At 70.5% G+C, this 57671-nt stretch carries 41 protein-coding genes (2 of these 41 running past the window's edge); 30 read left to right on the top strand and 11 right to left on the bottom strand.

The genetic code is table 11. The features are described from left to right. From ACFWXQ_RS04055 to ACFWXQ_RS04045, 3 genes are all read left to right on the top strand, one after another. Positions 1-1713 carry the 3' portion of an ABC transporter ATP-binding protein gene (locus ACFWXQ_RS04055; RefSeq protein ID WP_383944014.1) on the top strand. 126 nt of this gene lie to the left of the window's left edge, so the window shows 1713 of its 1839 coding nt (coding positions 127-1839); its start codon lies beyond the left edge, outside the window; it ends in the stop codon at positions 1711-1713. A 268-nt stretch (positions 1714-1981) separates the two neighbouring features. Then, positions 1982-2959, top strand: coding sequence for an SDR family NAD(P)-dependent oxidoreductase (locus ACFWXQ_RS04050; protein WP_383944011.1), 978 nt, complete (start codon positions 1982-1984; stop codon positions 2957-2959). A gap of 135 nt (positions 2960-3094) precedes the next feature. Further along, positions 3095-6469 carry a pyruvate carboxylase gene (locus ACFWXQ_RS04045; RefSeq protein WP_386267454.1) on the top strand — a complete coding sequence of 1125 codons (3375 nt, stop codon included), beginning with the start codon at positions 3095-3097 and terminating at the stop codon, positions 6467-6469. A gap of 153 nt (positions 6470-6622) precedes the next feature. Here the strand turns inward: ACFWXQ_RS04045 and ACFWXQ_RS04040 are convergent, their stop codons facing one another. Further along, positions 6623-7705, bottom strand: coding sequence for a DUF2235 domain-containing protein (locus ACFWXQ_RS04040; RefSeq protein WP_383955892.1), 1083 nt, complete (start codon positions 7703-7705; stop codon positions 6623-6625). A gap of 134 nt (positions 7706-7839) precedes the next feature. Here ACFWXQ_RS04040 and ACFWXQ_RS04035 point away from each other — a divergent pair, with 134 nt between their 5' ends. From ACFWXQ_RS04035 to ACFWXQ_RS04025, 3 genes are read left to right on the top strand one after another with little or no spacing between them, the layout of a single operon-like run. Then, the gene (locus ACFWXQ_RS04035) at positions 7840-9012 is read left to right on the top strand and encodes a caspase domain-containing protein (protein ID WP_383955889.1); all 1173 of its coding nucleotides are present in this window, start codon (positions 7840-7842) and stop codon (positions 9010-9012) included. Beyond that, on the top strand, positions 9009-10295 hold the full coding sequence (locus ACFWXQ_RS04030) for a hypothetical protein (RefSeq protein WP_383955886.1): 1287 nt from the start codon (positions 9009-9011) through the stop codon (positions 10293-10295). Before ACFWXQ_RS04035 ends, ACFWXQ_RS04030 begins: the two co-directional genes overlap by 4 nt. Beyond that, positions 10292-11332: a ComEC/Rec2 family competence protein gene (locus ACFWXQ_RS04025; RefSeq protein ID WP_383955883.1), complete on the top strand. Its 1041-nt coding sequence runs from the start codon at positions 10292-10294 to the stop codon at positions 11330-11332. The genes ACFWXQ_RS04030 and ACFWXQ_RS04025 overlap by 4 nt, the downstream gene beginning before the upstream one ends. Positions 11333-11361: 29 nt before the next feature. Here the strand turns inward: ACFWXQ_RS04025 and ACFWXQ_RS04020 are convergent, their stop codons facing one another. Together ACFWXQ_RS04020 and ACFWXQ_RS04015 are read right to left on the bottom strand one after the other, a co-directional pair. Further along, positions 11362-11889 carry an NUDIX hydrolase family protein gene (locus ACFWXQ_RS04020; RefSeq protein WP_055612524.1) on the bottom strand — a complete coding sequence of 176 codons (528 nt, stop codon included), beginning with the start codon at positions 11887-11889 and terminating at the stop codon, positions 11362-11364. A gap of 133 nt (positions 11890-12022) precedes the next feature. Next, positions 12023-13363 carry a lysine N(6)-hydroxylase/L-ornithine N(5)-oxygenase family protein gene (locus ACFWXQ_RS04015; RefSeq protein ID WP_384083406.1) on the bottom strand — a complete coding sequence of 447 codons (1341 nt, stop codon included), beginning with the start codon at positions 13361-13363 and terminating at the stop codon, positions 12023-12025. 207 nt (positions 13364-13570) lie between these two features. Here ACFWXQ_RS04015 and argB point away from each other — a divergent pair, with 207 nt between their 5' ends. Then, entirely contained in the window at positions 13571-14464 is an 894-nt protein-coding gene (gene argB, locus ACFWXQ_RS04010) for an acetylglutamate kinase (protein WP_383957425.1), read from the top strand. A gap of 414 nt (positions 14465-14878) precedes the next feature. On the opposite strand, the gene ACFWXQ_RS04005 is transcribed toward argB, so the two are convergent. Beyond that, on the bottom strand, positions 14879-15826 hold the full coding sequence (locus ACFWXQ_RS04005; RefSeq protein ID WP_200394610.1) for a methionyl-tRNA formyltransferase: 948 nt from the start codon (positions 15824-15826) through the stop codon (positions 14879-14881). 257 nt (positions 15827-16083) lie between these two features. Here ACFWXQ_RS04005 and ACFWXQ_RS04000 point away from each other — a divergent pair, with 257 nt between their 5' ends. The 8 genes from ACFWXQ_RS04000 (at position 16084) to ACFWXQ_RS03965 (ending at position 36226) form a co-directional block, all read left to right on the top strand. Further along, positions 16084-17418 (top strand): lysine N(6)-hydroxylase/L-ornithine N(5)-oxygenase family protein, encoded by a 1335-nt coding sequence (locus ACFWXQ_RS04000; RefSeq protein WP_383952676.1) that lies wholly within the window; start codon positions 16084-16086, stop codon positions 17416-17418. Between the two features lie 52 nt (positions 17419-17470). Continuing rightward, positions 17471-18526 carry a FecCD family ABC transporter permease gene (locus ACFWXQ_RS03995; protein WP_383952674.1) on the top strand — a complete coding sequence of 352 codons (1056 nt, stop codon included), beginning with the start codon at positions 17471-17473 and terminating at the stop codon, positions 18524-18526. After that, positions 18523-19584: a FecCD family ABC transporter permease gene (locus ACFWXQ_RS03990; protein WP_383952671.1), complete on the top strand. Its 1062-nt coding sequence runs from the start codon at positions 18523-18525 to the stop codon at positions 19582-19584. The genes ACFWXQ_RS03995 and ACFWXQ_RS03990 overlap by 4 nt, the downstream gene beginning before the upstream one ends. A 45-nt stretch (positions 19585-19629) precedes the next feature. Continuing rightward, positions 19630-20469, top strand: coding sequence for an ABC transporter ATP-binding protein (locus ACFWXQ_RS03985; RefSeq protein WP_383952669.1), 840 nt, complete (start codon positions 19630-19632; stop codon positions 20467-20469). Between the two features lie 109 nt (positions 20470-20578). Further along, a complete protein-coding gene (locus ACFWXQ_RS03980) occupies positions 20579-21631 on the top strand; it encodes an ABC transporter substrate-binding protein (protein WP_383952667.1) in 1053 nt (350 codons plus the stop codon). Between the two features lie 49 nt (positions 21632-21680). Further along, on the top strand, positions 21681-23468 hold the full coding sequence (locus ACFWXQ_RS03975; RefSeq protein ID WP_383952665.1) for an ABC transporter ATP-binding protein: 1788 nt from the start codon (positions 21681-21683) through the stop codon (positions 23466-23468). Positions 23469-23526: 58 nt separating this feature from the next. Beyond that, the gene (locus ACFWXQ_RS03970; RefSeq protein ID WP_386267447.1) at positions 23527-34536 is read left to right on the top strand and encodes an amino acid adenylation domain-containing protein; all 11010 of its coding nucleotides are present in this window, start codon (positions 23527-23529) and stop codon (positions 34534-34536) included. Next, a complete protein-coding gene (locus tag ACFWXQ_RS03965) occupies positions 34523-36226 on the top strand; it encodes an ABC transporter ATP-binding protein (protein WP_386267445.1) in 1704 nt (567 codons plus the stop codon). The genes ACFWXQ_RS03970 and ACFWXQ_RS03965 overlap by 14 nt, the downstream gene beginning before the upstream one ends. 113 nt (positions 36227-36339) lie before the next feature. Here the strand turns inward: ACFWXQ_RS03965 and ACFWXQ_RS03960 are convergent, their stop codons facing one another. Further along, complete coding sequence (locus tag ACFWXQ_RS03960; protein WP_383946523.1) at positions 36340-37479, bottom strand: alpha/beta hydrolase-fold protein; 1140 nt, start codon at positions 37477-37479, stop codon at positions 36340-36342. Between the two features lie 171 nt (positions 37480-37650). On the opposite strand from ACFWXQ_RS03960, the gene ACFWXQ_RS03955 reads away from it, so the two are divergent. From ACFWXQ_RS03955 to ACFWXQ_RS03945, 3 genes are read left to right on the top strand one after another with little or no spacing between them, the layout of a single operon-like run. After that, positions 37651-37863, top strand: coding sequence for an MbtH family protein (locus ACFWXQ_RS03955; RefSeq protein WP_383946522.1), 213 nt, complete (start codon positions 37651-37653; stop codon positions 37861-37863). A gap of 31 nt (positions 37864-37894) precedes the next feature. Further along, positions 37895-39469 carry an amidohydrolase gene (locus ACFWXQ_RS03950; protein WP_383946519.1) on the top strand — a complete coding sequence of 525 codons (1575 nt, stop codon included), beginning with the start codon at positions 37895-37897 and terminating at the stop codon, positions 39467-39469. Further along, positions 39466-39699, top strand: coding sequence for a hypothetical protein (locus tag ACFWXQ_RS03945; RefSeq protein WP_383946516.1), 234 nt, complete (start codon positions 39466-39468; stop codon positions 39697-39699). Before ACFWXQ_RS03950 ends, ACFWXQ_RS03945 begins: the two co-directional genes overlap by 4 nt. A 70-nt stretch (positions 39700-39769) precedes the next feature. Here ACFWXQ_RS03945 and ACFWXQ_RS03940 read toward each other — a convergent pair whose 3' ends face one another. Further along, the gene (locus tag ACFWXQ_RS03940) at positions 39770-40429 is read right to left on the bottom strand and encodes an isochorismatase family protein (RefSeq protein ID WP_383946513.1); all 660 of its coding nucleotides are present in this window, start codon (positions 40427-40429) and stop codon (positions 39770-39772) included. A gap of 136 nt (positions 40430-40565) precedes the next feature. On the opposite strand from ACFWXQ_RS03940, the gene ACFWXQ_RS03935 reads away from it, so the two are divergent. From ACFWXQ_RS03935 to ACFWXQ_RS03895, 9 genes are all read left to right on the top strand, one after another. After that, complete coding sequence (locus ACFWXQ_RS03935) at positions 40566-42650, top strand: penicillin acylase family protein (protein ID WP_383946510.1); 2085 nt, start codon at positions 40566-40568, stop codon at positions 42648-42650. Between the two features lie 126 nt (positions 42651-42776). Further along, on the top strand, positions 42777-43322 hold the full coding sequence (locus tag ACFWXQ_RS03930) for an RNA polymerase sigma factor (protein ID WP_383946507.1): 546 nt from the start codon (positions 42777-42779) through the stop codon (positions 43320-43322). An 88-nt stretch (positions 43323-43410) separates the two neighbouring features. Further along, entirely contained in the window at positions 43411-44061 is a 651-nt protein-coding gene (locus ACFWXQ_RS03925) for a helix-turn-helix domain-containing protein (RefSeq protein ID WP_383946504.1), read from the top strand. Positions 44062-44108: 47 nt separating this feature from the next. Next, complete coding sequence (locus tag ACFWXQ_RS03920; protein WP_383946501.1) at positions 44109-45449, top strand: M24 family metallopeptidase; 1341 nt, start codon at positions 44109-44111, stop codon at positions 45447-45449. After that, entirely contained in the window at positions 45446-46441 is a 996-nt protein-coding gene (locus ACFWXQ_RS03915) for a thiamine pyrophosphate-dependent dehydrogenase E1 component subunit alpha (RefSeq protein ID WP_383946498.1), read from the top strand. The genes ACFWXQ_RS03920 and ACFWXQ_RS03915 overlap by 4 nt, the downstream gene beginning before the upstream one ends. Next, the gene (locus ACFWXQ_RS03910; RefSeq protein ID WP_383946495.1) at positions 46429-47409 is read left to right on the top strand and encodes an alpha-ketoacid dehydrogenase subunit beta; all 981 of its coding nucleotides are present in this window, start codon (positions 46429-46431) and stop codon (positions 47407-47409) included. The genes ACFWXQ_RS03915 and ACFWXQ_RS03910 overlap by 13 nt, the downstream gene beginning before the upstream one ends. A gap of 37 nt (positions 47410-47446) precedes the next feature. Further along, on the top strand, positions 47447-48805 hold the full coding sequence (locus ACFWXQ_RS03905) for an amidohydrolase family protein (RefSeq protein WP_383946492.1): 1359 nt from the start codon (positions 47447-47449) through the stop codon (positions 48803-48805). Continuing rightward, complete coding sequence (locus ACFWXQ_RS03900) at positions 48802-49713, top strand: cupin domain-containing protein (RefSeq protein ID WP_383946489.1); 912 nt, start codon at positions 48802-48804, stop codon at positions 49711-49713. The genes ACFWXQ_RS03905 and ACFWXQ_RS03900 overlap by 4 nt, the downstream gene beginning before the upstream one ends. Positions 49714-49738: 25 nt before the next feature. Next, positions 49739-50428, top strand: a complete 690-nt coding sequence (locus ACFWXQ_RS03895; RefSeq protein WP_383946486.1) for an SDR family NAD(P)-dependent oxidoreductase — start codon at positions 49739-49741, stop codon at positions 50426-50428. Between the two features lie 30 nt (positions 50429-50458). Here ACFWXQ_RS03895 and ACFWXQ_RS03890 read toward each other — a convergent pair whose 3' ends face one another. From ACFWXQ_RS03890 to ACFWXQ_RS03875, 4 genes are all read right to left on the bottom strand, one after another. Then, positions 50459-51274: an SAM-dependent methyltransferase gene (locus ACFWXQ_RS03890; RefSeq protein WP_383946483.1), complete on the bottom strand. Its 816-nt coding sequence runs from the start codon at positions 51272-51274 to the stop codon at positions 50459-50461. Between the two features lie 99 nt (positions 51275-51373). Beyond that, the gene (locus ACFWXQ_RS03885) at positions 51374-51724 is read right to left on the bottom strand and encodes a DUF3140 domain-containing protein (RefSeq protein WP_383946480.1); all 351 of its coding nucleotides are present in this window, start codon (positions 51722-51724) and stop codon (positions 51374-51376) included. Between the two features lie 90 nt (positions 51725-51814). Further along, positions 51815-52297: a Dps family protein gene (locus ACFWXQ_RS03880; protein WP_383946477.1), complete on the bottom strand. Its 483-nt coding sequence runs from the start codon at positions 52295-52297 to the stop codon at positions 51815-51817. A 163-nt stretch (positions 52298-52460) separates the two neighbouring features. Beyond that, the gene (locus ACFWXQ_RS03875; protein ID WP_383946474.1) at positions 52461-53270 is read right to left on the bottom strand and encodes an alpha/beta hydrolase; all 810 of its coding nucleotides are present in this window, start codon (positions 53268-53270) and stop codon (positions 52461-52463) included. 152 nt (positions 53271-53422) lie between these two features. Between ACFWXQ_RS03875 and ACFWXQ_RS03870 the strand changes: the two genes are divergently transcribed. The 3 genes from ACFWXQ_RS03870 to ACFWXQ_RS03860 all read left to right on the top strand — a co-directional run bounded on the left by ACFWXQ_RS03870 (position 53423) and on the right by ACFWXQ_RS03860 (position 57033). Continuing rightward, on the top strand, positions 53423-54196 hold the full coding sequence (locus ACFWXQ_RS03870; RefSeq protein WP_383946471.1) for a sulfite exporter TauE/SafE family protein: 774 nt from the start codon (positions 53423-53425) through the stop codon (positions 54194-54196). Between the two features lie 142 nt (positions 54197-54338). Next, a complete protein-coding gene (locus ACFWXQ_RS03865) occupies positions 54339-56180 on the top strand; it encodes a glycoside hydrolase family 15 protein (RefSeq protein WP_383946468.1) in 1842 nt (613 codons plus the stop codon). Between the two features lie 106 nt (positions 56181-56286). Then, positions 56287-57033 carry a cobalt-precorrin-6A reductase gene (locus ACFWXQ_RS03860; protein WP_383946465.1) on the top strand — a complete coding sequence of 249 codons (747 nt, stop codon included), beginning with the start codon at positions 56287-56289 and terminating at the stop codon, positions 57031-57033. A gap of 22 nt (positions 57034-57055) precedes the next feature. Here ACFWXQ_RS03860 and ACFWXQ_RS03855 read toward each other — a convergent pair whose 3' ends face one another. Next, on the bottom strand, positions 57056-57671 hold the end of the coding sequence (locus tag ACFWXQ_RS03855) for an MDR family MFS transporter (RefSeq protein ID WP_384083468.1). 1523 nt of this gene lie beyond the right edge of the window; only the last 616 of its 2139 coding nucleotides appear in the window; its start codon lies off the right edge, out of view; the stop codon is at positions 57056-57058.

Genomic DNA, 57671 nt, shown 5'->3' with positions numbered 1-57671 from the left:
CTGGGCAACATCGGCATCAACTACATCGCGCCGCTCATCGTCGCGAAGCTCGTCGGCCGCATCGCCGGTGACGCCGGTATCGACCTCGGCTCGACGCTGCCGTACGTTCTCGGCTTCGCCGGTGTCCTGCTGCTCGCGGAAATACTGTGGCGCATCGGCCTGCACTGTCTGAACCGCCTTGCCGCCCGCGGTATCGAGCGGCTGTACGTGGTCGGTTTGGACGAGCTGTTCGCCAAGGACGCGGCGTTCTTCCACGACAACTTCGCCGGGGCGCTGACCAAGCGGGTGCTGAGTTTCGCGTCCCGCTTCGAGGAGTTCGTCGACACACTGACGTTCCAGGTCGTGGGCAGTCTGGTGCCGCTCGTGTTCGGGTCGGTGGTGCTGTGGCGCTATGAACCGCTGCTCGTTGTCGGCCTGTTGACGATGATCGCGGTCACGGCGCTGTTCGTGGTGCCCCTCATCCGCCGCCGTCAGGCGCTCGTCGACAAGCGTGAGGAGGCCATCGCCAGGGTGGCGGGCCATGTCGCCGACAGCCTGATGAACATGGACACGGTCCGGGCGTTCGCGGCCGAGGAACGCGAGGCCGCCGAGCACCGTTCCCGCGTCGCGGCCTCGCGACGGCTCACGCTGCGGTCGTGGGACTACGGCAATCTGCGCATCGACACGCTGGTCGCGCCGATGTCCGTACTCACCAACGCGCTGGGCCTGTTGCTCGCGGTCGCGCTCGGCGGGGGCAGCCTCGGTGTGGAGGCGGTCGTGGTCGCCTTCACGTACTACACGAACGCGACGCGGATCATGTTCGAGTTCAACCAGATCTACCGCCGCCTGGAGAGCTCGATGACGGAGGCCTCGCAGTTCACCGAACTGCTGCTGGCGCCGCCCACCGTGCTCGACCCGCCGTCGCCGGCGCCGCTGCCCGGGGCCGCGGACGTCCGCTTCGAGCAGGTGACCTTCGCCCACGGGGGCGCGCAGCCGCTCTTCGAAGACCTCGACCTGGCCGTGCCCAGCGGGACGAAGATCGGCCTCGTCGGACGGTCCGGCGGAGGCAAGACCACCCTCACCCGGCTGCTGCTGCGGATGACGGACATCGAGGCGGGCCGGATTCTGATCGGAGGACAGGACATCAGCGGGCTGCGCCAGGCCGACCTGCGCGGTCTGATCGCGTATGTGCCGCAGGACCCGGCGATGTTCCACCGGACCCTGCGGGAGAACATCGCGTTCGCCCGGCCGGACGCCAGCGACGCCGAGATCCGCCGCGCGGCCGAGGCGGCGCACGTCGCGGAGTTCGCCGACGCGTTACCGGACGGCTTCGACACCATGGTGGGCGAGCGCGGCGTGAAGCTGTCCGGCGGACAGCGCCAGCGGGTCGCTCTCGCCAGGGCGATCCTGCGCGACGCGCCGATCCTGCTGCTCGACGAGGCCACCAGCGCGCTGGACTCCGAGAGCGAGATCCTCGTCCAGGAGGCGCTGTGGCGGCTCATGGAGGGCCGCACGGCGCTCGTGGTGGCGCACCGGCTGAGCACGGTCGCCACCATGGACCGACTCGTCGTCCTCGACCGCGGACGGATCATCGAGCAGGGCACGCACCAGGAACTGCTCGCGTCGGAGGGCGCGTACGCGAAGCTGTGGCAGCACCAGTCGGGCGGCTTCCTCGACGAGGACGCCATCGACGACCCCGCCGACGGCATCCCCGCCCGGGCCGACCTGCTCTGAACGCGAGCCGGGCGGACGTCTCGACGCGAGCCGGGTGAGCGAGGGAGGCCTCGCGAACCGCCGAGGGCGCGGCGCGGCCGCACGGCTGCGGGTGAGCGGCTGTGTCGCTCCTCTGTAGGCGTCGGCCGTGTCGCTCCCCTGTAGGCGACGGACGGCAGCTGTCGGGGATCTGTCGGCGGCAGCCGGGATCTTGTGGATGGGGGCGACGGGCCGTGAACGCACGGCCCGTCCGCCACCGCCGGACCGTCCCGAGCGCAAGGAGCGTGCCATGTCGTCCGCAGCCCAGTCCCGCCAGTCCGGCCAGTCCCGCCAGTCCCGGCCGTGGTCCGTTCACCGGCTCCCGCGTGCCGACGGCAAGACCTTCCTGGTCACCGGCGGCAACGCGGGCATCGGGTACTTCGTCGCCGAGCAGCTCGCCGGCACCGGCGCCACGGTGGTCCTCGGCAGCCGTGACGCGGCCAGGGCCGAAGCGGCCATGGTCTCCATCCGCTCCCGTGTCCCCGACGCACGCGTACGTCATCTGAGGCTGGACCTCGCCGACCTGCCCTCGCTGCGGGCCTGTGCGGACGCGCTGGCGGTGGACCGTCTGGACGCGGTGGTCCACAACGCCGGCGTCCTGATCGAAGAGCCGGAGCGCCGGGAGACCGCGGACGGCAACGAGTGGATGTTCGGCATCAACCACCTGGGGCACTTCGCGCTGACGGCATGGCTCGCGCCCCTGCTGGCCGCCGCGCCCGCCGCCCGCGTCGTCACCACCGGAAGCTTCACGGGCAAGTCCGTGCGGCTGGACCTCGCCGACCTGCAGAGCACCCGGGACTACCGGCCCAAGCGCACCTACTCCCGCTCCAAGCTGGCGCAGATGCTCTTCGGCTTCGAGCTCGACCGCCGGCTGCGGGCCGCCGCGAGCACCGTGTCGAGCGTGGTGACCCACCCCGGCGGTGCGCTGGACTCCCTGACACCCGATCGCGCGGACGTGCACCGGCGCACCACCGGCGAACGGCTGCGGGGCCTGCCCGCCGGTCTGCTCGTCCAGGGCAAGGAGCACGCCGCGTGGCCTGCCGTACGGGCTGTTCTCGATCCGTCCGTGAGTGGCGGGCAGCTGTGGGGACCCCGGGTCTTCGGCCTGCGAGGCCTGCCCGCGCTCGAACCCGTGCGCGACGCTCTGGCCGACCGGGCCGTCGCGGCACGTCTGTGGGAGGCCAGCCGCGACCTGACCGGTGTCGATCCGGCCTTCGGGCTCACGTGAGTGTGAATCCCGTATCTGGGTAGCCGCCTGCTCCGGCGGCCGGAGGCGTCCGGACAAGTGGCCCGGCTCACATGGCGCGGGGCGGGCGGGGCCGACACGATGGTGCGCGTCACCGGGCAGGCTGAAGGGATCCAAATGTTCCGCAAGGTGCTGGTCGCCAACCGTGGTGAGATCGCTATTCGCGCGTTCCGCGCCGGCTTTGAGCTGGGCGCGCGAACCGTGGCCGTCTTCCCGCACGAGGATCGCAATTCACTGCACCGGTTGAAGGCGGACGAGGCCTATGAGATCGGACTGCCGGGACACCCGGTCCGGGCCTACCTCTCCGTGGAGGAGATCGTCCGCGCGGCACAGCGGGCGGGAGCGGACGCGGTCTACCCGGGATACGGGTTCCTGTCCGAGAACCCCGATCTGGCGCGCGCCTGCGAGGAGGCCGGCATCACCTTCGTCGGCCCCAGCGCCGACACGCTGGAGCTGACCGGCAACAAGGCGCGCGCGGTGGCAGCCGCCCGCGCGGCCGGCGTACCGGTGCTCGGCTCCTCGGAACCCTCCACAGACGTGGACGAACTCGTCCGCGCCGCCGAGGACATCGGCTTCCCGGTGTTCGTGAAGGCCGTCGCCGGCGGTGGCGGGCGTGGCATGCGGCGGGTCGAGGAGCCCTCCCAGCTGCGCGAGTCCATCGAGGCGGCGGCGCGCGAGGCGGCCTCCGCGTTCGGCGACTCCACGGTCTTCCTGGAGAAGGCCGTCGTCGAACCCCGCCACATCGAGGTGCAGATCCTCGCCGACGGGGAGGGCAATGTCATCCACCTCTTCGAGCGCGACTGTTCGGTGCAGCGCCGCCACCAGAAGGTGATCGAGCTTGCTCCCGCGCCGAACCTCGCCCCCGAGCTGCGCGACCGGATCTGCGCCGACGCCGTACGGTTCGCCCGGGAGATCGGCTACCGCAACGCCGGCACTGTGGAGTTCCTCCTCGACCCCGAGGGCAACTACCACTTCATCGAGATGAACCCGCGCATCCAGGTCGAGCACACGGTGACCGAGGAGGTCACCGACGTCGACCTCGTGCAGTCGCAGCTGCGCATCGCCTCCGGCGAGACCCTGGCCGACCTCGGGCTCTCCCAGGAGACCGTCACCCTGCACGGCGCCGCACTCCAGTGCCGTATCACCACCGAGGACCCGGCCAACGGCTTCCGCCCGGACACCGGAAAGATCAGCGCCTACCGCTCGCCCGGCGGCTCGGGCATCCGCCTGGACGGCGGCACCACCCACGCCGGTACGGACATCAGCGCGCACTTCGACTCGATGCTGGTCAAACTCACCTGCCGGGGGCGCGATTTCAACACCGCGATCGGCCGGGCCAGGCGTGCCGTGGCCGAGTTCCGCATCCGAGGCGTGGCCACCAACATCCCGTTCCTGCAGGCCGTGCTCGATGACCCGGACTTCCGGGCCGGCCGGGTCACGACGTCGTTCATCGAGAAGCGTCCGCACCTCCTCACGGCCCGCCACTCCGCCGACCGCGGTACGAAGCTGCTCACCTACCTCGCCGACATCACGGTGAACAAGCCGCACGGCGAGCGGCCCGAGCTGAGCGACCCTGTCACCAAGGTGCCGCCCGTGCCGGCCACGGAGCCGCCCGCCGGGTCCCGGCAGCGGCTCGTCGAACTCGGCCCCGAGGGCTTCGCCCGCTGGCTGCGCGAGTCACCGGCCATCGGCGTCACCGACACCACGTTCCGCGACGCCCACCAGTCGCTGCTCGCCACCCGGGTGCGTACCAAGGACATGCTCGCCGTCGCGCCCGTCGTGGCGCGGACCCTGCCCGAGCTGCTGTCCCTGGAGTGCTGGGGCGGCGCCACCTACGACGTCGCGCTCCGCTTCCTGGCCGAAGACCCCTGGGAACGCCTGGCCGCGCTCCGGGAGGCCGTGCCGAACATCTGTCTGCAGATGCTGCTGCGAGGCCGCAACACCGTGGGCTACACGCCGTACCCGACCGAGGTGACGGACGCCTTCGTGCAGGAGGCCGCGGCGACCGGCATCGACATCTTCCGGATCTTCGACGCGCTGAACGACGTCGGACAGATGCGCCCCGCCATCGACGCCGTACGGGAGACGGGAACGGCGATCGCCGAGGTCGCCCTCTGCTACACCTCCGACCTGTCCGACCCGTCCGAGCGGCTCTACACGCTGGACTACTACCTCCGCCTCGCCGAGCAGATCGTCGAGGCGGGGGCCCACGTCCTGGCCGTCAAGGACATGGCGGGCCTGCTGCGGGCCCCGGCCGCCGCGACCCTCGTATCGGCGCTGCGCCGCGAGTTCGACCTGCCGGTGCACATCCACACCCACGACACCGCGGGCGGTCAGCTCGCCACCTACCTCGCGGCGATCCAGGCCGGCGCGGACGCGGTCGACGGGGCGGTGGCCTCGATGGCGGGCACCACCTCGCAGCCGTCGCTGTCGGGCATCGTCGCCGCGACCGACTACACCGAGCGGTCCACCGGGCTCAGCCTCCAGGCCGTGGGCGACCTGGAGCCGTACTGGGAGAGCGTCCGCAAGATCTACGCGCCGTTCGAGGCGGGGCTGGCCTCGCCGACCGGGCGGGTCTACCACCACGAGATCCCCGGCGGACAGCTCTCCAACCTGCGCACCCAGGCGGTCGCGCTCGGCCTCGGCGACCGGTTCGAGGACATCGAGGCGATGTACGCCGCCGCCGACCGCATCCTCGGCCATCTGGTGAAGGTCACCCCGTCCTCGAAGGTGGTCGGTGACCTCGCGCTCCACCTGGTGGGCGCAGGCGTGTCGCCCGCGGACTTCGAGGCGACGCCGAACAGGTTCGACATCCCCGACTCCGTCATCGGCTTCCTCCGCGGCGAGCTGGGCAACCCGCCCGGCGGCTGGCCCGAGCCGTTCCGCACCAAGGCACTGGAGGGCCGCGCCGCCCCCAAGCCCGTCGAGGAACCGACCGCGGACGACCGTACGGGCCTTGCGAAGGCCCGTCGTACGACGCTCAACCGGCTGCTGTTCCCCGGGCCGACACGCGAGTTCGAGACACACCGTCAGACCTACGGCGACACCAGCGTGCTGGACAGCAAGCACTTCTTCTACGGGCTGCGTCCGGGGAAGGAGTACGCGGTCGACCTCGAACAGGGCGTACGGCTGCTCATCGAGCTGGAGGCCGTGGGCGAGGCGGACGAACGCGGGATGCGCAGCGTGATGTCCACCCTGAACGGCCAGTTGCGGCCGATCCAGGTGCGCGACACCTCGGTCGCCTCCGACGTCCCGGCGACGGAGAAGGCCGACCGGGCCAACCCCGGCCATGTCGCCGCGCCGTTCGCCGGGGTCGTGACGCTCGCGGTCGCCGAGGGCGACGAGGTGGCGGCCGGTGCCACGGTGGCCACCATCGAGGCCATGAAGATGGAAGCCTCGGTGACCGCGTCGAAGGCCGGCACGGTGTCCAGGCTGGCCATCAACAAGATCCAGCAGGTGGAGGGCGGCGACCTGCTCGTTGAGATCGGCTGACCGGGCCGGCGGTTCGGGCCGGAGGGTGTTGAGGGGTCCCGGGGGCGGTTCGCCGCCCCCCGCCGCCCCCGGGCGGGCAAGACCGTCGGCGAGCGCGTGGGCGTGTACCTCCATCGAGCTGTGGGGATCACTGCAGGGCGGTGAGCTGGGCGGTCACTCCCGGGCGGTGAGCCAGCCGGTGTCCGACCAGATCGCCGTCGGCGGGATCCGGTCCGCGTAGCCGGCGTCCTTCTCCAGCCGCGCCCGGACGCTCTCGTGCACATGCGCGCCCTGCGGAAGCCCGCGGCGCCGGTAGGTGAGCAGGGCCCAGACCCAGCCCATCCGGTGCACCTTGCCCAGGGCGTCCTCGGGCACGAGGGTCACCTCGCGCTCGTAGGCCCGGGGCTTGAGGAGGAGACGTGCCTCGGGCTCGCCGTCCCGCCGTTCGAGGGCGCCGTCCACGACCCACTTCAGGGCGATCGTCGGGAGGCGGGGATCGTCGTCGAAGGTCCCGCCGATGTCGGAATGGACCCCGGCGAACCACACCTGCTCGACGGTCGACGGCACGGGCTTCTTCTTGTCCCCGGCGGCAGGGGTGACGAGGTACTCGCGGTACGGTCTGCGCTTCTCGTCGATGGACACGGCGTGGCGGATGCGGCGGACGTTCGGGGCCTGACGGGTGTACGGCCAGCGCAGGTTCCAGCGCAGGAGGCCCGCGGCCTTCACGGAGTCCCAGATCCCCAGGTACTCGACGCGGATGCCGACCCGCCCGTCGACCGCGTTGCTGAACGCGCCCGCGAAACGGTGGAGTTGGTCCCAGTCCTCCCGCGTCCAGTCCTTGTTCCGCGCGTACACGGACACGGCGTACGGGACGAGGTTCTCCATGCCGGGCCGCATCAGACCGACCGCCTTGAGCATTCCCACCAGGGCACGGGCCGTGTAGGCGCCGCGGCTGAAGCCGAACACGTAGATGCGGTCGCCCGGTTGGTAGTGCCGCATCAGATACGTGTAGGCCTCGGCGAGGTTGGTCCGTATTCCGGAGCCGAAGGCGAGACCGAGGAGTTTCGACAGATGCCGGCCGACAGGCGTCCAGGAGCCCGCGGCCGAGAACGTGCCGACACCGGGGTCGTAATAGGCGATCTGCCGGGCGGGATCGCTCAGGTCCAGCATTTCGTAGAGCCGGACGACATTGGTGTTCCCTTTCGCCTTCAACTGATTGCCCGTGCCGTCCAGACAGACGACGAGATTCCTGGCCATGGCGGTCCTCACGTTCACCGAGAAACACGATCATTGGTGACATATCGGGACACAGTGGATGTCTCAGGAATATAATAAGGAAAATGCTGCCTGCGGGCATGCTCCGGTGCGGTAGTAGGGGTTCCGGAGGATCCATGGCCGGTTCCGTGGTCCATCTCGATGAACACGCCGGTCCGCCGTGCACCCACGCACTGGTCATCGGCGTCGGCAAGTATCCCCATCTCGCCGGTGGCGAGGCACCGGTCGCCGATCCCGACGGGATGCGGCAGCTCAGCTCGCCGCCCATCTCCGCCCGTACGCTCGCGACCTGGCTGCTCGCCGAGTACCACGATCCCGGGCGACCGCTCGGCAGTCTCGCCCTGCTGCTCAGCGAGGAAGCGCCGGCCCCGTTCGTGAACCCCCGCACCCAGAAGGCCCACGAGGTGGAGACCGCCACCATCGACAACATCCTCACGGCGGTCACCCAGTGGTACGACCGCGGCGACAGCCATGTCGACAACCGGCTCGTCTTCTACTTCTGCGGCCACGGCGTCTCGCAGGGTGACGACATGGCGCTGCTGGCCGCGGACATCTTCGCGGACGAGCACAACCCCCTCAACAGCGCACTGGACTTCGCGGGCCTGATGAACGGCCTCAAGCGGTGCAGGGCAAGCGAGCAGGTCTTCTTCGTCGACGCCTGCAGGTCCAACTCCGATGTCCTCATCGAGCGTTCGGGCGCGCGGTTCGCGGGGCGCTCGCCCCTCGGCGCCGGGACACGGCCGCTGGATCTGCCGCGCCGCTTCCACATCCCGTACTACGCCACCCTGTCCGGCGACCGCTCGCACGCGCGGCCCGGTCAGGTGAGCCTGTTCACCGAGGCCCTGCTGAAGAGCTTCTCCGGCGCGGCGAGCGACGATCCCGAGGGGGACTGGCGGGTCGACACCTCCGACCTGCTGAAGGCGATCGACCACTTCATGCGCCAGCCGCGGTTCGCCGGTGCGGTCGCGGGTGTCCAGGTCCCCTCGGTCGGCGAACTGCCCGTGTTCGTCCTCCACCAGCTGTCAGGCCCGCCGGTCGTCCCGGTGTACGTCGGCTGCGATCCCGCCGAGGACAACGCCGAGGCCGAGTTCGTCTGCCGTGAGGACGGTCTCGAGAGGCTGCATCGGGCCGCGGGCGAGGTCGACGGCGAGAACCCCGACAGCGAGTGGGCCATCGAACTGCGCTTCGGGGACTACGACTTCGAGGCCCGACTCGGCGACCAGGACGTGCGGACGAAGTCCGTCACGGTACGTCCGGTGTTCCGCCGCGTGAAGTTGGAGAAGCCATGAGCGCGGGCCTGAGCGTCAACGTCGAACTGAGCCTCCATGAAGCCGACCTCGCCGACGGGGCCAAGGTGGTCGGCAACATCTACCCGTCCGAGGGCAGCGGCCCCGGCCACCGTGCCGTCCTCTTCCCCTGCGGGACCACGGCCCCTCCGGCGCGGTTCGAGGTCGACCCCGGCCACTACATCGTGTCGGCCACGCTGCCCTCCGGGGTCGTGCTCTCCAAGGACGCCGAGGTGGCGGACGGCGACGAGAAGCAGGTGACGCTCCGCCCGGCGGCCTCGCCCTTCGCGTCCCACTCCTGGCAGCACCTCATGGGCAACATCGAGTCCTACGGGGCCTACCACGACGGGCTCACGATTCCCGTGCCCCGCTCCCTGGGCTCGCGGTCCGGGACCTGGGAGCGCGGCGCGTTCATCGAACCCGGACACGCGGCCTGGGTCGGCGACCCCAAGCCGAAGAGCTGGCAGTTCCCGGCCATGCTCCGGCTGACCGACGGGCCCGCGAAGCAACTGGTCGCGTTCGAGATCGCCCGCTCCGAACCGCACTCCGTCGCCAGTCTCGAACTGGGCGACGCCGCCGCACGGCTGTACCGCTTCGGCGATCACGGCCCGGTCGACGAGCGGGGCGGCCGCACGCTCGACGTGCCCCTGGGTCCACGCCAGTTCCTGGTCGTCTCGCTGGCCGGCACCGAGTACGTCGTCACCCTGCCCGCGCCCTGGGGTGCTGCGCAGATCGAGGTCCTCGTCAACGAACGGCAGAGCCCGACCGGCAGCGCCGTCTCGGTCTCCGTACGGGACAGCCGGGTGGGGCCCGCCCTGGCCTACATGGCCCGGGGAGCCTTCGACGCGGCGGCGACGCTGGTCAGGGACGCGGAGACCATGCTCTACGACGGCAGGATGACCAACCCGCTCGCGGCGGTGGCGGGCGCCTACGTCCTCGTCGGCAGCGAGCTGACCGAGCGGCCGCACCGCTGGGACCCGTGGCTGTCCCGGCTGCGGCACGAGTTCGACTGGATGAGCGACGGATCCCTGCTCTGGGCCATGCGGCACCTGCGCCGGGCCCACACCGAGCCGGAGCGCGAGGCGGCGCGCGAAGCCCTGGTCGAGGCCTTCGACCGCGGAGTGCCGGTCTTCACGCTGGGCCTGAGCCGCCTCATCCACGGGCTCTCCGAGTTCCCCGACGACCCCGGGTGCGCCGAGCGGCTCGAACAGGCCCGCCGCCTGTCGTGGCGTGTCGACATGCGCGAGCCGTTCGTGATCGTCGCTCTGCGAGGGAGACAGCAATGATCCGGTTCACGATGATGCCCGGCGAGGACGGCGACTGCCTGCTCCTGGAGTACGGCGACGGCGGCTTCGTACACAGGATCCTCGTCGACGGCGGCCGCTCGGGCACGTACCCGCTGATCAAGCCCACGCTCGCCGGGCTCGACGGTCAGGTCGACGTCCTGGTCGTCACCCATGTCGACCAGGACCACATCCTCGGCGTGCTCGCCCTGCTGGACGACCCGGACCGGTCGGTGGAGTTCGGGGACGTGTGGTTCAACGGCTTCGACCACCTGCTCGACACCGAGGGGTTCGGTGCCCAGGACGGGGAGAAGCTCACCAGCGCCCTGCTGGAACAGAAGGTGCCGTGGAACGACGCGTTCGGCGGACGCAGTGTCGAGGTCGGCCGGGAACTCGCGTGGTTCGACGACGGATCCACGATGGACGTGCTCTCACCCGACCGCAGGCAGCTGGAGAAGCTGGCGCCCGCCTGGGCCGCGGAATGCGCCAGACACGGTCTGATCCCCGGCCGGGATCCCGAGGAGAACCCCCCGGTACCGGGCTTCGAGCACTTCGGCGGGGTGAACGTGGACCGGCTGGCCGCGTCGGTGTTCAAGCCGGACACGTCGAAGACGAACGTGTCGAGCATCGGCCTGCTCTTCGAGTTCGAGGACAAGCGGGTCGTCCTCACCGGTGACGCGGACGACCGCCGGCTCGTGGCGTCGATACGGCCCAGGGCCGAGGCGGAGGGCGGACGGATGCACGTCGACCTCCTCAAGGTCGCCCACCACGGCAGCGACCACAACCTCTCCAACGAGCTCCTCGGCCTGATCGACTGCGACCGCTACCTGATATCGACCAGCGGCGCGCGGCACGACCATCCCAACGAGATCGCCATCGCCCGGATCCTCAAGCACGGCGGCGCCGAGAAGGAACTCGTCTTCAACTACCGCGACCGTGCGGCGCTGTGGGACGTCACGGGCCTGAAGGATCGCTTCGGCTACACCGTGACGGCCCCGGCACCGGACGAGCCGGACGGGTTCGTCGCTCTCGAACTCTGAGAGCTCCGGGGCAGGACGGGCGCCCGTCGTCAGGACAGGTGGCCGATGTGCGCGAGGGCCTGCTTGAGGAGGGCTCCGGTGCCGCCCGGCATCTCGTTGATGACCACGGGCGAGGCGGCCTCCTCGGGGCTGAACCAGACCAGGTCGAGAGCGTCCTGCCTCGGGCGGCAGTCACCGGACACCGGCACGATGTACGCGAGGGACACCGCGTGCTGGCGGGGGTCGTGGAACGGCGTCACCCCGAGTGTCGGGAAGTACTCGGCGACGGTGAAGGGCTGCAGCGAGGCCGGGACGCGGGGGAGTGCGACGGGGCCGAGATCCTTCTCCAGGTGGCGCAGCAGGGCGTCCCGCACCCGCTCGTGGTGCAGCACCCGGCCGGAGACGAGCGCGCGGCTGACCGTCCCGTCCGACCCGATCCGGAGCAGCAGTCCGATGCTGGTGACTTCGCCGCTGTCGTCGACGCGGACCGGTACGGCCTCCACGTACAGGATCGGCATGCGTGCGCGCGCCTGCTCCAGTTCGTCGTGCGGGAGCCAGCCGGGCGTGGTTTCGGTCATGTCAGACATTGGTTGATCATACTTTCAGGGTCTCGTCTCGCGAGCGTGTCGCGTGACACAGCGGGCCCGGGGTCACGGCTCGCCCGTGGCCCCGGCCCTCTGTATACATCCGCCCGGTTCCTCGGGGACGTCGTCAGGACGTCGGCTCGGTGACCTTCGTGGCCGTGCGGTGGGCGAGCAGGGAGTCGAGGATCTCGCCGGACCGGACCGCCGTGGTGGACAGCAGGGTCGAGGTGAGTCCGTGCGTGTGCTCGGTCGCGCCCTGCAGATAGATGCCCGCCGTGACGTCGGGCGTGAGCTCGACACGGTGGTCGCGTCCGACGCGCACGGCGTCCTTGTCGTCCCGCAGGCAGAGTTTCGCGGTCCTGCCCAGGAGGGTGTCGAGGTCCCTGGGGCGGTAGCCGGTCGCGTGGACCAGCAGGTCCGCGGAGAGCACCTCCCGTTCCCCGGTGGGGAGATACTCGACGGTGACCTCCAGGTGGTCGTCGAGACTGCGTACGTCCCGGATGCGGGACACGTTGCGCAGGCGCAGCCGCTCACGGCCCTGCACCTTCTCGCGGTACATGGTCGCGTACAGCGACTCGATGAGATCCATGTCGACCACCGAGTAGTTGGTGCTGCGGTGGTAGTCGACCAGGGACTGCTTCACCTCCGGTTTGGAGCGGAAGTAGACGTCCACCGCCTCCGGGTCGAAGATCCGGTTGGCGAACGGACTGTCGTCGGCGGGCGTGTAGCCGTACTTGGCGAAGATCGCGCAGATCTCCGACTCGGGGAAGGACTGGTGGAGGTAGTCCACCGCCTCGGCCGCGCTCTGGCCCGCGCCGAGCACCAGGACGCGGCCCACCGGGGTACCGGACTCGTTCAACTCGCGTACACGCGGGACGAGTTGGCTGTTGTGCCAGATGCGGTCGGACAGGGCGGTGTCCGGTGGCAGGTGCGGCTCCAGGCCGACGGCCACCGAGATGTTCCGCGCCCTGCGGGTGACGGTCCGGTCCGGGGCCCCGGGTACGCGGCTGACCACGTCGAGCCAGCGGACCTCCCCGTCGGGTCCGGTCACCGGGTCGACCGACACGACCTCGTCGGAGTAATCGACGAGGTGGGCCACCCGGGCGGCGGCCCATTCGAAGTACTCGTGGAACTCGATCCGTAGCGGGAACAGCGTCTTCGCGTTGAGGAAGTCCACCATCCTGCCCCGCTCCCGCAGGAAGCACAGGAAGCTGAAGTCGCTGGTCGGGTTGCGCATGGTGACCAGGTCCTTGAGAAAGGACACCTGCATCGTGGCGTCTTCGATGAGCATCCCCCGGTGCCAGCCGAACGACGGCTGGCGCTCCAGGAATCCCGCGCGGATCCGGTGCTCCGGAGCGACTTGGGCGTTGTGTTCCTCAACCGCAATGGCCAGTGCGAGATTTGACGGCCCGAAACCTATACCGAGCACGTCAAGGATGGCGTCCGGCTCGTCATGCAGTGCGTTCACCGCAGCTTTCCTTCCCCTAGGCGCCACTGATGTTAAATAAGGTTAGCCTTACCTTGCAATGGTGTGTCCTAGGAGAGGATCGACGATGCGGGTCGCCATGTTCGGCCATCACACCTGGGGGCGCCGCACGCTCCAGGCTCTGCCGGAGTCCGGCCTGGCCGAGAAGCACGGGGCCCGCAGCGGGCGGCGTCCGTGAACGGGGCCGTCGTGGCCGAAACGGCCACCTCCTCCTCCGATACCGATACCGAGTCCGCCGCCGCCGATCTCACCGATCACCTCGTGGCGCTCGAAGCCCTGCGCGGACACACGGTCGTCGTCAAGTACGGCGGCCACGCGATGACCGACGACACGCTCCGGCGGGCCTTCGCACAGGACGTCCTCACCCTGCGGCACGCCGGTGTCAGACCGGTCGTCGTGCACGGCGGCGGTCCGCAGATCGGCGCCCACCTGGACCGGCTGGGCCTCAAGTCGTCCTTCCTGAACGGGCTCCGGGTCACCACTCCGGAGACCATGGAAGTCGTCCGCATGGTGCTGTCCGGCAAGGTCCAGAAGGAACTCGTCGCACTGCTCAACGAACACGGCCCGTACGCCGTCGGCCTCAGCGGTGAGGACGGGCGGACCCTGACCGCCGTCAAGCGGTACGCCGAAGTGGCCGGTGAGCCCGTCGACATCGGGCTGGTCGGCGATGTGGCGCGGGTGAACACCGCGGTGGTCCGCATCCTGCTCGACAGCGGCCACATCCCGGTGATCTCCTCCGTCGGCCGGGGCGAGGACGGGCAGGTCTACAACGTCAACGCCGATACGGCGGCAGGGGCGTTGGCGGCCGCGCTGGGGACGCGGATCCTGGTCGTCCTCACCGATGTTCCCGGGCTGTACGCCGACTGGCCCGAGAGCGACCGGATCGTCGACCGGATCGGCGCGGGGGAACTGGAGCGGTTGCTGCCGACGCTGAACGGCGGCATGGGGCCCAAGATGGAGGCCTGTCTGAGGGCTGTCAGGGGTGGGGTGGGAGCGGCCCGGGTGCTCGACGGGCGCGCGCCGCACGCGTTGCTCGACGGGCTGGCGGGTGTGGTCGGAACGGGGACGACGATCGTGCCGTGACGCTCCGCTGGGAGCGGGTTGTTCGGCTGCGGGTGCGTGGGGGCTGGTCGCGCCCCGCGGCGGAGCCGCAAATCGACACAGCCCCGCGCCCCTGGCCGCGGCCGGCCCCGAGCGCCCCGGGTTCGGCGAGCGGATTGCGGATCAGGGTCCGAATCACCTGGTCCGGTGGGATGTTGGCCGCGCCGGGCGCCGGTGACAGCAAGTAGAGGGCGGCCAGGGGGACGGTCGACAGCGCCACGAGAAGGGCAAGGGGCGCGCGCCCCCTGCGTGTCGCCTCGCGGTCTCCGACCGGCGGCTCCCTTGGGTGGGGCGGGCCCGCATCGTAGAGGGAGCGCCCCCGCCGTGCGGAGACGGGAAGTTCCGCACGGCGGGGGCGTCCGGCCGGCCCAACGGGACCGTGCTGGGGCCGGGGTATCAGGGGCGGGTGGTGAGATACCCGCCCATGGAGGTGAAGTACTGCGTCGCGGGCAGCTCGCGGCCGTCCTCGGTCCGTACGCGGGTGATGGCCAGGCCGTGGTTGCGGCCGGTGCGCGCGTCTGCTCCGGCGACGATCACCACGCCCTCGCCCTCGCGGTAGAAGATGCGGCCGGGCGTCCCGCCGTAGCGGCCCTGGGACACCACCGCGGCCAGGACCTCAAGTCGCTTGCCCTTGTGGAAGGTGAAGGCGCTGGGGTACGGCTCGGACTGGGCGCGGACCAGGCGCTCCAGGTCCTCGGCCGGCCAGGCCCAGTCGATGCGGATGTCCTCGGCGGCCCGCTTGTGGAAGAAGCTCGCCTGGGACCGGTCCTGCTTGGTGAACTCCGTCTGCCCGGCGGCGATGAGGTCGAGGGCGCCGACGGTGACCGGGGCGATGAGGTCGACGGTCTTGTGGAAGAGGTCGGTGGCCGTGTCCGTCGGTCCGACCGGTACCGCCTCCTGACGGACGATGTCGCCCGCGTCGAGCTCGTCGTTCATCATGTGCGCGGTGACGCCCACTTCGGTCTCGCCGTTGATCAGGGCCCAGATCAGCGGGGAGAAGCCGGCGTACTTCGGCAGCAGCGAGTCGTGGACGTTCAGCGTGCCGTGGCGCGGCAGGTCGAAGATGCGCGGGGGGATCCACGTCCGCCAGTTGTTCGCCACGAGGATGTCCGGGTCGGCCTCCTTGAGGCGCTCGAACAACTCGTCGTCGTCGGGGCGGTTGCGGATCAGCACCGGGACGCCGTGCTCCTCGGCGAGGTCGGCGACGGAGTCGCTCCAGATCTTCTCGTACGCGTGGTCGCTCTTGGGGTGGGTCACGACCAGCACCACGTCGTGTTCGGAGTCCAGGAGGGCTTGCAGGGTGCGGTGGCCCCAGGTCTGGTAACCGAACATGACGACCCGCATGGGGTTCCTCCTCGAAGGCAGGGGATGGACCGCGGTCAGTAAAGCAAGGCTTACCTTAGTATGCAACGGGGGTGTGCGGTGCCCCAGTTGGCGAGTGCCGGTGCCTGATTGCCCGGTTCGTCCGGTCGACAGCCTTATGGGATTAGCTTAGGCTAACCTAAATTCCCGGGCGGGCTCGGCTGTTGGCCTGCCCACCTTTCGTACCTCGTACCTTCCCCCACGCCTGACAGGCGACTGCCCCGCACGATGGGAGTGACATGTCACAGGTTCTTCCTGATGACGCACCACTGGTCCACGACCTCATTGGCATCGGTTTCGGACCGTCCAATGTGGCCATGGCGATCGCACTCGGCGAGCACAACGCACGAGCGGGCGAGCAGGAGGCGATCACCGCTCACTTCTTCGAGCAGCAGCCGTGCTTCGGCTGGCACCGGGGCATGCTGATCGACGACGCGACCATGCAGGTGTCCTTCCTCAAGGACCTGGTGACGCTCCGGAACCCGGCCAGCGAGTTCAGCTTCCTCTGCTACCTGAAGAGCAAGGGCCGGCTGATCGACTTCATCAACCACAAGAACCTCTTCCCGCTGCGGGTCGAGTTCCACGACTACCTGGAGTGGGCCGCGGCCCAGGTCGAGGACATGGCCTCCTACGGCCACGAGGTCGTCGGCGTCGCGCCCGTCGTCCGCGACGGAACCGTGGAGCACCTGGAGGTGACGGTCCGGTCGGCGGAGGGTCTCGCGGTCCACCGGGCCCGCAACCTGGTCCTCGGCACCGGGATGCGCCCCCTCATGCCGGAGGGCGTCGAGACGGGCGACCGCGTCTGGCACAACTCCGAACTGCTGGCGAAGGTCGACCGGTTGGAGGGCACCTCGCCCTCCCGGTTCATCGTCGTGGGCGCCGGCCAGAGCGCCGCCGAGAACGTCGCCTACCTGCACCGACGCTTCCCCGAGGCCGAGGTCTGCGCGGTCTTCTCCCGCTACGGGTACAGCCCCGCCGACGACAGCAGCTTCGCCAACCGGATATTCGATCCCGCGGCCGTCGACGAGTACTTCGCCGCGCCCGAGAACGTCAAGCGCCGACTGATGGACTACCACGGCAACACCAACTACTCCGTGGTGGACATCGACCTGATCGAGGACCTGTACCGGCAGACGTACCAGGAGAAGGTCCTCGGCACCGAGCGGCTGCGCTTCCTCAACGTGTCCCGGCTGACCGACGTCGAGGAGACCGAGGGCACGGCCCGTGCCACCGTGACGTCCCTCGTCACCGGCGAGGAGACCCTCCTCGACGCGGACGTCGTGGTCTTCGCCACCGGCTACAGCCCCGCCGACCCCCTCGGACTCCTCGGCGAGGTCGCGGACCACTGCCTGCGCGACGAAGAGGGCCGCGTCCGCGTCGAGCGCGACTACCGCATCGTGACGGACCCCGAACTGCGCTGCGGCATCTACCTCCAGGGCGGTACGGAACACACGCACGGCATCACGTCGTCCCTGCTGTCCAACACCGCGACCAGGGTCGGGGAGATCCTGGACTCGCTCCTCGCCCGGGGCGTCAAGTCCCCTTCGGACGAGGCCAGGACGGTCGCCGCGTGAAACGCCCGGGCCATGCTTCTCCAGTGGATCAATAGGGATAACGTACTTCGCCATGGGCACGACTGCGGTTGAGCGCCCCGCGCCCAGGGGCACAGACGCCCGCCGGCGGCGGGTGGTGGGTTTGGGCATGCTGGTGGTGGTCCTCGTGGCCGCGGGGGTGGTGTCGTTGGCCGTCGGTGCGCGCTCGTTGAGCCCCGCCGAGGTGTGGCACGGGCTGTTCGCGGCGCCCGACTCCGACCAGCGGCTCACCGAGATCAGGCTCATCGTGCGGACCGTGCGGGTGCCCCGGACGGTGCTCGCGATCGTGGCGGGCATCGCGCTGGGGGTCGGCGGGGCGCTGATCCAGGGGTACACGCGCAACCCGATCGCGGACACGGGCCTGTTGGGCGTGAACGCCGGCGCCTCGTTCGCGGTGGTGTCGGTGATCGCCGTGTTCGGGTTCTCCAACCCGTTCCAGTACGTCTGGTTCGCCTTCCTGGGAGCGGCGGTCGCCGGTGTCGTCGTGTTCGGCCTCGCGAGCATCGGCCGGGGCGCCGGCAATCCGTTGACGCTCGCCCTGGCCGGGCAGGGGATCACGGTGTTCCTCGCGGCGATGACCACCGCGGTCGCGCTGACGGACCTGGCGTCGCTGAACGCGCTGCGGTTCTGGAACGCGGGCTCCGTGGCCGGCGTCGGATTCGACGTCATCTGGCCGGTGACCGCGTTCATCGTGGTCGGCCTTGTGCTGGCCCTGGCCATGCTGCCCTCGCTCAACCTGCTCAACCTGGGCGACGACGTGGCGCGGGGGCTCGGGGTGAACATCGCGCTGAGCCGGACCGTCGGCATCCTCGCCATCACCCTGCTCGCGGGCGCGGCGACGGCCGCCTGCGGCCCCATCGCGTTCCTCGGGCTCATGGTGGCCCACGTGGCCCGGTACCTGACCGGTCCGGACTACCGCTGGCTGGTGCCGTACGCGGGTCTGCTCGGCGCCGTCGTCCTCCTGGCCTGCGACATCGTGGGGCGACTTGTAGTGCGGCCGGGCGAGTTGGACGCGGGTGTCCTCGTCGCCCTCCTGGGCGCTCCGTTCTTCGCGGTCCTGGTGTGGCGCGGAAAGTTCAAGAACGCATGAACGGGACAGACGTGAAGGCATCGGTGGCGCCGGGTGTGCGGCTCGGCCAGGTCTCGTTCGTATGGCGGCCGTTGATCGTGTTCGTCACGCTGCTGCTGGCGGCGGCGACCTTTCTGGTGTTCTGCGTGTCCATCGGCGTGGGGGACTTCCCCATCGGCCTGAACCGGGTGATCGCCACGATCCTCGGCCGGGGCGAGCGGGTCGACGAGTTCGTGATCATGGACCTGCGGATGCCGCGTGCCCTGGCCGGCCTCGTCGTGGGGATCGCCCTCGGGGTGTCCGGGGCGATCACGCAGTCCATCGCGCGCAATCCGCTGGCCAGCCCGGACATTCTGGGGGTCACCGGGGGCGCCAGCGCGGTCTCGGTGTTCCTGGTGACGGTGTCGGGCGGGACCGCGACGGCGATCGTCAGCTCCGTGGGCCTGTCCGCGGCGGCGCTCCTGGGCGGGCTGGGCACGGGTCTGCTGGTGTACTTCCTGGCGTGGCGGCGCGGGGTCGACGGCTTCCGGCTCATCCTCATCGGCATCTCGGTGAGCGCGGTGATGGAGGCGATCACGACCTGGCTGCTGGTCACGGCCGACATCCGGGACGTGGCCAAGGCCCAGGCGTGGCTGGTCGGTTCGCTGGACAACCGGTCCTGGGGCGAGGTCCGGATAGCGCTCTGGTGCACGCTCGTCCTCCTGGTCGTCGTGGCGAGTGTCGCGTTCCAGTTCAAGCCGATGCACTTCGGCGACGAGATCGCCGCGGGCCTGGGCGTCCGGTACTCGATGGTGCGGGCCGTCCTGCTGCTGTGCGCGGTGCTGCTGGCCGCCGCGGCGGTGAGCGCGGCGGGCCCGGTGCCCTTCGTCGCGCTGGTGGCACCGCAGGTGGCGATGCGTCTGGCGAGATGTCCGACGCCGCCGATGGTGGCCTCGGGACTGGTCGGGGCGCTGCTCCTGATCGGCGCGGACCTGGTGGCGCGCACGGCACTGCCCATCAGTCTCCCGGTCGGTGTCGTCACCGCCGCGATCGGCGGCCCCTTCCTCGTCTACCTCCTGGTGCGGGCGAATCTCAGATAACTGGTACAAAGAGTTAGGCAAACCTAAGTAGGCGGAGGGGGATTCGTGGCCGCGCAGCACATCGCCGAGGTCGAGTCCGGGGTCGGTGACACCTCGCGGCTGGCAGCCAGGGGTATCACGGTCGGGTACGGCGGCCGGATCGTCATCGACGAGCTCGATGTGGCGATACCGCCAGGGGTGATCACCACGGTCATCGGCCCCAACGGCTGTGGCAAGTCGACCCTGTTGAGGACCCTGTCGCGGCTGCTCAAGCCGACCATGGGGACGGTCGTGCTCGACGGCGACGACATCGGCAGGCTCAGGACCAGGGACGTGGCCAAGAAGCTCGGCCTGCTGCCCCAGGCACCGGTGGCGCCGGAAGGGCTGACGGTGTCCGACCTGGTCGCCAGGGGCCGCCATCCGCACCAGAGTTGGCTGCGGCAGTGGTCGTCGGACGATGTCGCCGTCGTGGAGCGCGCGCTGGCCATGACCGGGGTGTCCGACCTCGCCGACCGGCCCGTCGACTCGCTGTCCGGCGGGCAGCGTCAGCGCGTGTGGATCTCGATGACCCTGGCCCAGGGCACCGACCTGCTGCTGCTCGACGAGCCGACCACGTACCTGGACCTGGCGCACGCGATCGACGTCCTCGACCTGGTGGACGACCTGCACGAGTCGGGGTGCACCGTGGTCATGGTGCTGCACGACCTCAACCTCGCCACGCGCTACAGCGACAACCTCGTCGTGATGAGGGAGGGGGCGATCCTGGCGCAGGGACATCCGCGTGACGTGATCACCGCCGAACTGCTCCACGAGGCGTTCGGGCTGCGCGCCAAGGTGATCGACGACCCGGTGGGCGACCGGCCGCTCATCGTGCCGATAGGCCGCGCTCACGTCCAACTCGACTAGATCCGCATAAAGATGACTAGTTAGGCTAGGCTAACCTCACTTCGCCAGGATAAGGTTTGCCTGCCCTAAGACAGGGTGCAGCGGACGGCGCTAAAGCAAGGGATCTGGGATGTTCCTCCTTCGAACGACGCGTATGAAGCCATGGCGGCGGTTGGCGGCGACGGTTTCCGCGGCGACGCTCGGCGTCGGTCTTCTCGCGGGATGCGGTTCCGACTCGAAGGAAGAGTCGAACGACAGCGCCCCGGCTGCCAAGTCCGGCGCATTCCCCGTCACCGTGGAGCACGCGTTCGGATCCACGAAGGTCGCCGAGGCCCCCAAGCGCGTGGTCACCGTCGGCTACACGGACGACCAGAGCGTCCTGGCGTTCGGCATCAAGCCGGTCGGCATGGTCGACCAGTACCCGAACCCGGCGGGCCAGAGCCCCGACATCAACACCCAGTGGCCCTGGGTGAAGGACAAGTGGGGCGACGCCAAGCCCGAGGTCATCATGAAGAACGGTGACGCCGGCCCCAACTACGAGAAGATCGCGGCCCTGCGGCCCGACCTGATCATCGCGGTCTACTCCGAGGTCGACAAGGCCGCCTACGACAAGCTCTCCCAGATCGCCCCGACGGTGGGCCGCACCAAGGCCGAGAAGGAGCCGTTCAGCGCTCCGTGGCAGGACAACGCGCTGCAGATCGCCAAGGCGGTCGGCAAGGCCGACGAGGGCGAGAAGATGGTGGCGGGCATCCAGGCCCAGCTCGACACCGCCAAGAAGGAACACCCGGAGTTCGCCGACCAGAAGGCCGTCGCGCTGTCCTGGTACAAGGACGCGGTCAACCCCTTCACCTCCACCGACGTGCGCGGACAGCTGCTGACGGGCATCGGCTACCAGTACCAGACCGAGATCGACAAGGTCGCGGACGGCAGCTTCTCCACCGCGCTGTCCCCCGAGCGCATCGACCTGGTCGACGTCGACCGCATCTTCGTCATCAACGACAAGGCGGACACGGCCGCCCTCAAGAAGTTCAAGTTGTTCACCAACCTGGACGCCGTGAAGAACGGCAAGGTCACCTACCTGCTGGACAGTGAGGGCCCGGCGATCGGCGCGGCCATCTCCCAGGGCACGCTGCTGTCCATGCCGTACGCGGTCGACGAGCTCGTCAAGTCGGCGGCCGGCTAAGGATGCTGATGGTCAACGGATCCCGTCCCCGACCCGATCTGGTTGTGGTGTGAGCACTACCGACACACGCGTCGCCTCGGCAACTCTGCGTACGGCGACGGGGGGTGAGGCCACCCGCTGGGTCGCGGCACACTGCCGCGAGGTGCCATGGCTGACCCTCGCCACCGTGCTCACCACGGTGGTGGGGGCGGCGCTCCAGGTGCTCCCGGTGCTCCTGCTCGGCCAGGTGGTCGACGGGGTGGTCGAGGGCGAGTCGCGCTCGGTCCTGGTCAGGGTCGGGGTGTTGATGGTGGCCGCCGCACTGCTCGGCGCGGTGGCCACCGCGATGTCGACGTACCTGATCGGGCGGCTGGGCGCGGATCTGCTCGCGCGGCTGCGCGAAGGCGCGGTCCGGGCGGTGCTCGGGATGCCCAGTGAGCGGATCGAGCAGGTCGGCCGGGGAGACGTGCTGTCCCGGGTCGGTGACGACGTCGCCGTGATCTCCAAGGGCATCCGGACGGCCATCCCCACGGTGTTCTCGGCGGGAGTGCTCGTCGTCATCGCCACGGTCGGCATGTTCGGCCTGGACTGGCGGCTCGGCCTGGCGGGCGCCGGCGCACTGCCCGCGTACGCGCTGGCCCTGCGCTGGTATCTGCCTCGCTCCGCCCCGCTCTACCGCAAGCAGCGGGTGGCCCAGGCCGACCGCGCGCAGGCGTTGATCAGTGGTCTGAACGGGATCGACACGGTCCGGGCGTACCGCCTGGAAGGTGCCGTCCGCGAGAAGGTCACCAGCGAGTCGTGGCGGGTGCGCGAGCTCGGCATCGAGGTGTTCCGGTTCTTCGGCCGGTTCGTCGGCAGGGAGAACCGCGCCGAGTTCATCGGTCTCGTCCTGATCCTCGTGGTGGGGTACGCCCTGCTGGAGGCCGATGCCGCCAGCCTGGGCGAGGTGTCGGCGGCCCCGCTGATGTTCCACCGGCTGTTCACACCGCTGGGCGCCATCATGTTCACCTTCGACGAGGCGCAGAAGTCGGGCGCGAGCCTGACCCGGCTGGTCGGGGTGCTGGGGGAGGACGCGGAGGACCGGCTGGTGGGCGACGAGGCCGTCGCGCCCGCCGAAGCCGTGGCATATCAAGTGACGGTGGAGGGGCTGACGTTCAGCTATCCCGACACCGAGCAACCGGTCCTCAGGGATGTCGGCCTGACGATCCCGGCGGGCGGTTCCCTCGCGCTGGTGGGGGCGACGGGCGCGGGCAAGTCGACGCTGGCCGCGCTGATCGCCGGCATAGGGACACCGCAGGCCGGGTCGGTGCGCGTCGGGTCGACCGACCTCGCCGGTCTGGACGAGGCCGGGGCGCGGGCCCTGGTGAGCATCCTGACGCAGGAGACACATGTGTTCTCCGGTCCGCTCGCCGACGATCTGAGGCTGGCCGCGCCGGAGGCGACCGACGCCGAGTTGATGGACGCGTTGCGCACGGTCGGCGCCGGCGGCTGGGTCGACGCGCTGCCCGAGGGGCTGAACACCCTGGTCGGCGAGGGCGGCGAACGCCTGGACGTCACCAAGGTCGCCCAGATCGCGCTGGCCCGCCTGGTGTTGGGCCGGGCGCCGGTGGTGGTGCTCGACGAGTCGACCGCGGAGGCGGGCAGCGAGGGCGCCGCCGAGCTGGAGCGGGCCGTGCTGGCCGCGTGTGCGGGCCGGACCACGCTGTTCGTGGCACACCGGCTGACCCAGGCGATGGCGGCGGACCGGATCGCCGTGCTGGACGCGGGACGCGTCGTTGAGCAGGGAACTCACGAGGAGTTGGTGGCTCTGGGCGGCCGCTACGCACGACTGTGGCGGGCCTGGCGCGAAGGCAGTTAGGTAAACCTAATTTAGGTTAGGCTAACTTTCATTACCTGGAAGGGACGCTGAGTCTTCGATGATGGAACCGAGCGCTCGTCTCGTACTGCTTTCTCCCACGCGCCTTGCCGACGTACGCAGGCGGACCGGCGACTTCTCCGACCGGACCATCGTCGAGGCGTGCTCCATCGGCCTGTCGTACTGGGCGACGGGCCGGAGCCCCGACGGCATCGACCTCACCCCCGGCACCCTGTTCGCCGACGTCCTCGCGTGGGTCGACAACGGCGGGGACGGGCCCGGCGGTCGGGAGAACGGCGGTCGGGAGGCCGGCGAGGACGGCTGGAGCATCGCCGTCCCGGCGGGCGCCATGCAGTCCGACGCGCAGCTCGCGCTGGACGACCTGGCCGACTTCCCGGACCGGCCCATCGGCACCATCGGCCCGTCCGGCGTGGCCGCGCGGATCGAGGCCCTGGCCGAGTGGAACGACACCGAGGCCGACCGGGTCCGACCGACCATGGTGGAGATGTTCCGCGAGCAGGCGCGTACCAGGCCGGACGCCGTTGCCGTCGTCGACGAGCACCGCTCCCTGACGTACCGTCAGGCTGCCGAGCTGTCCAGCCAGTTGGCCCACCATCTGATCGAGCGCGGACTCACCGCCGAACAGGTCGTCGGCATCTCGCTGGGCCGCTCCGCCGACATGGTGATCGGGCTGCTCGGCGTCCTCCAGGCCGGGTGCGCGTTCGTCCCGCTCGATCCGCAGTGGCCCGCCGCACGCCGAGCCGTCGTCATCGAGGACGCCCGGGTCGTGCTGCAGCTCAACGACTCCGGCGAGCGGGCCCCGGGTGAACCCGACGCCGTGCCCGTCGACCTCGGCGACTGGAAGTTCGGCTCCCACCCCACCGGCGGGACCGGCATCGCCGTCGACGGTGACGCCCTGGCGTACGTGATCTTCACATCCGGTTCGACCGGGCGGCCCAAGGGCGCGATGATCCGTCACGAGGCCATCAGCGAGCGCCTGTTGTGGCAGGTCGACGAGATCCTCGGCTTCGGCCACGACGACGCGTCGCTGTTCAAGGCGCCGTTGTCCTTCGACATCTCCATCAACGAGATCTTCCTGCCGCTGGTGTCCGGCGGCAGGCTGGTGGTCCTGCGGCCCGGCGGCGAACGCGACCCGCACCACCTGCTCGGCGTCATCGCCGAACACCGCGTCACCTTCACCTACTTGGTGTCGTCCATGCTGGACGTACTCCTGGACATCGCGGGCGACTCCGGAGACCTGGACAGCCTGCGGCACGTGTGGTGCGGCGGCGAGGTGCTGACCCCGGAGCTGTACGAGCGGTTCCGCACCCGCCTCGACATCCCCATGTACCACGGCTACGGCCCGGCCGAGACGACGATCGGCGTCTCGCACGTCATCTACCGGGGCGCGGCGGAACGCCTGTCGACGTCGATCGGCAAGGCCAACCCCAACACCCAGCTGTACGTGCTGGACGACGAACTGCGCCCGGTCCCGGTGGGAGTCGGCGGCGAACTGTACGTGGGCGGCTTCCTCCTGGGCCGCGGGTACGTCAACGCGCCCGGCCTGACGGCCTCCCGGTTCGTCGCGAACCCCTTCGCCGCGGACGGGTCCCGGCTGTACCGGACCGGTGACCTCGCGAGGTTCACCCCGGACGGATCGCTGGACTTCCTCGGCCGGGCCGACAACCAGATCAAGATCCGCGGAATGCGGCTGGAGATCGAGGACGTCGAGGTCGGTCTCGCCGAACACCCCGGCGTACGGCACACCTGCGTCGTCGCCAAGAAGAACGCGGCCGGCGGCACCTACCTCGTGGGGTACGTGATCCCGGCCGCCGGGAGCGAGACCCTGCGGGCGGACGAGGTCAAGCAGTGGGCCGCCGAGCACATGGTCGAGTACATGGTGCCCGCCCATGTCGTCGTGATGAAGGAGTTCCCGCTCACCGCGAACGGCAAGCTCGACCGGAACGCGCTGCCGGAGCCCACCGTCGGGACGGGCTCGATCGTCCCGCCCACCACCGAGAACGAGTGCGCGGTGTGCGCGGCGATCGCGGCGCTGCTGCAACTGGACGAGGTCGGCGTCGACCAGGACTTCTTCCAGCTCGGCGGCGACAGCATCCTGGCGATCTCACTGCTGAGCGCGCTGCGCGACGCGGGTCTCTACGTCACGACACGGCAGATCTTCACCCACACCGTGGTGGGGGCACTGGCGGCGGTGGCGAGCCGCGAGGACGTCTCCACCGTCGACCACGCGGACGTCGCCACCGGTTCCGTCGTGGGCTCGCCCATCGTGCAGTGGCTCGGCGAGACCACGGACACGATCGACGGCTTCGTCCAGTCGGTGGTGCTGAACACCCCGGCGGACCTGACCGCCGACGCCCTCGACGAGATCCTCGCCGCCCTGACCGGCCGGCACGACATGCTGCGCGCCCAGCTGGTGCGCGGCGACCGCTGGAGCTTCCACATACCGGAGGCGGACCGGGCCGCCCCGGCGTGGCAGGAGAGCGAGGGGCCGCTCGACGAGTGCGTCGCGCTCGCCACAGAAGGACTCGACCCTGCGGGCGGAGCGATGCTGCGTGCCGTCTGGCGCCGCGAGGCACGCCAACTGGTCCTGGTCGCCCACCACGTGGTGATCGACGGCGTGTCCTGGCGGGTCCTGATGGAGGACCTGGCCACGGCATGGCGGCAGCTCTCCTCGGGTACGCCGATCGAACTGCCCGCGGTGGGCACGTCCTTCCGGCGCTGGACGCAGTTGCTGGACCGCGCGGCCTTCGACGCGGACAGCGCCTACTACTGGCGTCCCCTGCCGGGAACGGACCAACTGGTGGGCAGGCGCGCGCTGTCCGAAGCCGACACGGTCGCGCGGGAGCGCCTGCGGACCGTCTCCGTCGGCCCCGAGGCCACGGCCGCGCTGCTGGGCGAGATCCCCGCGAAGTTCCACGCGGGCGTCAACGACGTACTGCTGACCGCGCTCGCCGTCACCCTCGCCCGGTGGCGCCGCGACCACGGGCAGGACCAGACGTTCGCGCACATCGAACTCGAAGGCCACGGCCGCGAAGGCCGGTTCGTCGCGGGCACCGCCGGCTTCGAACCCGAACTGTCCCGCACCGTGGGCTGGTTCACCACGCTCTTCCCGGTCACCGTGGACCCCGGCGCGGCGAGCGACCTCACCGCACCCGAGTACCTGGCCGCCGCACTCAAGGCGGTCAAGGAGGACCTCGCCCGGGTACCGGACAACGGCGTCTCCTACGGCGCCCTGCGCTACCTGGCCCAGAGCGAGTTCGACGCGCCCGCACCGCAGGTGCTCTTCAACTACCTGGGCCGCTTCGACGCGGGCTCGTCCGGCGACTGGCAACTCGCGGGCACCACCGGCCAGTTGGGCGAGAAGCGCGACCCGAGGATGCGCCTGCCGCGCGCCCTGGAGTTCAACGCGATCGCCGAACCCGCCGCCTCGACCGGCGAGTACGAACTGGTCACCACCATCTCCTGGCCCGACGGGATGTTCACCGAAGAGGACATCACGACGCTCGGCGAGTACTTCCGGGTGGCCCTGGCCGGACTGGCCGCGCTCGACCAAGGCGGCCACACCCCCAGCGACTTCCCCCTGGTGCCCCTGACACAGACGGACGTCGACGCCCTGGACGGCCCGGAGCTGCGGGACATCCTGCCGCTGACCCCGTTGCAGGAGGGCCTGTACTTCCACTCGGTCTTCGACGACGACTCGGCCGGCAGCTACGTCGAGCAGCAACTGCTCACGCTGGACGGCGAGGTGGACGCCGACCGGCTCGCGGCGGCGGCCACCCGCCTGCTCTCGCTGTACCCGAACCTGGCCGCGCGGTTCGTGGCCCTCGCCGACGGCCGCGTGGTCTCCGTACTGGACAGCGGTGTTCAGGCACCCTTCACCACGCTGGACCGCCCCGGCATCACCGACGACGAGATACGCGACCACGCGGAGCGGGACCGCCGCGCCGGATTCGACCTGGCCACCGGACCGCTGATGCGCTACACGCTCGTCCGCGCGGGCTCCGGCCGCAGCGTCCTGGTGCAGACCGTGCACCACATCATCGCCGACGGCTGGTCGGTACCCCCGATGCTCCGCGCGCTGCTGGCCGAGTACCACGCGCCGGGGACCGTGTACGCGATCGGCGGCTTCCCCGACTACGTGAGCTGGCTCGCCGGACGCGACGCCGACGAGAGCGACCGGGTCTGGCAGGAGCAGCTCGCCGAGCTGCCCGGCCCCTCGCTCGTCGCCGAGGGACACACGCCCTCCGACCGGTTCGCCGACATCGCGGTGGAGCCGGCGGACGACATCGACGCGGCCGTCCGGTCCGCCGGGGTGCCGCTGAGCGCGGCCGTGCACAGCGCCTGGGCCGTGACGCTGGGCGGCATCCTGCACGGCAGGGACGTCGTGTTCGGCTCCACGGTGTCCGGGCGCGACGCGGAGGTGCCCGGCATCGAGAACATGGTGGGTCTGTTCATCAACACGATCCCCGTACGCGCCAGTTGGGCCGACACCACCACGGCGGGCGACCTGCTCGCCTCGGTACGGGAGCACCAGAGCGCAGTACTGCCTCACCAGCATGTCTCGCTGGCGAGGATCGGCCGCCAGGCCGGCGCCGGCTCCCTGTTCGACACCCTGGTCGTGTTCGACGTGGCGACCGACGTGGACGCGCTGCGGGGGCCCGACGACGAACTGGTCATCACCGACATCGTGAACGAGGGTGCCCCGCACTACCCGTTGACCCTGGTGGTGGAGCGCGCACTCGACGGCCGTCCGCGCTTCAACCTGATCTACGACGGCGAACTGCTGCGGGAGGCGAGCGCCCAGGAGATCCTGCGCACGTTCACCCGGACCCTGTCCGACCTGCTCACGCGGCCCGACGCCCTGGTCGACTCCCTGGCGTCCGAGGACGACCGGCGTCCCGCGCGCATCACTCCGACCACCCTGGGCGGACTGTTCGACGCCGCCGCGCGCCGGGACCCGGCCGCCACCGCCGTCACCCAGTGCGCTCTCGACGGCGGCACCAGGTCACTGACGTACGGCGAACTGTCGGACGCGAAGGACGAGTTGGCCTCGGTGCTGCGTGCGTCCGGGGTCGCGCCCGGCAAACGGGTCGCCGTCGCCGTCCCGCGTTCCCTTGAGCAGGTCGTCGCCCTGGTCGCGATCGTCGGCGCGGGCGGTGCGTACGTGCCGTTGGACCTGGCGTACCCGGACGAACGGCTGGAGTACATCCTCGCCGACTCCGCTCCGCAGGTCGTTCTCGTGGACCGCGAGCAGCGGGAACGCTTCACGGAACTGCTGGCCCGGGCGGGCGTCCCGGCCCGCGTGCTCGTACAGGGGGACGAGCCGCAGGGAGATGGGCAGACGTGGGGGGACGGGCAGGCGCCGGTCTCCAACGAGCCGGTTCCGGCGGTCAGTTGGCGCGACCCCGCGTATGTGATCTACACGTCCGGATCGACCGGCCGGCCCAAGGGTGTGGTCGTCCCGCACTCCAGCGTGGTGACGCTGCTCGCGAACACCCGGCCCGACATGGGCTTCGGCCCGTCCGACGTGTGGGTCCAGTTCCACTCCTTCTCCTTCGACTTCGCGGTCTGGGAGCTGTGGGGGGCGTTGGCCCATGGCGGTGAGCTCCTTGTCCCGGAGTACGGGCTGACCCGTTCCCCGGTCGACTTCCATCGGCTGGTCCGCGAGCGCGGAGTCACCGTGCTCAACCAGACCCCGTCGGCGTTCTACCAGTTCATCGAGGCCGACCGGCACGCCGGCGAGCTGGCCACCGCGCTGCGCCGGATCATTTTCGGCGGCGAGGCGCTCGATCCCGGGCGGCTGCGCGGCTGGGTCGAGCGGCACGGCACCGGCTCGCCCGAGCTGGTCAACATGTACGGCATCACCGAGACCACCGTCCACGTCACCCACCGGGTGCTGACCGACGAGGACTTCGGCCCCGGCGACGACGTCAGCCCGATCGGCGGTCCGATTCCCGGCCTGGCCACCTACCTGCTCGACGACCGGCTCCGGCCGGTGCCGCCGGGGCGGGTCGGCGCCATCTACGTGGCCGGCGACCAGGTGTCCCTCGGCTACCTGGGCAGGCCGGGGCTCACCGCTGGCCGGTTCGTGGCGAACCCGTTCGCCGACGACGGCTCCCGCATGTACCACACGGGCGACCTCGCCCGCCGCACGCTCGACGGCGAGCTGGAGTTCGCGGGCCGCGCCGACGACCAGGTCCAACTCAAGGGCTTCCGGATCGAGTTGGGCGAGGTGGAGTCCGCGATCAGGGAACTCGACGGCGTGGTCGACGTGGCCGTCACCGTGGCGGACAGCGGCGACCACCTGGTCGCCCACGTCGTGGGTTCACTGCCCGGCGACTTCACCGGCCTCCTGTCCACGAAGTTGCCCGTGCACATGGTGCCCGGGCGGGTGCTGTCGGTCGCCGCCTTGCCGCTGACGGTCAACGGCAAGCTGGACCGGCAGTCCCTGGCGGACCGGGCCAAGAGTGCCGCAGCAGGAGGGTCTTCGGCTGCGGGTGCGTCGTGGCTGGGCGCGCAGTTCCCCGCGCCCCTTACGGGGCAGGCCAGTGATTCCACGCTCGCCGAGCTGGTCGGTATCTTCGCGGACGCGCTACCCGGCTCCGCCGCGGACACCGTGGACGCCGACACCGACTTCTTCATGGCCGGAGGCGACAGCATCGTCGCGATCACCGTGATCAACCGGGCCAGGGCGCTCGGTCTCCCGATCGCGCCCCGGGACGTGTTCCTGTTCAGGACACCGCGCGCGCTCGCCGAGCACGTGGGTACGCGCACACCGCAGGCCACGGCGACGGACCCGGCACCCGCCCGCCGCGAGGACGGCCCGCTGACGCCGACGCCGATCATCCTGCGCCAGCGCGAACTGGGCGGATCGCTCGCCCGGTTCGCCCAGGCGAGGACGCTCGTGGCCCCCGAGGGCACCGGCTTCGCCGATGTCGAGCGCGCCGCGAACGCCGTCGTTTCCGCGCACCCGGCCCTCCGCCTGCGGCTGCGCGCCGAGCACGGGGTGTGGGCACTGCACACCGAACCCGCCGGCCACACCACAGTCGTACAGACGGACGACACCGACGCGACCACCGCCGCGAACGAAGCCGCCGGACGGCTCGATCCCGAGTCCGGGGACGTCATCGCGTTCTCGTGGCTGGCGGCGAACCGGACCCTGGTCGTCACCGTGCACCACCTCGCCATCGACTCGGTGTCCTGGCTGATCCTCCTCGACGACCTGGCCGCCGCCCTGCGCGGGGAGCCCCTGGCACCGCCGACCACGTCCTACGCCGAGTACGCCGAAGCACTCACGCTTCAGGCCACCTCCTCGATCGACGGCCTCGGGCACTGGGTCACCACGCTCAAGGCGCCCGAACTGCTGCCCGCGGTCGAGAGGTTGCGCGAGATCACGGTCGTGCTCGCGCCGGACGTGAGCGACCGCGTGACCCGTACCGCGCCCGCCGCACTCGGTGTCGGTCTCACCGAGTTGCTGTGCGGCGCCCTGCGCACCGCGCTGACCCGCGTACAGCCGTCACCCACCGACCTCGCGGTCGAACTGGAGCGGCACGGCCGGGTCCCGGCCCTCGAACATCACGACTACACGCGCACGGTCGGCTGGTTCACCTCCATCGCGCCCGTGCGGCTCACGCCGCACACCGACCCCGTCGCGGCGGCGCGCGAGGTCGCCGAACGCCAGCCGGACGAGTGCGGACACGTCGCCTACGGCGGGCTCAGGTACCTCAACCCGCAGACGGCCCCGCTCCTGACCGCCCGCCCGCAGGTGCTGTTCAACTACCTGGGCCGGGGCAGCGAGTCCCAGGCGCTGCACATCACCGGCGGCGACCAGGGCAGCCCGTACGCCGTCGAGGTCAACGCCTGGATCGACGAGGCCACCGGAAGCCTGCGCGCGGAGTTCATCCTCGCCGAGGGCATACCCGACGAGATCACCGAACACTGGCTCGGCGCGCTGAAGCACATCTCGGACGCCTCCGCGACGGCCGAGCGCACGGCACCGGTCACTCCGCTCCAGCGGGGCCTGTACTTCCAGGCCCAGATGGCGGGCTCGGCCGGACACTACGTCGCGCAGAGCTGGTTCACCTTCGACCGACGGCTGGACACCGACGCGCTGGCCGAGGCGATGGCGTACGTGATCGGTCGCCACCCGGTCGTGGGCGCCGGCTTCTCCACCGACGACGACGGAAACCCGGTCCAGGTCCTCAGGGCGGGCCGACGGGTCGACGTACGTACGGTCGAGCTGGCGACGGACGCCGAGGTCGACGCCCTGCGCGCCCGGGACCGGGACACGGGATTCGACCCGGGTGAGCCGCCGCTGATCCGGCTGACCGTGGTGCGGCTGCCCGACGGCCGCGACGGCCTGCTGCTGAGCTACCACCTGCTGCTGTGGGACGGCTGGTCCCGCGAGATCATGCTGCGGGACCTGTTCGACGCCTACCGGGCCGCCGTCGCGGGCGAACGACTGGACGCGGCTCCGGCCACGCCCAGCTTCGAGGACTACGCCCGGGCGCTCGACGCCAAGGACCCCGCCGTATCGGAACGCTTCTGGGCGGAGCACCTGGCAGGCCTCGCGGGCCCGACACTGCTCGCCGGACCGGCGCCGTCCCTCTCGGAGGAGCTGCCGCGTGCGCTCGTGCACCAGATGTCCGAGGAGCAGTCGGAACTGCTGCGGGAAGCGGCCAGGACGCACGGCGTCACACTGAACTCGGTGCTGACCGGCGCGTTCGGCCTCCTGCTCGGCGCCCATACGGGCCGCAGTGACGCCGTGTTCGGCGTGACCGTCTCCGGCCGGGAGGGCGAGGGGCTGTCCGACATCGTCGGCGTGCTGCTCAACACCGTGCCCATGTGGACACGGGCACGGCCGGACGACACGGTCGGCGAGTACCTGTCGGCCGTGCAGACGGCCAGGGTCGAGGCGATGGAGCACGAGCACCTCGGCCTCGGCGAGATCCAGCGGGCCAGCGGGCACGACACCCTGTTCGACAACCTGTTCGTGCTCCAGAACTTCCTGGACATGGACGCGTTCGCCGAGATGAACGCCCGGCACGGCATCACCTCGGTGAAGGCCGACGACTCCACCCACTATCCGTTCACCTGGGTCGTCACGCCCGGCGACCGGCTCACGGTCAAGCTGGAGCACCGCCACGGCGACACCGGCGACGCCCGTCGTCTCCTCGACGACTACCTGAGCGTGCTCGAAGACCTGGCCCGGTCGACAGGACCGGTCGGCGCGCTGCCCGGCCTGGGGGCGGAGCCCGATCCGGCCGAGCGCACGGAAGTCGGCACGGACACCGTCGTCGACCGGTTCGACCGGGCGGCGGACCGCGACCCGCAGCGGGTGGCGCTCGTCGCGCATGGCGAGACCATGACCTTCGCCCAACTGCGCGACCGCAGCCGCGCGGTGGCGGGTGTGCTGGCCGGGCGCGGTATCGGCACGGAGACGAACGTGGGTCTCGCGGTCCCGCGCTCCCTCGACTCGATCGTGGCGCTGTTCGCCGTGCTGCGCGTCGGCGCCGCGTACGTGCCGCTGGAACTGGACCACCCGGACGAGCGGATCGCCGCGATCGTCGAGGACGCCCGCCCGGACGTGATCCTCACCGTGAGCGCCGTCTCGCCCCGGCTGACCGGCGACCTCATCGAACTGGACCGCCCGTTGCCCGACGCCGAACCGTATGTGACGTTCGCGCCGGGCGCCCCGGACCGCCTGCGGCACCCCGCGTACACGATCTACACCTCCGGTTCGACCGGGAAGCCCAAGGGCGTGGTGACCGAGTACGCCGGGCTCACCAACATGCTGATCAACCATCAGCGCCGTATCTTCGAGCCGGTGTTGGCGGAGCACGAGCACCGGGTCTTCCGGATCGCGCACACCGTGTCGTTCGCCTTCGACATGTCGTGGGAGGAGCTGCTCTGGCTCGCGGACGGGCATGAAGTGCACATCTGTGACGAGGAGTTGCGCCGCGACGCACCCCGACTGGTAGAGTACTGCCTCGAATTCGGGATCGACGTCATCAACGTGACCCCGACCTACGCACAACAGCTGGTGGCGGAAGGGCTGTTGGACAACCCCGACCGACGGCCGGCACTGCTGCTGCTGGGCGGCGAGGCCGTCACCCCGACACTGTGGCAGCGGCTCGCCGAGACCGAGGGGACCGTCGGCTACAACCTGTACGGACCCACCGAGTACACGATCAACACCCTCGGCGTCGGCACCTTCGAGTGCCAGGACCCGGTGGTGGGTGTGGCGATCGACAACACCGACGTGTACGTACTGGACCCGTGGCTGCGCCCGCTTCCGGACGGGGTTCCCGGTGAGCTGTACGTGTCGGGCATCGGCATCGCGCGCGGCTATCTCGGGCAGCCCGCCCAGACCGCGCACCGCTTCGTCGCCTGCCCGTTCGGCGAACCCGGCGAGCGCATGTACCGCACCGGCGACCTGGTGGTCCGGCGGCCCGACGGCAACCTGATGTACCTGGGCCGCACCGACCAGCAGGTCAAGATCCGGGGACACCGCGTCGAACTGGGCGAGGTCGAGGCCCTGTTCGCGGCACACCCGGCCGTGCGGTTCGTCGCCGCGGTCGCCCAGCCCGACCCGCAGGTCGACGGGGCGTACCGGCTGGCCGCCTACCTCGTGCTCGACGGCGCCGACCTGGCCGCGGTCGCCGCCGAAGTGGGCGCCGGGCTACCGGACTTCCTGCGACCGACGCACTACGCCGAGGTCGACAGCATCCCGCTGACGGTGAACGGGAAGGCTGACACCGAGGCGCTGCCGGAGGCCAAGCCGCTGGGCGCGCTGACCACGGCGGGGGAGCGCGGACCTGAGACCGAGACCGAGACCACGGTGTGCGAGTTCTTCGCCGAGGCACTGGACCTGGACGACGACGAGGTGAGCGCGGTGAGCGACTTCGTGTCCCTGGGAGGGCACTCCATGCTGGCGGTGCGGCTGATCGGGCTGCTCCGCCGGGAGTACGGTCCAGTGATCACCATCCGAGACCTGTTGACCCTGCGAACCCCGGAAGCGATTGCCCGCCATCTCGATGACAACTCCTGACACGCAGCGGCCCCGCCCGGGGTCCGACATCCTCCGTACCGCACTGCGCCGCAACATCGGCGCCATGGTGTGGGGCACCGTCCTCATGGGCCTGTACCAGGCGGGTGAGACGGCCTTTCCGATCGCGCTCGGCCTGATCGTCGAGCACACGATGCAGGGAGACCGGAGCCTCGGCGCGCTCGGCCTGTCGATCGGCGCGCTTGCCGTGATCATCACGACCGTGTCGCTGTCGTGGCGGTTCGGGATGCGCGTCCTGCAGAAGGCCAACACGACCGAGGCACACCGCTGGCGGGTGCGGGTCGCGGCCTGCGGACTCCAGCCGGTGGCCAGGGACGTCGACCTCAAGTCCGGCGAGATCCTGACCATCGCCACCGAGGACGCCGACCAGACCGCCGACATCATCGAGGTGGTCCCGCTGCTGATCAGCTCGCTGGTCGCGGTGGTGGTCGCGGCGGTCGCGCTGGGCCTGGCCGACATCCGCCTCGGTCTGCTGGTGATCGTGGGAACCGTCGCGATCCTGTCCGTCCTGAGCGTGATGTCCAAGCGGATCGGCGCAAGCACCCAGGAGCAGCAGGCCCGGGTCGCGCGGGCCGGAGCGAAGGTCGCCGACCTGATCATCGGCCTCCGCCCGCTGCACGGCTTCGGCGGCAACCACGCGGCCTTCCGCTCCTACCGGAAGGTCAGCACGGAGGCCAAGCACCAGGCGATCACCGTCGCCAAGGTGAACGGCGTCTACGCGGGCACCGCGCTGGCCCTCAACGCGGCCCTCGCCGCCGCCGTCACCCTGACGGCGGGCTGGCTCGCGTTCGACGGCCGGATCACCATCGGGGAACTCGTCATGGCCGTCGGCCTGGCGCAGTTCATCATGGAACCGCTCAAACTGTTCTCGGAGATGCCGAAGTACGTGATGATCGCGCGGGCGTCCGCCGAACGGATGGCCCTGGTGCTGACCGCGCCGCCGGTGACCACGCCGGGCCCGGAACGCCCGGCCGCGGGCGGCTCCCTGGAGATCGACTGCGTCCGGTACGGGACCCTGCGCAAGCTGAAGTTCAAGGTGCCGGCAGGCGAGTTCGTGGCGATCGCCGTCTACCAGCCGCGCTCGGCGGCCGACCTCGCGTCGGTCCTGGCCGTGAACGTCCCGCCCGAGGCGTACGAGGGAGCGGTGCGGGTCGGCGGGCAGGAGCTCGCGGACCTGTCGGTCGAGGCGGTGCGCGAGCACATGCTGGTGAACCCGTACGACGGGGAGATCTTCGCGGGCACCCTCCGCACGAACATCGACCCGTCGGGCACCAGCCGGACGGTCCCCGAGGCCGTCGAGGCGTCCTTGCTGACCGATGTCGTCGCCCTGCACCGCGAAGGCCTCGACCACGGCGTCCGCGACCGCGGCGCGAACCTTTCAGGAGGACAGCGCCAACGGCTGTCCCTGGCCCGCGCGTTGGCCGCCGACACCGATGTCCTCGTCCTGCACGACCCGACGACGGCCGTCGACGCGGTCACCGAACAGCTCATCGCCCGCAACATCGCGAAACTGCGCCGCGGCCGCACCACCGTCGTACTCACCAGCAGCCCGGCCCTCCTGGACGCCGCCGACCGAGTCCTCGTCCTCGACGAAGGCGTAATCACAGCAGAAGACACCCACCGCAACCTCTTGGCCAAGGACGAGACGTACTGCTCGGCGGTGGCCCGGTAGCCCCCCAAGGATTGCGCCGTTCCCCGCGCCCCTCTTTAGGGGCGCGGGGAACGGCGCAATCTTTTAGGGGCGCGAGGAACTGCGCGACCAGCCCCCACCGAACCCGCAGACAACTACGGCGCGCCCCGCGGAGCGTCAAGCGCCCAGGCCACATCCCTGAGCAGGGCCTGCCGCCAGCCGGCCCGGTCATGGCCGGAGGCCGACCGAGAAACCCGCACAGCCGCCCCACCCTCAGAAGCCAACGCCTCAACCGCCTCACAGTGCGGCAACATCCGCGCCTCGTGCTCCCCCACATCGAACGCAACCCGCAGCCCAGCCAGTTCGGACCCCCGCCCCCGCAACCGCGCAGCGACGGACCCACCGAGCGGCCCGCCGAACGGATCGGCCAGACCCATCGCGTCGGGCGTCCACCAGAACGACCCCGACTGGCAGGCGACGCGCGACACCAACTCCGGGAACTCCAGCGCCGCGTACACCGCGCTCAGCCCGCCCAGACTCTGCCCGGCGACCACCAGCCGGTCCGGGTCGCAGGGGACGCCGGACTCCGCCACCAGCGGCAGCAGTTCGTCCCGCACCGCCTCCCACAGCTCGCGCCTGCACGCGAACTCGCCCTCCCTGTCCTTGCTCGGAAGAAAGACGAGAGTGACGGGAGGCATCTCACCACTGGCGACGGCCGAGTCGAACGCGGTCATCGCCGGGTGCAGATACAGCCAGTCGTCCCCGTCGAGCAGCAGGACCACCGGTCCGCCGCCGCCCACCGGATGGACCCGTACGGTACGCCGCCCGCCGAGCCGCTCACTGGCCCAGCGGAGCCGGGTGCGCGGGAGCGGCAGTACGACATCGCTGCCGGCACCGATGACGGGCCAGTGCGGCTGGGCCGGGGCGTCCGGGGTCGCGGCGATGGACCGGTCACCACCCGCACCGACCGGGTTGAACGGGTCGGCGTACGCTTCGTCGCCCGCGAGGAATCGGTAGGTCACCCGCAGCCGCACGGGCATGCGCACCTCGGCGTACCAGCAGTCCGTGTCGCCCCACTGGCGCACGGGCACCGGCTCCGACCAGCTCTCGAACTCGATGGTCGCCGGAGACCCGCGCCACAGGAACAGGGTCACCCAACCGCCGTTGCCGTCAGGGGCCGACGCGGGTGTCCCCGCCGCCGCCCAGAACTCGTCGGTGCCCGGTTTGCCGGGCAGTCCGTACGCGGCGAAGGCGTTCTCCCTGTCGGCCGCGGGGCCGGGAACGGCATCGGTCACGGCCGGACCCCTTCGATCGCCAGGCGCATGAACGTCTCCTTGTGAGAGGGAAGGGGCAAAGGCTAAGCTCGCCTCTAATTAGGCGAGCCTAACCTAATCATGGCATTGCTCTCCATCCCCGATTCCACCCCGACTCCATCCCCGATGCGCTTCCTGAAAGGGCCACCGAAGATGAGCACCAACCCTTTCGACGACACCGAAGGCCGCTTCCTGGTTCTGGTGAACGACGAGGGCCAGCACTCGCTCTGGCCGTCCTTCGCCGCGGTACCCGGGGGATGGACGGTCGCCTTCGACGAGAACACCCGAGAGGCGTGCCTGGACTTCATCGAGGCCAACTGGACCGATCTGCGCCCCCGATCCCTCGCGACGTCCAGGGACGCGTGACCCTGCCGACCACTCCGGGGGGACACCGCTGATGCTCTGCACCAGACTGACGAACGCCCGCTTCCTCACCATGGATCCGGACCACCCCGTCGCTCACGACCTGGGCATCTGGCGGGGCCGGATCGTGGGCCTGGACGAAGCGGTGACCTCCCTGCCGGCCCGCGAGGTGATCGACCTCCAGGGCGCCACCGTGCTGCCCGGGTTCATCGACAGCCATGTGCACCTGGCCTGGACCGGTTTCAAGGCGGGCACACCGAGCGTCGCCCCGTGCACCTCGGTCGAGGACGTCCTCGCCGCCGTGGCCGAAGCGGTGGCGCGTACGCCTGAAGGGGGCTGGGCCGACCTCGCGGGGTACGACCAGCGCGGCCTCGGACGCCATCTCACCGCCGCCGAACTGGACAAGGTCAGCGCCGGGCGAAAAGTGTTCATGATGCACGACTCCGGGCACGGCTGCATGGTCAACACGGCCGTCCTGGACCTGCTGCCCGCCGAACTCCCGCACGAGGAGGGCTTCCTGGCCGAGGGCGCCATGGGAGCCGCGCGGGCGCTTCGACTGCCGTACTCCCAGCAGGAGTTGGCCGACGCGATCGGGCTGGCCGCCCGGACCTGTCTTGCCGAGGGAGTGACGGCCTGTGCGGAGGCGGGCATCGGCGGTGTGCTGTTCGGCCACAGTCCGGTCGAGCTCGGCGCCTATCAACTCGCCCAGGAACAGGGCAAGTTGCCGATCAGGGTGCAGCTCATGGTGTCCGCGGACCGGCTGCGCCCCGTTACCGCGCACGCGAACGACGGCATTCCCCGCGCTCTCGACCTCGGGCTGCGCACCGGGTTCGGTGACGACCGGCTCTCCGTGGGCGCGCTGAAGATCTACACCGACGGCGGCATGATGGCCCGTACCGCCGCGCTGACCGGCCCGTACCAAGGGCTCGACCACACGGGCCAGTTGCAGGACGACCCCGAGACCCTCGCGGACACGATCGTCGACGGCCATCTCGCGGGCTGGCAGCTCGCCGTGCACGCCATCGGCGACCGGGCGGCCGATGTCGCCCTGGACGCACTGGAGCGGGCCCAGCGGATCCGGCCGCGCCCCGGCGCCCGGCACCGCATCGAGCACGCGGGCCTCATCCGGCCCGACCAGCTGGAGCGCTTCGCGCGGCTGGGCGTGACGGCCGTGATCCAGCCGAACTTCCTGCGCTACTTCGGCGACGACTACGCGGCGATCATGGGGGAGGCGCGGGCGCCCTGGCTGTACCGGGGGAGGGGTTTCCTGGAGCACGGGATCACGCTCGTGGGCAGCTCCGACCGGCCCGTCGCGGACGGATCGCCGCTCAGGGCCGTGCAGTTCATGGTCGAGCGCGCGTCGGAGTCGGGTCAGGTCATCGGCCCGGACGAGGGCATCACGGTCGACGAGGCCCTGCACGCGTACACCGTGGCCGGCGCCTTCGCCTGCCACTGGGAGGACAGTGCGGGAAGTCTGACCCCGGGGAAACGCGCAGACCTGGCCGTCCTGGGCGACGACCCAAGGAGTGTCGACGTCTCGCGCATCGGCGACATCGAGGTGGCCGCGACGTACGTCGACGGCCGTGAGACCGAGGAGGCCGCGTCGTGAGCACGCGGACGGACAACGACAACGCCCGGTACGCACACCTGTGGCAGGGGTCGCCTTATCCGCACCGGTGGGTGCTCTGGGACACCGCCGGCGACATCCTGGTGTTCGACCGGGACGCCAACGGCCTGGTGGACATCGACGACGAGGGTGTCCGGCACGAGGTGGTGCGCAGGATGCGGGCGGCGGGCGTACCGGAGAGTGACGACTATCCGGGTCGCCCCTGCTCGTGAACGACCCGCTTCGGCGAAGGCGGCGAAGGCGAAGGCGGGGAGGGCAAGACCAAGGGCAAGGGCGAGTGCATCACATGCTCTGTGCCGCCCTGCCGTGCAGGAGCTGGCGGATCAGCTGGTCGGTGGTGCACACGACGCTGGTGCGCCCGATCCAGCGCAGCGCCATGGAGTGGTCCTCGGCGGAGAAGTCGGCCACCGCGTCGGCCACGACGAACGGCTGGATGTCGTTCATGAAGGCGTCGGCGGCCGTCAGCAATATGCCGAGATGCGCCCGTACCCCGCAGAGGATCAGCTGGTCACGCCCCTCGGAGCGCAGCAGCCGGCCCAGATGACTGCGGAGGAAGGCGTTGTGGCGGACGTTGACCAGCACGTGTTCCCCCACCCTGGGCGTGAGTTCCGCGACGATCGCCGCGTCGTCGCCGGGCTCCTGACCGATGCCGGGGCCCCAGATGTCGGTCATCAGCCCTCGCTGGCCCGGGCGTTGGGCGGCCGGCTCGGCGCTGAACACCACCGGCATGCCGAGCGTCCCCGCGAGTTCGCGCAGGGTGGCGCTGTTGTCGAGCAACTCCACGACGGGCGGGCAGTCCGGCGGGAAGGCCTGGACGAAGTGGTTCTGCATGTCGTGGATCAACAGCGCGGCCCGTGCCGGATCGATCGTCCAGGGCGGGCCCGACGGGGGCACCGCGGAACGGTCGGGCATGGGATAGGAGTTGATGACCGGCAAGCCCATGGGCGGACTCCTCCCTGATGGCGTGTGCGCCGAGTCCGATTGAGGGAAGTTAGCTTAGCCTAAGCTAACTTGATGAGTGGTGGATCGTCAGGTGGCCGGTTCGGTCGAGTTACCAGGAGTTCGAGGAGCGAGGATCATGGCGAGCAGTACGTACCGGGACGCCTGGGGCATCCCGCATCTCCGGGCCTCCGATCCGTTGCGACTGGCCTTCGCCCAGGGGCGGAACGCGGCGCGCGACCGGGCCTGGCAGATCGAGACCGAAAGGCATCGCTCGCAGGGCACCACGGCCTCCTTCCTCGGGGCGGGCGCCGTCCCCTGGGACCGTTTCGTCCGCCGGGCCCGGCTCGACGACACGGCCCGGCGCTGCTTCGAGACGCTGGAGGAGGAGACGGCGGCCTGGGTGTCGGCGTACGTGGACGGGGTGAACGCCGGCCTTGAGCGGGGAGCGGCCGACGCGCCGGAGTTCGCGGCCGTGGGACTGGCCCCGGGAACCTGGCAGAAGTGGACGCCTCTCGGCGTCTGGCTCGCCCATCACATCCTCTTCGCCGGCTTCCCGACCAAGCTGTGGCGCGAGGAGGTCGCACGCCGGCTCGGCGACGAGGCCCTCGAACTCTTCGCCGCGGACGGTCCGGCCACCTCGGGTTCCAACGGCTGGCTGGTCGCGGGCGACCGCACCGCGTCCGGGTCCGCGCTCATCGCCGGCGACCCCCACCGCTTCATCCAGGACCCGGGCTTCTACCAGCAGATCCACCTCTCGTGCCCGGAGTACGACGTCGTCGGCTTCGCCGTTCCCGGGGTGCCCGGCATCGCGCACTTCGGCCACACCGGGACCGTGGCCTGGGCCATCACCAACGCCATGTCCGACTACCACGACCTCTACCGGGAGCGGCTGCGCACAGCGGGCGACGGCGTCGAGGCGCTGGGGCCCGAGGGGTGGCGGCCGGCCGCCCGGCACCGGGAGACCATCCGCGTCGCGGGCGGCGACCCGGTCGAGATCGACGTGATCGAGACGGAGCGCGGGCCGGTCGTCATCGACGGACCCGCCGAGGGCGCCGAGGATGGCTCGGCATCCACCGCGCTCTCCGAAGGCATCAGTCTCCGCTACCCGCCCCGCGTCACTGAGGACCTGGGGTTCGACGTGCTCCCGGCCCTCCTCCGGGCCCGTACGGTCGCGGACGTGGACCGGGCGCTCGACCGCTGGATCGAGCCCGTGAACGTCGTGCACGCCGCGGACACGTCCGGCGGGCTGCTGCACCGGGTTGCCGGATACGTGCCCGTACGGCATCGGGAGAACGGGCTGCGGGTCGTGCCCGCCTGGCGGAGCGGGCACGAGTGGCAGGGCCGTCATGGCACACCGCGCGCCGAGGTCGACGGCATCGCGGTGATGGCCAACGAGCGTGGGCTCGCCGCACCGTTGGGCACGGAGTTCGCCCCGCACCACCGCGCCGACCGCATCGGCGGTCTGCTGCGGGCGTCACGGCAGTGGGAGCCCCACGACATGGCGGCGATCCACATGGACACCCGACTCGGGTCCGCCGCACCCCTGTTGGAGCGAGTGGCGCGGCTCGACGGACTCGGCCCCGAGGCGGAGCGGCTGAGGGCGCGGCTGCTGGCCTGGAACCGGCACATGGACGCCGACAGCACGGCCGCCGCGGACTTCGCGCGGTTGCGCTCCGCGGTCGTGCAACGGGTCGCTGCGGCACCGGAGTTGAAGAGTCTCGCCGTGCCGCCCCTGCCGTATCCCATGGTGTTCGAACCATGGCTGAACCTCACCGCGAAGGTCGCATCCGCGCTGGAGAACCTGCTGGCCACCGAGCTGCTCCCGGGACTCGACAGCGCGGCGGTCGTCCGGGCGGCTCTGGAGGAGACGGCACAGCCGGAGCCCGTCACCTGGGGCGAACTGCACAGGCTCGCCCCCTCCCGGATCCTCCCCGCCGCCGAGGGCGAGGAGTGGCCCGGCCTCGGCGGGGACCACGACTGCGTGCTGGCCACGTCGAGCACGCCCGGCCTGACCGATCTCAGCTCCCGAGGACCGTCCGCCCGGTACGTCTGGGACCTCGCCCGCCGCGAGAACAGCCTCTGGGTCGTACCGCTGGGCGCACGCGGCATCCCCGGAGACCCGCACGGGCGCGACCAGCTTCCGCTGTGGCTGAACGGTCAACTCGCCCCCGTCATCACCGATTTCGCGCTCCTCCTCGAAGAACCGGAGCACGGTTCCTGACGCGTCGGAATGTGATCGTCCGTTCTTCATTCGGATGAATGAAAGACGAAGCGCCCTGGTTTTTCGCTCTCCCCGCTCGGACAGATCGGGGTCATGGTTCACAGGAATTGGGCGGAGACTTCAGGCGTGTCCGGGATCGCCGCCCCGGAACTCCACGAATCCCAGGAGGAGTTGCGAAGAGCGCTGTCCTGGGAGGTGATCGCCGGCCACCGTGAGCGGCTGATGAGACTTGTCCGCCGGCGGTTACCGAACGCGCAGGACGCGGAGGACTGCGTACAGGAGGCGATGCTCAGGGCAGCCGCCTGCGGCGAGCTGGACCGGGAGCGGATCGGTACCTTTCTGACCTCGGTGGCGCTGCGCCTCTGTGTCGACAACCGCCGCGAACAGGAGCGCAGCAGACGGCCGTTGCCCCACACCGCCGATGTCCGTACGCCCGAGACCCCGGACGAGGGCGTGTGCGACAGGGACTTCGGGCGCTGGCTGCTCCGCCAGGTGGACCTCCTGCGAGGCCGCGAGCGGCAGGTCGTGCTCGCTCGCGCCCATGGAATCTCCACTCTGGAATTCGCCCGCATCCACCAGATCTCGGTCAAGGCCGCCGAGGGCGCGTTCACCCGCGGTCGTGCGCGACTTCGGCTGATCTGCGCCAGGTCCATGGACGGTGTCGTGGCGTAGTCGGCGTACGCCGTTTTCGAGCAACCCTCCCGATTCCTCCGGCCAAGCAGTTCAATGAGCATGAACGCATCTGTGAGAGGAGCGGTCCGTGTCCCCTGTGGTCGTGCCGCCCGTCGGCGCGCGTATCCGGCAGGCGCGTATGGCGCGGGGGATGAGCCTGCGCGGCCTCGCGCGGGAGATCGGGGTCTCCGCGAGCCTGATCTCCCAGATCGAGACCGGCAAGAGCCAGCCCTCGGTGAGCACCCTGTACGCGATCACCACCGCCCTCTCCATCCCGGTCGAGTCGCTCTTCGACGCGGAGGGGGAGACGGCCCGAACCCCGGCGGCCGCGGCCGTGGGTGCGCCGCCCGATACCGTGCTGCACGCCCTCGCCGCCTTCGCCGCCGACCCCGGCCGCAGGATCGGACCGCTGGTCGGAAGCGGTGAGCGGGAGGTCCTCGAACTCGATTCGGGAGTGATCTGGGAACGTCTCGGCCATGTTCCGGGAGCGGACGTCGACTTCCTGCGCGTGACCTACCGGCCCGGGGGCACCTCCTCCAGCGCGGACGGCCTGATGCGGCACCCCGGGACGGAGTACGGCTATCTGACCTCCGGTGAACTCCTCCTCACACTTGGCTTCGAGGAGCATGTGATCCGGCCCGGCGACGCCGTCTGCTTCGAGTCGACGACCCCGCACCGCTACCGCAACGACGGCAGTGAACCCGCTGTCGGCGTCTGGTTCGTGTTCAGTATGGGTTGACACTTTCCCCGGACGGTCGTTCACTCCGGATGAGGGTGGTGGTCGCCATGGCAATCCGTACATTCGGACCGAACGCCGTCGACTGGGAACAGCGCATCGACCTCGACCGGCTGCGCGGGCAGCGGCTGGCCCGGCTCCACGAGGCACTGAACCGCTCCGAGCTGGGAGCGCTCCTCAGCTTCGACTTCGCCAACATCCGCTACATGTCGTCCACCCACATCGGCACCTGGGCGATGGACAAACTGATCCGCTTCGCGCTGCTCGTCCGCGGCGGCGAACCGATCGTCTGGGACTTCGGCTCGGCCGCCCGCCACCACCAGCTCTACAACCCCTGGCTCGACTACGGCGACGGCAAGGAGGGCAGCCCGCCCACCGGCGCCCGCGCGGGCATCTCCACCCTCCGCGGCGCCTTCCACCCGGACGCCGGCATCGGCGCGGACGTCGCGGCGAAAGTGGCCGCCGAACTGCGCGAACACGGCCTGGCGGGCGAGCCGTTGGGTGTCGACCTCGCCGAGATGCCCGTACTGCACGCCCTCAAGGACGAAGGCATCGATGTCGTCGACGGCCAGCAGGTCTTCCTGGAGGCCCGCCGCGTCAAGACACCCGACGAGATCTCCCTGCTCACTCAGGCCTGCTCGATGGTCGACGCGGCCTACGAGGAGCTCTACGCCCACCTGCGTCCCGGCATCCGCGAGAACGAGTGCGTCGGACTCGTCAGCAAGGTCCTCTACGACCTCGGCAGCGAGTACGTCGAAGGCGTCAACGCCATCTCGGGCGAGCGCTGTTCACCGCATCCGCACGTCTACAGCGACCGGCTGATCCGCCCCGGAGACCCAGCCTTCTTCGACATCCTGCACAGCCACCTCGGCTACCGCACCTGCTACTACCGCACGTTCGCCGTCGGCAGCGCCTCGCCCGTCCAGCGCGACGCGTACATCCGCTGCCGCGCCTACATGGACGAGGCCATCGCACTGGTCCGGCCCGGCGCCACGACCGCCGACATCGTCCAGGTCTGGCCGCGCGCCGAGGAGTTCGGCTTCCCGGACGAGACGGCCGCCTTCGCGCTGCAGTACGGGCACGGGGTGGGCCTGTCCATCTGGGAGAAGCCGATCTTCAGCCGCCTCGTCTCGCTCGACCATCCCGAAGTCCTCGAAGAGGGCATGGTGTTCGCCCTGGAGACCTACTGGCCGGCGGCGGACGGCTGGTCGGCGGCGCGCATCGAGGAGGAACTCGTCGTCACGGCCGACGGGTGCGAGGTGATCACCAAGTTCCCCGCCGAGGAACTCCTCGTCGCCGGCCGCAAGTACTGGACCGTCGGCGGCGAACTCAACACCCGGCGCGAGTCCCAGTCGCACCTCAACACCCGCGAGGGCAGGGGGGAACGATGAGGCACGCCCCTCACCTGGACGCGTCCCAACTCCTCGCGCTGTACGAGCAGATGGCCGTCATCCGGCGTACGGAGAAGGCCGCCCACGACCTGTTCATGTCCGGCCTCGTCAAGGGAACCACCCACCTCGCCTCCGGACACGAGGCCATCGCCGTCGGCGCGAGCGCGGCCCTGCGCGAGGACGACTACGTCTTCGCCACCTACCGCGGTCACCACCACGCCCTGGCCCGCGGCGCGACCCCCGAGGAGTGTCTCGCCGAACTCATGAGCCGCGCCACCGGACTGTGCGGGGCCAAGGGCGGCTCGATGCACCTGACCAAGGCATCGCGGAACATGCTCGGTTCGTACGCGATCGTCGGCGCCCATCTCCCGATGGCGGTCGGCGCCGCCTGGTCGGCCCGGCTGCGCGGCACCGAACAGATCGCCGTGGCCTTCTTCGGTGACGGCGCCACCAACATCGGCGCGTTCCACGAGGCGCTCAACCTGGCCGCCGTGTGGAAACTGCCCGTGCTGTTCGTCTGCGAGAACAACCTCTACATGGAGTACACCCCGATCGCCGACGTGACCGCGGTGGCCAACCCCGCGGCCGACCGGGCGCCCGCGTACGGCATCCCCGGAGAGATCGTCGACGGTAATGACGTGGTCGCCGTCCAGGAGGCGGTGACCCGCCTCGCGGGCCGGGCCCGGGCAGGAGACGGGCCCAGCCTGCTGGAGGCGCAGACCTACCGGCACTTCGGCCACAGCCGCGCCGACCCGGCGACGTACCGCCCGGCGGAGGAGGTCGAGCGCTGGCTCAAGCACGACCCGCTGGACGTGGCACGCGGCCGCCTCGCCGAACTCGGGGTGCCCGCCGAGACGGTTACCGAGGCCGACGAGCGCGCAACCGGCCTCGTACAGACGGCAGTCGAGGCGGCCAAAAACGCGCCCGCGCCCGATCCACGGGAGGCGCTGACCGATGTGTGGGCCGACGGAGGGGCGGCGTGGCGGACGTGATCACCTATCGGCAGGCGGTCGCCGAGGGCATCGCGCGGGAGATGCGCCGCGATCCGACCGTGGTGTGCCTGGGTGAGGACATCGGAGCGGCGGGCGGGGTGTTCAAAACGACCGCCGGACTGTATGAGGAGTTCGGGTCGGGGCGGGTGTGGGACACGCCGATCTCCGAACAGGCCATCGTCGGGGCCGCGATGGGCGCCGCGATGACCGGGATGCGGCCCGTCGCCGAGATCATGTTCTCCGACTTCCTTGCCTGTTGCTGGGACTACCTCGCCAACGAGATACCCAAGGTGCGGTACATGACGGGCGGTCAGGTCACCGTCCCGCTCGTGGTGCGGACGGCCAACGGCGGCGGCCTCGGCTTCGGGGCGCAGCACTCGCAGGCCACCGAGAACTGGGCGCTGACCGTCCCAGGGCTGAAGATCGCGGCACCTGCCACACCCGCCGACGTGGTCGGCATGATGGCCGCCGCCATCCGCAGCGACGACCCCGTGGTCTTCTTCGAACACAAGGGACTCCTCGCGGCCAAGGGAGCGCCCGCGCCGCCGGACCACGTCGTCGAGCTGGGGCGTGCGGCCGTCGTGCGCGAGGGGGCCGACATCACGCTCGTGGCCCTCGCCTCGATGGTCCCGGTCGCGCTCACCGCCGCCGAACGGCTGGCCGAGGAGGGCATCGAGGCGGAGGTGATCGACCTGCGCTGTCTGGTACCGCTCGACACCCGGACCGTGCTCGGTTCCCTCGCGAGGACCTCGCGGCTCGTGACCGTCGAGGAGAACCCGTACCAGGGCGGCTGGGGCGGCACGCTCGTGTCGGTCGTCGCCGACGAGGGATTCGGCCTCCTCGACGCGCCCGTGCGCCGGGTCGCGGCCGAATGCGTGCCCCTGCCCTTCGCGGACGCGCTCGAAGAGCAGGTGATCCCCACCGTCGACAAGGTCGTGACCAAGGTCCGCGACCTCACCGCGTACTGAACTCGGCAAGTCGGCAAGGAGAGAGGCGAGTAGGGCGATGACGAATCGGATGCTCCTGCGCTCGGGCCACGTGATCTCGATGGACCCCGACATCGGGGACCTGCCCGGCGGTGACGTCCTCATCGAGGACGGAAAGATCGTGGCGGTAGACCGCGACATCAGCGCGGACGCCGAGGTGCTCGACATGACGGGCCGCATCGTCGTGCCCGGCTTCGTCGACACCCACCGCCACACCTGGGAGGCGCCCATCCGCGGCTGCGCGCCCAACGCCACCCTCGACGACTACTTTGTGGAGGTCCTCGACACCTTCGCACCCGTCTACACAGCCGAGGACGTGTACGCGGGCAACCTGGCGGGCTCGCTGGAGTGTCTGAACGCGGGCATCACCACCCTCGTCGACTGGTCCCACATCAACAACACGCCTGAGCATCCGGACGCCGCGGTCCAGGCACTCGGCGAGACCGGCATCCGCGCCCAGTACGCGTACGGCAGCGCCAACACCTCACTCGCCGACTACTGGTACGAGAGCAAGATCGCGATCCCCGGGGACGACGTACGAAGGGTGAGGGAGCGTCACTTCGCCTCGGACGACGGGCTGTTGACCATGGGCCTCGCCACCCGGGGCCCCGGCTTCTGCATCAACGACGTCGTCGAGGCCGAGTGGCGCCTCGCCCGCGAACTGGGCATCCCCATCACCGTGCACGTCGGCATGGGCCGGCTCGCCGGCCGCTTCGGAATGGTCAAGCACCTGCACGAGCTCGGGCTGCTCGGCTCCGACACCACCTATGTGCACTGCTGCTACTTCAGCGAGGAGGAGTGGCGGATGGTCGCCGACAGTGGCGGCACGGTCTCCATCGCGCCCCAGGTGGAACTGCAGATGGGGCACGGCCGGCCGCCCGTGATGAAGGCCATCGAGCACGGACTGCGGCCCTCCCTGAGCATCGACGTGGTCACCACCGTGCCCGGCGACATGTTCACCCAGATCCGCGCGGCCTTCGGCGCCGAGCGGGCACGGGTGAACGCCGAGTGCTGGCAGGCCGACATCCCCGTACCCGAAACGATGTTGACGGCACGTCAGATGCTGGAGATCGCGACGGTCAACGGCGCGCATGTCGCGGGACTTGAGCACCGCACCGGTTCACTGACCCCCGGCAAGCGCGCCGACGTCGTCGCGATCGACGCGACCGCGCTCAACGTCGCGCCGCTCATCGACCCGGTGGCCGCCGTGACGCTGAGCGCGGACGTGTCCAACGTCGAGACCGTCATCGTCGACGGGGTCGTCCGCAAGCGCGACGGCAGGCTGCTGGCCGACGTCGGGCGGGCACAGCGACTGGTCGAGGAGTCCCGCGACCGCCTCGCGGCAGCGGCCGAGGCACGCGGGAAGCAGCAGGCATGACGCACCACGTGATCCGGTGGGCGGCGGACGCCACGTTCGCCGCCCCGCCCCAACTGCCGTACGGCAGCAGGGGGTTCACGCGGCGGACCGTGGTCGGCGAGGAGGACGGCTCCGTGCACACGGGCTTCGGCGTGTGCGAACTGGCGCCGGACGGGGCGATCGGGGCCCACGTCCACTCGTACGAGGAGTCCTTCCACCTGCTCTCCGGGACAGTGGTCCTCGATACGCCCGAGGGCTCGCACCTCCTCGAAGAGGGCGACTACGGGCTGCTGCCGACGGGCGTGCCGCACGCCTGGCGCGGGGCCGGGGACACCGCCGCACGCTGGGCGGACATGCTCGCACCGGTGCCGAGGGCGCGCTACGGACACGACACCCGGGCGGTGCCCGCACTGCCGGACCGGGAGTCGTTCCGCGAGCCGGTCCGGATCGACGTCCGCGACCCGCGCACGCGCTCGTTCGGCCACTTCGAGGCCGCCCAGATGGACCCCGGCAAGCAGTCCCAGGACCTCCTCGCCGTGTCGGCCAGCATGCGCACCGCGCTGCTCGTCTACAGCGGGATCACCGTGAAGATGATGGTGGACGCCGACCTGGGCGCGGTGGCCTCGACGATGTTCATGGTGCAGTACGCGGCCGACGGCGTCGCGGGCGCGCACGACCACCCCTTCGAGGAGACGTACCTGATCGTCGAGGGAACCGTGGACGCCGCCTTCGACGGCGAGCAGTACCGGCTCGGCGTGGGCGACGCCGCCTGGGCGGGGGCCGGTTGCGTGCACAGCTTCACCAACGCCGGTACGGGACCGGTGCGTTGGCTGGAGACACAGGCACCACAGCCACCGTCGCGCCACTCCTACCGGTTCGCCCGCGACTGGGACTACCTGCGCGACGCGCTGGGGGAGAAGAAGCCATGAGCCGCGTCATGCCGGGGGAGCGTTCATGAGCAGTGTTGTCGTCATCGGCGGTACGGCCGGTATCGGCCGCGAGATCGCCCGCACCCGCGCGGAACGCGGTGACGAGGTCGTACTCACCGGCCGCGACGCCCACCGCGCCGACACGGCCGCCAAGGAGACCGGCGCGCGCGGACTGGCCCTGGACCTGTCCCGGCCCAGGGAGATCGCGACCGCGCTGGCCGACGTCGGCAGGGTGGATCACCTTGTCCTCGCCGGTATCTCCCGCGACCAGAACACCGTCACCGAGTACGACATCGACGCCGCGCTGCACCTCGTCACCCTCAAACTCGTCGGCTACACCGAGGTCGTCCACACCCTGCTGCCCCGGATGACCGAGCAGAGCGCCGTCGTGATCTTCGGCGGGCAGGCCAAGGAACGGCCCTACCCGGGCGCCACGACCGTCGCCACGGTGAACGCCGGCGTCACAGGCCTGGTGCGCACCCTCGCGAGCGAACTCGCCCCGATCCGGGTCAACGCCGTCCACCCGGGCATCGTCGGCGACAGCCCGTTCTGGGCGGGCAAGCCCCCGGAGGTGCTGGAGAACTACCGCGCCCAGACGCCCACGGGACGGCTCGCGCGTATGCGGGACGTCGTGGACGCGGTGGACTTTCTGCTGCGCAACGAGGCGGTCAACGGCGTCAACCTGAGCGTGGACGGAGGATGGTTGCTGCGCTGAGCGGGCGTGACCCCGGCACGGGGGAGTTCCTCAGGACGTCTTTAAACCCACACCCGCGTACAGCGGCACCGGTGCCTCGCCCCTGAGCCGCTCGCCCGCCGCGAGTTCCGGATGCCATTCCGGCAGGGGGACGACCCCGGGCTCGACCAGTTCGAGTCCCGTGAAGAAACGGGTCACTTCGGCGTGCGAACGGGCCACGAGCGTGACGCCGCCCGCCGCGTACGACCGCACCGCCCGGTCCATGTTCTCCGGGTCGTAGTCCCCGGTGATCATCGACAGCACGAGGCAACTCCCGGCGGGCAGCGCGTCGACCAGACTGCCCACCAGGTCGTACGCCCCGTCCTCGTCGGCGACGAAGTGCAGCAGCGCGACCAGCGACAGTGCGATGGGCCGGTCGAAGTCGAGGACGGCCCGGGCCTGTTCCAGGATCTTTCCGGTGTCGCGAGCATCCGCCTGGATGTACTCCGTCGCCCCCTCGGGAGTGCCGTGCAGCAGCGCCGCGGCATGGGCCAGCACGATGGGGTCGTTGTCGACGTACACGATCCGCGCGTCGGGCGCCGCGGCCTGCGCTATCTGGTGGAGGTTGGGCTCCGTCGGGATCCCCGCACCGATGTCGAGGAACTGACGGATGCCCGCCTCCTGGACCAGCCACCGCGTGGCGCGGTGCATGAACCAGCGGTTGTTGAGCGCGGAGTGCCTGGCGTGCGGCTCCAACGCCAGCATTTGAAGGCCCAGTTGCTCGTCGACCGGGTAGTTGTCCTTGCCGCCGATGAGCCAGTCGTACACCCGGGCGGGATGCGGCCTGCTCGTGTCGATCCGGTGCGCGGAAGGCTCTGTCCCCGGCATGCGGCGCTCCTCTGCTCATCGATGTGTGCGAGCAGTGTGCCACCGGTTACCGGATCTTCGAATGCCTTTCACGGGCCCTGCGAGGGGAAGTCCGCCGCTCTACGAGGGCGGTTTGAGCGGGTCGTGGCCCAATGCCATCAGCCGATGCCGGCGCCGCGTCTCCTCGGCCCCGGGGCCGGCCGGCGGTTCGCCCTCCGGGTCCGTCTCGGCGGTGACGGTGTCCACGACCTCGTACATCACGTCGAGGTCGTCGTCGGTGAGGTCGGTGCGGCGCTTCTGGAGGATGGCCAGCACATGCTCACCGGTGGGCGAACCCGCGTGCTCCGGCAGCGGTTCCGTCTCCTCGGAGGCGTCGCTCACCCGCAGCCACGCGGCCAGCTCCTGCGAGGTCATGTTCACCGCGCGGTGGAACTCGTCCCACAGCGCGTCGAGTTCGAGGGCGTCGGTCATGACGTATCCCTTTCTGTCGTGCGCTTGCCCCTGCCTGCGTGGCTGCTCGGCCTGCGGCGCTTCTCGCGGCGCCGCGCTTGCCCGCGGGCCTCAGGCGCGCCGCGGCCAGTCCTCGGCCTGGAACATCCAGCGGTGCTTCTCCAGCTCCGCCGTCAGACCGATCAGCAGGTCCTGGGTGACGGGGTCGGGCTCGGCCGTCGCGGTGATCCGCTCCCGCAGCAGTCCTATCGTGGTCTCCAACGCCTCGACGAGCACGCCGACGACCTCGGTGTCCTGGACCCAGCCCTCCTTCGGGCCCTGCGGGGTGGCCGTCGCCGCGACCGTCTCGGGCCGGCCGTCGGGCGGCACACCGAGCGTCGCCGCGCGCTCGGCCACGGTGTCGGCGTACGTACGGGCCGTGTCGACGACCTCGTCGAGCTGCAGATGGATCGAGCGGAACCGCGGGCCCACGATGTTCCAGTGGGCCTGCTTGCCGATGAGCGAGAGCCCGAGCAGATCCACCAGAGTGCCCTGCAGGGCCTCCCCGACGACCTGACGAGCAGACTCGGACAGGGTGCTCTTCACCACGGTCATGGTGCGATTCTCCTTGACGTTTGCGATGTCTGCGACGTTTGCGTTGCCGCTCGCCGCAACCACTCCATGAGGGGCCGGGTGCCCAGGGCGGATCAGCGAAAACACCCGATTCCGCGGCCGAGGGGCCCGTCGCACTCAGTAGGCGAGGACCCGGCCTCCGCCCTCAGCCGGCGAGGACCTGGTCCACGAAGGCGGTCACGTCCGAGAGGACCGTGTCCCTGTTCGTCTCGTTGAACACCTCGTGCTGAGCGCCCGCGTAGACACGCTCGGTCCAGTCGGCCCCGCGCAGCTCCTCGACGCCCGCGCGGCTGGCGGGCAGCGGCACGATCCGGTCGTCGTCCCCGTGCAGCCACAGCAGCGGCAGCGCACCCACGTCACCGCTCTTGGCGATGGTCTCCAGAGTGCGTACGAAGGCCTCCAGGGTGGGGCGCTTGAACGGCCCGTGCCAGACCAGCGGATCCGCCGCGTACGCCTCACCGACCGACGGGTCGCGCGAGAGCGTCGTCGGGTCGATGGGGATGTCGGGCAGCGGATCGAGCGCGAGCAGCTTGTGCAGCAGGTCCCAGCTGCCGATGACCGGCCCGGAGAGGACGAGCGCGGCCAGGCCGTCCCCGTACCGCTGGGCGTGTCGCGTGGCGATCAGGCCGCCCATGGAGTGACCGATCAGCACGACCGGCACATCCGAGTGGGCGGCCCGGGCCAGCCGCTCCACCGCGTGGACGTCGCTCACCACGTCCTCGAAGTCCTCGACCAGCACGCGCTCGCCCGCCGACCTCCCGTGCCCCATGTGGTCGGGGCCGAACACGGCCGCGCCGTGCCCGTGCAGCACGTCGGCCACGTACTCGTACCGGCCGATGTGCTCTCCGTAGCCGTGCACCAGCAACGCCACGTACCGCGGCCGCTCCCGTGGCCACTCGCGTGCGGTGATCGTGCCCCGGGTGCCCGTCAGAGTGTGCTCGCGGGAGTCGGCCATGGGTCCTCCATCGGCGTCGGCGAAGGGTCGTGGGCGATCTTTCCAGGGGGCGTCGGAGCGGTCCATACCGCGTGACCGGCGCCGGAGGCAGGGGCCACCTGTCGAGACGGTCCTGACGCGACCGGATACGTGGGCATAGCATCGGTCCCCGCATGAACACGATGACGCTCTGGCACATATCCCTGTGGGAGTTCGCCGCACTCGCCGCCGCGGCCCTGCTCGTCGGCTTCTCCAAGACAGCGGTCAGCGGGGCCAACACGGTCAGCCTCGCCATCTTCGCGGCCGTGCTGCCCGCCCGGGCGTCGACCGGAGTCCTGCTGCCGATCCTCATCGTCGGCGACGTGCTGGCCGTGCTCACCTACCGGCGGCACGCACACTGGCCGACGCTGTGGAAACTGTTCCCGGCGGTCGCCGCGGGAGTCGTCGTCGGCACGGTGTTCCTGATGTGGGCCGACGACCAGGTCGTACGGACGTCGATCGGCGCGATCCTGCTGCTCATGGCCGGGGTCACCATCTGGCGCCGCCGCAGGGCCGAGGCGGAGGAGGAACCCGACTCCCTGGCCACACGGACCGGCCGAGTCAAGGCCCGTTCGTACGGCGTCCTGGGCGGCTTCACCACGATGGTCGCCAACGCGGGCGGCCCGGTGATGTCGATGTACCTGCTCTCCGCGGGCTTCCGGAAGCTCGGCTTCCTGGGGACCTCCGCCTTCTTCTTCCTGATCGTCAACGTCTCCAAGGTCCCCTTCAGCGTCGGCCTGGGCCTCATCGACGGCAACTCACTACTGCTGGACGCGGCCCTCGCCGCCTTCGTCATACCCGGGGCGATCATCGGCAAATGGGCCGTGAACCGAATCAATCAGCGACTCTTCGAACAACTGGTGATCGCAGCGACGGTGCTGGGCGGAGCCCAGCTGCTCCTGCGCTGATGCCGCATCCCCGAGCCCCGTAGGGGCGCGGGGAACTGCGCGACCAGCCCCCACCGGCTCGCGGCCAAAACGAACCGCAAACCCAGCGGAGCGCCTACGCTGGGAAGGGTCAGTGTGTTCCCGGGGCAGGGAGGCTGCGGCCATGTCCGAGGCGTCCGGTCACCAGGATCCAGATCCACCGGCATCCGCCCGCTATCTGCCCATCGCCGAGCACGGCCTGATCGGCGATCTGCGCAGCGTGGCCCTGGTGGGCACGAACGGCACGATCGACTGGTACTGCTGTCCGTCCTTCGACGCCCCCAGCGTCTTCGCCTCCATCCTCGACGCCGAGCGGGGCGGCTCCTTCGAGCTGGCGGCCGCGGTGCCCGCGCGGACCAAGCAGTTCTACTTCCCCGACACGAACGTCCTGGTCACCCGCTTCTTCACCGAGGACGGCGTGGGTGAGATCCAGGACTTCATGCCGGTGGACGGCGACGAGACCGAGGCGGACCGGCACCGGCTGATCCGCCGCGTGCTGTGCGTACGCGGCTCGATCCCCTTCCGCGCGCGCGTGGCCCCTCGCTTCGAGTACGGAGCCCGGCCGCACACCGCACGGACGCACGACGACATGGTGGTCTTCGAGTCGGCGGACCTGTCCCTCGCGCTGACCGCCACGGAACCCCTCGAATGCGACGGGCTCGACGCGCGAGTGGACTTCAAGCTCCAGGAGGGCGAGTCCGCGGTGTTCGCCCTCGACCAGGTCAGCGGCGACATCGCGCCCCGCCGCTGCCCGCGCGCCGAGGCCGAGGACCTGTTCGCCTCCACGGTGGCCTTCTGGCGGCAGTGGCTGACCGCCTCCCAGTACCGCGGCCGGTGGCGGGAGATGGTGCACCGCTCCGCGCTCACCCTCAAACTGCTCACCTACGCGCCGACCGGCGCGATCGTGGCCGCGGCCACGACCAGCCTGCCCGAACAACTCGGCGGCGAGCGCAACTGGGACTACCGGTACGTGTGGGTGCGCGACGCCGCCTTCTGCGTGTACGCGCTGCTGAGGCTGGGTTTCACCAGCGAGGCCGAGTCGTTCATGGCCTTCGCAGCCAAGTACATCACCCCGGGCGACGGCCTCCCCGGGGGCCCGCTGCAGATCATGTACGGCATCGACGGCCGCACCGACCTGCCCGAGCGGGAACTGCCCCACCTGGAGGGATACCAGGGCTCCGCCCCCGTCAGGGTCGGCAACGCGGCGTCCGACCAGCTCCAGCTCGACATCTACGGGGCGCTCATCGACTCGGTCTACCTCTACGACAAGTGGGCCCAGCCGATCTCCAGCGACCAGTGGGACGACATCTGCGGACTGGTCGACTGGGTCTGCGAACACTGGGACCAGCCCGACGAGGGCGTCTGGGAGACCCGCGGCGGCCGTAAGAACTTCCTCTACTCCCGGCTCATGTGCTGGGTGGCGATCGAGCGGGCCATCAGGCTGGCCACCCGCCGGGGCCTGCCCGCGGACATCGTGCGCTGGCGTGACGCCCGTGACACGATCTACCGGCGGATCATGAAACGCTGCTGGTCGCCGGCGCGCCAGGCGTTCGTCCAGCACGAGGACGACGACGTCCTGGACGCCGCGGTGCTGATGATGCCCCTGGCCAAGTTCATCTCGCCCACCGACCCGAAGTGGCTCTCCACCCTCGACGCGCTCACCGAGGACCTGGTCTCCGACTCGCTCGTCTACCGCTACGACCCGAACGCGAGCCCCGACGGCCTGCGCGGCGAGGAGGGCACCTTCTCGATCTGCTCCTTCTGGTACGTCGAGGCCCTGACCCGGGCCGGACGGCTCGACGAGGCGCGGCTGGCCTTCGAGAAGATGCTCACCTACGCCAACCACCTCGGCCTGTACGCCGAGGAAATCAGCCACACCGGCGAACAGCAGGGCAACTTCCCACAGGCCTTCACCCATCTCTCCCTGATCAGCGCGGCGTTCAACCTGGACCGGGCCCTGGGCTGACCGTGCCCGACACGGACGCCGGACCGCCGGACCGTCACACCGCCGGACCGTCACACCGCCGGACCGCCGGGCCGGCGAAGGAGCCCGGCCCCGTAGGCTCGATGTCATGTCCCCGCATGTCCTGGTCCTTGGCGGGACCACCGAGGCGCGTGAACTGGCCGCGTCGCTCGCGGCCCGCCCCGGCGTGCGCGTGACCACGTCACTCGCAGGGCGCGTGTCCCGGCCGGGAGCCCTGGACGGGGAGGTACGCGTCGGGGGGTTCGGCGGGGCGGAGGGCCTGGCGGAGTGGCTGCGCGCCGAGCAGGTGGACGCCGTCGTCGACGCCACGCACCCCTTCGCGACGGGCATCACCGAGAACGCGGCACGGGCCGCGGCGGCCACCGGAGTCCCGGCCGCCGTCCTGCGCCGCCCGGGCTGGACCCCGGTCCCCGGCGACCGCTGGCACCCGGCGGTGTCCCTCACCGAGGCCGCGGGCCTGCTCCCGCCCCTGGGCAGGCGCGTCTTCCTCACGACGGGCCGCCTGGGCCTCGCGGCCTTCGCCCGGGAGCCCGAACTGCACTACCTCGTACGCTCGGTGGAACCTCCCGGGCCGCCGATGCCGCCCCACACGGAAGTCCTGCTGGCTCGCGGCCCGTTCACGGTGGAGTCCGAAACGGCCCTTCTGCGCGACCATCGCATCGACGTCCTGGTCACCAAGGACAGCGGCGGCTCGGCCACCTCGGCCAAACTGACGGCCGCCCGGGAACTGGGACTACCGGTCGTGGTCGTACACCGCCCGCCTCTCCCCGAGGGCGTACGAGCCGAACCGGATGTGGCGTCGGTGCTGGCCCGGCTGGGCTTCGGGGAAGGGTAGGGCCGCTCGGGCGGCGCGCTCGTCAGGTCTCCTTCGTGGCCGCCGCCACGGACTTGGGGCGGTTCTCCGTCAGGACGCCGTGGGTCAGGTCCTCCACCAGGAGACGCTTGGAGATGGTGTCGACGGCGGCGCGGAGATCCGCGCCCGAGGGGCGGCCGACGTCCTGTTCGACGCGTGCGGCGAGCGCGGTGGACAAGGCGTCGCCGATGATGTGGGCCTCGCGGTAACCCGCCTCCGTGTGGGTGAAGAGGGTGCCGTGGCGCGTGAGGTAGCCCTCCTCGACCATGCGCTGGAAGACCGGGACCAGGACCTCCGGAGGCATGCGGCGGCGGGCGGCGATCAGGCCGAGGCTCGCATGGCCGACCATCCGGTTGAACAGCTCGACCTGCATCACGGCCCAGGCGCCCGCGATGTCGAGACGGGTGTCGGACTCGGTGACGAGCCGGCGCATGTCGTCGGGACTCGTACCACCGATGATCTTTCCGACGACGGTCTCCAGGCGCCGCTGGTTGTCGGCCGGGGAAGGGGTGCCGAAGCCCTCGCCCAGGTCCGTGGACCCCATCCGGGCGCTGTCGCGCAGCTCCACCTGTTTGAGGAACAGCGCGACCACGAAACCGACCAGCGCCACCGGCACGGTC

The organism is Streptomyces sp. NPDC058697 (assembly GCF_042715345.1).
Taxonomy (GTDB): Bacteria; Actinomycetota; Actinomycetes; order Streptomycetales; family Streptomycetaceae; genus Streptomyces; species Streptomyces liliifuscus.
The sequence above is the reverse complement of the archived record's forward strand: the minus strand, read 5'-3'. Positions and strand labels throughout refer to the sequence as shown.

What these genes read in the sequence shown, in the direction of transcription:
- ACFWXQ_RS03915 (WP_383946498.1), top strand. Translation starts at nt 45,446, where the DNA reads ATGAGGCACGCCCCTCACCTGGACGCGTCCCAACTCCTCGCGCTGTAC.
- ACFWXQ_RS03900 (WP_383946489.1), top strand. Translation starts at nt 48,802, where the DNA reads ATGACGCACCACGTGATCCGGTGGGCGGCGGACGCCACGTTCGCCGCC.
- ACFWXQ_RS03885 (WP_383946480.1), bottom strand. Translation starts at nt 51,724, where the DNA reads ATGACCGACGCCCTCGAACTCGACGCGCTGTGGGACGAGTTCCACCGC.
- ACFWXQ_RS03875 (WP_383946474.1), bottom strand. Translation starts at nt 53,270, where the DNA reads ATGGCCGACTCCCGCGAGCACACTCTGACGGGCACCCGGGGCACGATC.
- ACFWXQ_RS04040 (WP_383955892.1), bottom strand. Translation starts at nt 7,705, where the DNA reads ATGGCCAGGAATCTCGTCGTCTGTCTGGACGGCACGGGCAATCAGTTG.
- ACFWXQ_RS04045 (WP_386267454.1), top strand. Translation starts at nt 3,095, where the DNA reads ATGTTCCGCAAGGTGCTGGTCGCCAACCGTGGTGAGATCGCTATTCGC.
- ACFWXQ_RS03920 (WP_383946501.1), top strand. Translation starts at nt 44,109, where the DNA reads ATGGCAATCCGTACATTCGGACCGAACGCCGTCGACTGGGAACAGCGC.
- ACFWXQ_RS03905 (WP_383946492.1), top strand. Translation starts at nt 47,447, where the DNA reads ATGACGAATCGGATGCTCCTGCGCTCGGGCCACGTGATCTCGATGGAC.
- ACFWXQ_RS03950 (WP_383946519.1), top strand. Translation starts at nt 37,895, where the DNA reads ATGCTCTGCACCAGACTGACGAACGCCCGCTTCCTCACCATGGATCCG.
- ACFWXQ_RS04030 (WP_383955886.1), top strand. Translation starts at nt 9,009, where the DNA reads ATGAGCGCGGGCCTGAGCGTCAACGTCGAACTGAGCCTCCATGAAGCC.
- ACFWXQ_RS03890 (WP_383946483.1), bottom strand. Translation starts at nt 51,274, where the DNA reads ATGCCGGGGACAGAGCCTTCCGCGCACCGGATCGACACGAGCAGGCCG.
- ACFWXQ_RS03940 (WP_383946513.1), bottom strand. Translation starts at nt 40,429, where the DNA reads ATGGGCTTGCCGGTCATCAACTCCTATCCCATGCCCGACCGTTCCGCG.
- ACFWXQ_RS03965 (WP_386267445.1), top strand. Translation starts at nt 34,523, where the DNA reads ATGACAACTCCTGACACGCAGCGGCCCCGCCCGGGGTCCGACATCCTC.
- ACFWXQ_RS03970 (WP_386267447.1), top strand. Translation starts at nt 23,527, where the DNA reads ATGATGGAACCGAGCGCTCGTCTCGTACTGCTTTCTCCCACGCGCCTT.
- ACFWXQ_RS04050 (WP_383944011.1), top strand. Translation starts at nt 1,982, where the DNA reads ATGTCGTCCGCAGCCCAGTCCCGCCAGTCCGGCCAGTCCCGCCAGTCC.
- ACFWXQ_RS03865 (WP_383946468.1), top strand. Translation starts at nt 54,339, where the DNA reads ATGTCCGAGGCGTCCGGTCACCAGGATCCAGATCCACCGGCATCCGCC.
- ACFWXQ_RS04035 (WP_383955889.1), top strand. Translation starts at nt 7,840, where the DNA reads ATGGCCGGTTCCGTGGTCCATCTCGATGAACACGCCGGTCCGCCGTGC.
- ACFWXQ_RS04025 (WP_383955883.1), top strand. Translation starts at nt 10,292, where the DNA reads ATGATCCGGTTCACGATGATGCCCGGCGAGGACGGCGACTGCCTGCTC.
- ACFWXQ_RS03955 (WP_383946522.1), top strand. Translation starts at nt 37,651, where the DNA reads ATGAGCACCAACCCTTTCGACGACACCGAAGGCCGCTTCCTGGTTCTG.
- ACFWXQ_RS03895 (WP_383946486.1), top strand. Translation starts at nt 49,739, where the DNA reads ATGAGCAGTGTTGTCGTCATCGGCGGTACGGCCGGTATCGGCCGCGAG.
- ACFWXQ_RS04005 (WP_200394610.1), bottom strand. Translation starts at nt 15,826, where the DNA reads ATGCGGGTCGTCATGTTCGGTTACCAGACCTGGGGCCACCGCACCCTG.
- ACFWXQ_RS04000 (WP_383952676.1), top strand. Translation starts at nt 16,084, where the DNA reads ATGTCACAGGTTCTTCCTGATGACGCACCACTGGTCCACGACCTCATT.
- ACFWXQ_RS04020 (WP_055612524.1), bottom strand. Translation starts at nt 11,889, where the DNA reads ATGACCGAAACCACGCCCGGCTGGCTCCCGCACGACGAACTGGAGCAG.
- ACFWXQ_RS03935 (WP_383946510.1), top strand. Translation starts at nt 40,566, where the DNA reads ATGGCGAGCAGTACGTACCGGGACGCCTGGGGCATCCCGCATCTCCGG.
- ACFWXQ_RS03860 (WP_383946465.1), top strand. Translation starts at nt 56,287, where the DNA reads ATGTCCCCGCATGTCCTGGTCCTTGGCGGGACCACCGAGGCGCGTGAA.
- ACFWXQ_RS03870 (WP_383946471.1), top strand. Translation starts at nt 53,423, where the DNA reads ATGAACACGATGACGCTCTGGCACATATCCCTGTGGGAGTTCGCCGCA.
- ACFWXQ_RS03995 (WP_383952674.1), top strand. Translation starts at nt 17,471, where the DNA reads ATGGGCACGACTGCGGTTGAGCGCCCCGCGCCCAGGGGCACAGACGCC.
- ACFWXQ_RS03880 (WP_383946477.1), bottom strand. Translation starts at nt 52,297, where the DNA reads ATGACCGTGGTGAAGAGCACCCTGTCCGAGTCTGCTCGTCAGGTCGTC.
- ACFWXQ_RS03990 (WP_383952671.1), top strand. Translation starts at nt 18,523, where the DNA reads ATGAACGGGACAGACGTGAAGGCATCGGTGGCGCCGGGTGTGCGGCTC.
- ACFWXQ_RS03980 (WP_383952667.1), top strand. Translation starts at nt 20,579, where the DNA reads ATGTTCCTCCTTCGAACGACGCGTATGAAGCCATGGCGGCGGTTGGCG.